This window comes from Streptomyces viridochromogenes (assembly GCF_001270495.1).
GTDB lineage: Bacteria > Actinomycetota > Actinomycetes > Streptomycetales > Streptomycetaceae > Streptomyces > Streptomyces viridochromogenes_A.
In genome coordinates this window covers 1-55,184 of record NZ_LGUR01000218.1, presented here as the reverse complement: position 1 = coordinate 55,184, position 55,184 = coordinate 1, and the positions used below count along the sequence as shown (strand labels likewise).

Sequence of the window (55,184 nt, the reverse complement as noted above, 5' to 3'; positions counted from 1 at the left end):
CACGGCTGCCAGACCATCACCGAGCGCGTGCGCTACTCGGGCTCTCCGCTGCCGTACTCCTTCTCGGAGGCCGATCACCGCAAGAGCATGTGGCTCGTCGACCTGGACGCCGACGGCGCGGTCGCCGCCGAGCGCGTCGACTGCCCGGTGCCGCGTGCGCTGGCCCGGATCCGGGGGAAGCTGGAGGAACTGCTCTCCGATCCCGCGCTCGCGCGGCACGAGGAGGCATGGGTCGAGGCGACGCTCACGGACGCGGTGCGCCCGGCGGACCCGATGGCCCGGCTCGCCGAGCGCTTCCCGCACACGCTGAGCCTCGTGTTCGACCCCGAGCGGGCGCCCGACGACCTCGACGTGTCCTACGCCCAGCGGCTCGCCGGGCGGAGCGACCAGGAGATCGCGGAGGACTTCGTGGCGCATGTGCGCGGGGCCGCGCCCGACGAGCACGAACAGGGCGTGCTGCGGGACGCGTTCGACACGGTGCGGGCCGACGAGGCCGTGCGGGAGGTGGCGCGGTGAGGCTCCATCGCCTCGACGTGACGGCCTTCGGGCCCTTCGGCGGCTCTCAGCGCGTCGACTTCGACGCGCTGTCCACGGCCGGCCTCTTCCTGCTGCACGGCCCCACCGGCGCCGGCAAGACCTCCGTACTGGACGCCGTCTGCTACGCGCTCTACGGCTCCGTGCCGGGCGCCCGCCAGAGCGGCCAGGGCATGACCCTGCGCAGCGACCACGCCGCGGCCGGCACCCGTACGGAGGTCTGCCTCGAACTGACCGTCGCCGGACGCCGGTTGGAGGTCACCCGGCAACCGCCCTGGGAGCGCCCCAAGAAGCGCGGCACCGGCACGACGCTCGACAAGGCGCAGAGCTGGCTGCGCGAGTACGACGGGCAGGCCGGGGCCTGGAAGGACCTCAGCCGCTCGCACCAGGAGATCGGCGAGGAGATCACCCAGCTGCTCGGCATGAGCCGCGAGCAGTTCTGCCAGGTGGTCCTCCTGCCCCAGGGCGACTTCGCCCGCTTCCTGCGCGCCGACGCCGAGGCGCGCGGCAAGCTGCTGGGCCGTCTCTTCGACACCCGCCGTTTCGCCGAGGTCGAGAAGCGCCTCGCCGAGCGCCGACGCGCGGCCGAGGCCCGGGTGCGGGACGGCGACGCCGCGCTGCTCGCCGACGCCCACCGGATGCAGCAGGCGGCGGGCGACGCCATGCGGCTGCCCGACCTCGCACCGGGCGAGCCGGGCCTGGCCGACACCATCCTCGGCGCCGCCGCCGTCGCCCGCAGCATCGCCCGTGAGCAGCTGACCGTCGCCCGCTGCAGCCTCCTCGCCGCCGAATCCGCCCAGGCCGCCGCCGACCGCGCCCTGGGCGACGTACGCGAAGTGGCCCGGTTGCAGCAGCGGTTCGCCGACGCGCGGGAGCGGGCCCGGCTGCTGGAGGAGCGGGCCGAGGGCTTTCGCCAGGCGCAGACCCGGATGGAACGGGCCCGCAAGGCCGAGGCCGTGGCACCCGCACTGGAGCTGCGGGAGGCCACCGAGGCGGAACACCGGCGGGCGGCCACAGCCGAGGCACACGCGCGTGGACTGCTGCCGGACACCTTCGCGGGTGCCGAGGCCGCCGGGCTCGCCGCCGCCGCGCGCCGGGCCGCCGAGGAACTGGGCGGACTGGAGTCCGCCCGCCGCGCCGAGCAGCGGCTGGCCGGCCTCCTCGACGAGCGTGACGAGCTGGACCGTCAGGAACGGGCCGACGAGGGCCTGCTCCAGGACGCCGAGGACTGGCTCGCCGGGTGGGAGGAGAGCCGCGCCCGGCACCAGGCCCGTATCGACGCCGCCCAGGAGGCCGCGACCCGCGCCGAGCAGCTCGCCGTGCAGCGCGAGCCGGCACAGCAGCGGCTGGCCGCCGCGCGGCTGCGCGACCAGCTGGCCGGCGACACGGACACGGCCGCCGAACAGGCCCGCCTCGCACACGAGCAGGTGCTCGCGGCCAAGGCGCACTGGCTCGACGTCAAGGAACAGCGCCTGAACGGCATCGCCGCCGAACTGGCCGCCCAGCTCAGGGACGGCGAACCCTGCGCGGTCTGCGGCGGCACCGAACACCCCGCCCCCGCCCACAAGGACGTCGGGCACGTGGACCGGGAGGCGGAGGAACGCGCGCTGGTCGCCTACCAGCAGGCTGACGAGCGGCACACCGAGAAGGAACGGCACCTGGGGGTCGTACGCGAGGCACTGGCCGCCGCAACCGCCGAGGCCGGAGACTCGCCGACCGATCAACTCGCCGCGCATTGCGACGAGTTGGAGCGACTCTACGCGCAGGCCCGCCGGGACGCGTCCGCCCTGCACCCGGCGCACGAGGAGCTGCGCCGGGCCGAGGCCGAGTACGAGCGGCGGACCGCCGACCGGCAGCAGGCGGCGGTCAGAGTCGCGTCCCGGGTGGGACACCGTGAGCGGCTGGACCGGGAAAGGGCCACTCTGGAGGGGGAGTTGGCCCAGGCGCGCGGCACCGCCGCGAGCGTCGCCGCGCGGGCCGCCCAACTGGCGCGGCAGGCCGAGCTGCTCACCGACGCCGCCGACACCGCGCGCACCGCCGAGGACACCGCCCAGCGACTCAAGGACGCCGACGCCCGCCTGGCCGACGCGGCCTTCCGCGCCGGGTTCGACACCCCCCAGGCCGCGGCCGCCGCGCTGCTCGACGACGCCGGGCACTGCGAGCTCCAGCGACGGCTGGACGCCTGGCAGTCCGAGGAGGCCGCCGTGCGGAGCGTCCTCGCCGAGGCCGACACCGCGGCCGCCGCCCAGCGGGCGCCCGCCGACCCCGGGGCCGCCGAGCGGGCCGCGTCAGCCGCGGCCCAGCGGGCCCGCGACGCCGCCTCCGCGCGCGACGCGGCCGACCGGCGCTGCACCGAACTCGACCGGCTGTCCGCGCGCGCGACCGCCGCCGTACGCCAACTCGCCCCGCTGCGCGAGGAGTACGACCGGGTGGCCCGCCTCGCCGCCCTCGCCGCGGGCACCTCGGCGGACAACGAACGCAAGATGCGCCTGGAGTCGTACGTGCTGGCGGCCCGTCTCGAACAGGTCGCCGCCGCCGCGACGGCACGGCTGCAACGCATGTCGTCCGGCCGCTACACCCTCGTCCATTCCGACGACCGGGCCGGCCGTGGCCGCAGCGGGCTCGGGCTGCATGTCGTCGACGCCTGGACCGGGCGCGAGCGGGACACGGCGACGCTGTCCGGCGGCGAGACGTTCTTCGCCTCGCTCGCCCTCGCCCTCGGCCTCGCGGACGTCGTCACCGACGAGGCCGGCGGGGTCCGCCTCGACACCCTCTTCATCGACGAGGGCTTCGGCAGCCTCGACGACCAGACCCTCGACGAGGTGCTCGACGTCCTCGACTCCCTGCGCGAGCGCGACCGCAGCGTCGGCATCGTCAGCCATGTCGCCGATCTGCGGCGGCGGATCCATGCGCAGCTGGAGGTCGTGAAGGGGAGATCGGGGTCGGTGCTGCGGCAGCGGGGGCACTGACCGAGGGGTGGCGGGTGACTCGGTGACGTCAGTGGCCCAGTGGACGGCGGGGGAGGGGTGACGAGTAGACGACGCTCGTCGTCACCGAGCCCAGCGTGCCGATCTTGCCGGACACCTCCTCCAGATGCCGCATCGAGCGGGCGGCGACCTTGATGACGAAGCAGTCGTCGCCCGTGACGTGATGGGCCTCCAGGATCTCGGGCGTCGCGGCGACCAGGTCGTGGAAGGGCTTGTAGTTGCCGTTCGGGTACCGGAGCCGTACGAAGGCCAGGATCGGCAGCCCCAGCCGATCGGGGTCGACCACGGCGGCGTACCCCTGGATGACGCCCGCGTCCTCCAGGCGGCGCACCCGCTCGGTGACCGCGCTCGCGGACATGGAGACGGCACGGGCCAGCTCGGCGAAACTGGCTCGGCCCTCCCGCTGGAGGACGTCGAGGATGCGCCAGTCGGTGGCGTCCGGGGAATACGCGGTCATGTCCGAGGAATAGCAGGGGAAACCCCGGCGAATCAAGGTCGGCACCGGGGAATGGCCCTTCAGGAAGTGGATCACCGACCGTAGATTTCTGGTCGTCGAGATCCGCCGGGGAGGGAACCAGATCATGACTGCCACTGCCACTGCCGCTACCGCTGTCACCGCCGTGAACCCCGTACTGCGCGTCGCGCCCGCCCAGCCGACCGAGGCCGCCGCCTACTTCCGCGCCAGCCTCGTCTTCCACGCCGACGTGTCCGACGTCGCCGCAGCCCTCGCCGCCGACGGCGACCCCGGCTTCGTCGTCCTGGACTCCCGCTCCACCGAGTCCTGGTCCCAGGGCCACATCCCGGGCGCGATCCACCTCCCCACCGCACTGATCCCCGAGCAGGCCGAGCAGCTCCTCGACCGGTCCGTGCCCGTCGTGACGTACTGCTGGGGTCCCGGCTGCAACGGCGCGACCCGTGCCGCCCTCGCCCTCGCCGAACTCGGCTACCAGGTCAAGGAGATGCTCGGCGGCTTCGAGTACTGGGCGCGCGAGGGCTTCGAGTACGAGACCTGGGAGGGCCGCGAACGGCGGACCGCCGACCCGCTGACGGCGCCGGTGGACGCGGAGAACTGCGGCTGCTGAGGCCGGAATCGGACAGGTGACCGCGTGTGGGCGCTGTGCGTGTAGGTTCTGCTGCCATGGTGCGATACGCGGAACCGGGCGCGGTGGAGTGGGTGGAGTCGGGCGGCGGCCCGCTGATAGCGATACCGGAGACGGTGCTGCCGTTCTGGGCGGGCGCCGACGGTGACGAGACGGCCTCGGACTACGACCGGGCCTGTGAGGTGGACGGGGCCGTCGGACTCCTGCCCGTGGGAGACAGCGCGGCACTGGTGCTGGGTGACGAGCCCGCCTCGACCGCCTACCTGCCCGAGCACGGCGTCTTCGTACGCTGGTGCGCCGCCGACTCCGAGGCGGAACTGCTGTCCCGGGTTCCGGTCGCCCTCGCCACGGCCGTCTGGGAACGCGAGGTCCGCTGGAAGGTGCCGGGCACGGTGGTCCTGTTCGACTCGGCCTGGCCGGGCCGCGAGACGGAACGGACCGAGCATCTGCGGGTGGCTCTGGAGCCGGGTGCGTACGCGGTCCGCGCGGCGCGGGTGCAGCCCGGGCCCGAGACCTGGCTGGGGCTCGTCCAGCTCCAGCGGCTGCCGCACTGAACCTCCGCTGCCCGTAGGGCGTAGCGCCGACTCGGAGGCGTCGGCGCCGACCTGAGGGCTTTCGCGCCGGCACTGGGGCGTGCGTTCACCCATGTCAGTGCGCGTGTGCCGATATCGCGGTGCGCTCGCGCCGATGACCGAGTGCGCTTGCGTCGACTACCAGGTGCCCTGTGCCGATGGCCGGGTGGGCCTGCGTGGACTACCAGGTGCCTTGCGTCGATGGCCGGGTGGGCCTGCGTGGACTACCAGGTGCCTTGCGTCGATGGCCGGGTGGGCCTGCGTGGACAACCAGGTGCCTTGCGCCGATGGCCCGGGTGCGCCTGTGCCGTGCGCGTGCGTCGACAACGTGGTGCCCTGCGTGGATAGCCGGCTGCGTCCGCGTCGACAACCAGGCGCGTCCGCGTCGACAATCAGGCGCGCCTGCGCCGCCAACCAGGCGCGCCCGCGCCGATAACCAGGTGCGCCGGAGTCGGCCGTTCCCCATCATGATCTGTCATGCCCCGACTCCCGCACCCCGCCCCCGAAGACCTGCGCCGCGACCCCCTGCCCCTGCGCGGCCGGACCGCTCTGGTCACCGGAGCCAGCAGACGTGCCGGCATCGGTCATGCGGTGGCCCGACGGCTCGCCGCGTACGGGGCGAGCGTCTATCTGCACCACCATGTGCCGCACGACGCCGCGATGTCCTGGGGGGCCGACCGCCCCGAGGAGGTCGCCGCCTCCGTGCGCGAGGCGCTCGGCGATCCCGATGCCCAGGTTCTCGCGGGCCCTGGAGACCTCTCCGACCCGGCCGCACCGGCCGAGCTGATCGCCACGGCGGCCGCGGCGCTCGGCGGGCGGCTCGACATCCTGATCGCCAACCATGCCGTCAGCGGCTCCGACGGCACCCTCGACGAGATCGACGCCGCGATGCTCGACGCGCACTGGGCGGTCGACACGCGCGCGGTGCTGCTCCTAGTCCAGGCCCATGCCCGGCTGCGGCCGCCCGGTCCCGGCGGGCGCGTCGTGATGATGACCTCCGGCCAGGACATCGCGGGCGGTATGCCCGGCGAGATCGCCTACGCCCTCCAGAAGGGCGCCCTCGCCTCGATCACCCGCTCCCTGGCGACCACGCTCGCCGAGCAGGGGATCACCGTGAACACCGTCAACCCCGGCCCCGTGGACACGGACTACCTGACCGGCGGGGCGTACGAGGCCGTGGCGGCCGCCTTCCCGGCCGGCCGGTGGGGCATGCCCGACGACCCGGCCCGCCTCATCGCCTGGCTGGCCACGGACGAGGCGGGCTGGATCACCGGTGAGGTGATCAACTCCGAGGGCGGCTTCCGGCGTTGATCCGGCGGTATGTCAGAGCTGGGCCAGTTCGTCCACCAGGTCGTCCAGGCCCAGCGACCCCTGGGACAGGGCCGCCATGTGCCACGCCTTGAGGTCGAACGCGTCGCCGTGCCGCTCCCGCGCCTTCTCACGGCCCAGCAGCCACGCCCGTTCACCGAGCTTGTAGCCGATCGCCTGGCCCGGAATCGTCAGATACCGGGTCAGCTCGCTCTCCACGAAGTCCGCCGGACGGCTGCTGTGCGCGCCGAAGAACTCCTGCGCCAGTTCCGGTGTCCACCGCTCGCCCGGGTGGAAGGGCGAGTCGGCCGGGATCCCCAGCTCCAGGTGCATGCCGATGTCGACGATGACGCGGGCCGCCCGCATCATCTGCGCGTCGAGGTAGCCGAGCCGATGCTCCGGGTCCGTGAGGAAGCCGAGTTCGTCCATGAGCCGCTCCGCGTACAGCGCCCAGCCCTCGGCGTTGGCGCTGACCATGCCGATCGTGGCCTGGTAGCGGGAGAGGTTCCCGGCGACGTACGTCCACTGCGCCAGCTGGAGGTGATGGCCCGGCACACCCTCGTGGTACCAGGTCGAGACGAGGTCGTAGACCGGGAAGCGGGTCTGTCCCATCGTCGGCAGCCAGGTGCGGCCCGGCCGCGAGAAGTCCTCCGACGGGGAGGTGTAGTACGGCGCCGCCGCACCGCCGGGCGGGGCGATGCGCGACTCCACCTTCCGTACCGGCTCGGCGAGTTCGAAGTGCGTGCCGTCCAGCTTCTCGATCGCCTCGTCCATCAGGCCCTGGAGCCAGTCGCGGACCTCGTCGACGCCCTCGATGTGCGTGCCGTGCTCGTCGACGTGCGCCAGCGCCACCCACGGCGTCGCGGCGCCCGGAAGGATCTTCTCGGCCTCCTTCTTCATCTCGCCGAGCAGGCGGTGGTACTCGGCCCAGCCGTACGCGTACGCCTCGTCGAGGTCGAGGTCGGTGCCGTTGAAGTAGCGGGCCCAGCGGGCGTAGCGCTCGCGGCCCACCGTGTTCGGCGCACCCTCGATCGCCGGGGCGTACACGTCGCGCATCCAGTCCCGCAGTTCCACCACGGCGGCCGTCGCCCCGCGGGCGGCCTCGTCCAGCTCGGCGCGCAGCGCTTCGGGACCGGCCGACACGAAGGCCTCGAACCAGCCCTGCCCCTCGCCCGTGTCCGACCACTCGGTGAGCTGCTCGACGAAGGTGGCGGTCGGGCGCGGGGCGGCGTACAGCTTGCGCTCCAGGCCCAGCGCGAGGGACTCGCGGTAGCCCGCGTACGCGGCCGGCACCGCGCGCAGCCGCTCGGCGATCGCCGCCCAGTCCTCGTCGGTCTCGTTCGGGGTGACCGTGAAGATCTCGCGGACCGAGTGGGCGGGCGTGGCCATGTTGCCGACCGAGCGCAGGCCCTCGTCGGCCTCGTGCACGGCGAGTTCCGCGGTCAGCCGCTCGCGCAGCAGGCGCCCGCACCGGCGCTCGATGTCACTGTCCGCGCCGGGCGCGCGCTCGGCCTCGTCGAGTCGCGCGAGGGTGGCTCGCTGGAGCTTCGCGAGCGCTTCCTGGCCCGCGGGCGAGAGGTCGGGGAGCTTGCTCGAACTTTCCTTCACACCGAGATACGTACCGGTGACCGGGTCGAGGGCGATGAGCTCGTCGACATACGCGTCGGCGACCTCACGGGGAAGCGGAGTCTTGGTCTCAGACATACGGCCCATCCTCATATGCCGACCGCTGCCGCGTCAGCCCGGATTCCCCCGCGTTCGCCCCGCGTCAGCCGGATTTCGCTGAGGGCGTGTTCTCCGGCCCGTCGGGGGGCAGCAACGGCCCGCAGTCCCACTCCTGGAAGATCAACCGGGTCTCCACCCGAGCCACCTCGCGCCGGGACGTGAACTCGTCGAGCACCAGCCGTTGCAGATCCGCCATGTCCGCGACCGCGACATGCACGAGATAGTCGTCAGGGCCGGTGAGATGGAAGACGGTCAGCGACTCCGGCAGCGCCCGGATCCGCTCCACGAACGGCCCCACCAACTCCCGCCGATGCGGCCTGACCTGCACGGACAGCAGCGCCTGCAGCCCGCGGCCCAGCTTGGCCGGGTCCAGCCTGAGCTGATGGCCGAGGATCACGCCGGAACGGCGCAGCCGCGTCACCCGGTCCAGACAGGTCGACGGTGCGACACCGACCTGCACGGCGAGATCGCGGTAAGTGGTCCGGGCGTCGTTCTGCAGGAGCCGCAGCAGATGCAGATCGACCGGATCCAGTACGACAGATTCGGCCATTGGCCGAACGTAGCACGGGGTTCCACCCGGATGACCCGCCTGTTGTTCAGTCTTTCCGCCCATGGATCCAGCGAGCAGGGAGGCATACGCCGGTATGCATGGGTACGACGACGTACGCACCGCACCTAGAGCACTCGCCACCGAGGCCGTCCACGCCGGCCGCGACGACCTCGCCCGGCAGGGCCTGCACGCCCCGCCGATCGACCTGTCCACCACCTACCCGTCCTACGACAGCCGCGGCGAGGCCGCCCGCATCGACGCCTTCGCCACCACCGGCGCCGAGCCGGACGGCCCGCCCGTCTACGGCCGTCTGGGCAACCCGACCGTCGCCCGCTTCGAGACCGCCCTGGCCCGTCTGGAGGGCACCGAGGCGGCGGTCGCGTTCGCCAGCGGGATGGCGGCACTGACCGCGGTCCTTCTCGTACGGGCCTCGATGGGCCTGCGCCACGTCGTCGCCGTACGCCCGCTGTACGGCTGTAGCGACCATCTGCTCACCGCCGGGCTCCTGGGCACGGAGGTGACCTGGACCGACCCCGCCGGAATCGCGGAGGCGCTGCGTCCGGACACCGGCCTGGTGCTGGTCGAGACCCCGGCGAACCCCACGCTCACCGAGGTGGACCTGCGGGCGGTGGCCCACGCCTGCGGCTCCGTGCCGCTGCTCGTGGACAACACCTTCGCCACGCCCGTGCTCCAGCGCCCCACCGAACACGGTGCGCGGCTGGTGCTGCACAGCGCCACCAAGTACCTCGGCGGGCACGGGGACGTACTGGCGGGCGTGGTGGCCTGCGACGAGGAGTTCGCCGGGCGGCTTCGGCAGATACGGTTCGCCACGGGCGGTGTCCTGCATCCGCTGGCCGGCTATCTGCTGCTGCGCGGCCTGTCGACCCTCCCCGTGCGGGTCCGGGCCGCCTCGGAGACCGCCTCCGAACTCGCCCGCCGCCTCGCCGCCGACCCGCGCGTCGCCCGCGTCCACTATCCGCGCATCGGCGGGGCCATGATCGCCTTCGAGGTGCACGACGATCCGCACGACGTCATCGCCGGCGTCCGCCTGATCACCCCCGCCGTGAGCCTCGGCAGCGTCGACACCCTCATCCAGCACCCGGCGTCGATCAGCCACCGCATCGTCGACGCGGACGACCGCCGGGGCGCCGGGGTGAGCGACCGGTTGCTGCGGATGTCGGTGGGCCTGGAGGACGTGGAGGACCTCTGGGCCGATCTGGACCGGGCGCTGCGGCAGCGCCCCGAAAGGGCCGCGGGGAACCACCGCACACCCGCGGCCGCCGCCAGGCCCTAGCGCGAAACGGCGCTCAGTCCTTCCCCCGCTCGCCCGCACCGGAAAGCCGTTCCGCAACCGGCTTCTCCACCGCCGCATCCAGACGGGCCGTGATGACGAGGGTGCCCTCCTCGACCTGATAGTCGAGGGGGAGCCCCAACCCCCGCATCGCCGCGACCATCCCGGTGTTGGACGACTGCGTCACCGCGTACACACTCTCGCACCCCGCCTCGACCGCCAGCCCCACGAGCCTGCGCAGCAACTCTCCGCCGATGCCACGCCGCTGCCACGCGTCCTCGACGAGCAGCGCGACCTCCGTCTCGTCCCCGTCCCACAGCAGGTGACCGAGCCCGACGATGCGCCCCGACGCGGTCTGTACGGCGATCGTCCGCCCGAACCGGGGACTGAGCAGGTGGCTGAGATAACGGTCGGCGTCACCGACCGGCCCGTGGTATCGCATCCCGAGCGTCCGTGCGGAGCACCGCTCGTGCATCTCCTTCGCGGACCGAAGGTCACCGATGTCCACCCGGCGCACGGTGATGTCGTTGCCCTCGGGCAGCGTCAGCACATCCTGGCTGCGCGGAACGCGCGGGCCGAGCCGGGCGTCCAGCTCCACCAGCGCCCGCGCGCGGGCGAACTCGGTCGGCGTGAACGGCAGATACGGCCGCTCCACGGTGATCACTCCACCTTCGGGCGCCCGCAGCCGCATCACGGTGTCCTCGAGCGCCCCCTCCACCGGCACGGCCGCCGGTCCGCGGCCGCCCCCGGCCGGCACGGCGGGCAGCGACCGGATGGTGCACCGGCCCAGCAACTGCCGCAACGCCAACGGCAGTTCCGCCGCGTCCAGGGCGGTACGGGTGGCCAGGCCCAGCACCCGGGTCGGCGCGTCCACCAGGTCGTGTGCGTCCGCCCGCTCGATCCAGGTGCCGGCGCCGCCGGCCACCGAGACCACCCGGGTGAGCTCGGCCGCCGCGAGCCCGCCGGGCGCCCGGAGCAGGAACTCGTCCACCGTCCCCTCGGCCAGCGGATGCGTCTGGAGGCTCAGGATGTCCACCCGCAGCCCGGCGAGCGCCGTGCACAGCGCCGCCAGCGACCCCGGTTCGTCCTGCACCGTCGTCCGCATCCGCCACAGCGCACTCTCCGTGGACACCGTCGCGGACGGTTCCCGCGACTGCTCCGACGGCCCGGCCTGCGACTCGGAGCGCGGCCGGGCACCGGTATCGCCCGTCGGCGGTGCGTGACCGTGGCGGCGTGCCCACCACGAGTGGAACCCCGCCGCGGCGACCAGCACCGTCGCCGGGACCAGCAGCAGTGCCGGTCCGACGGGCCCGTGCCCGACCAGGTTCGTCACGCCGTCCACCACGGCCGCCGCCGTGAGGAGTGCGGCGAGCTGGACGACGTTCCGCCGCCAGTGGTGTACGGGACGTCCGTTCCTCGCACGCGTCACATCAGACATGTCTCGACTCATGCAGCCACTGTGAAGGAAGGGTGTTGCGTGATCACGAACGCATTGTGACCGGGCGGTAAAGAACACTTATGCCGGTTTTGTGACTTATTCAACTATGGCCTGGGGTGCGAGCCGGGCGAAAACGACCTCCCGGACGGGGAGTTCGGCCGGCCGGAACGACCGTGCCGCGCACCGGGGGATGACACCGGTACGCGGCACGACGTCCAGGCTACGGGAGTTACTGACCGACCCGGCCCGGCTGGAGGACCTGCGTGAACAGTACGGAGCCGTCCGACTCGCGCAGGCGCACCGTCAGCTCGCCGCTGTCGCCGTCGATGTCGACCTCGCCGAAGAACTGGTAGCCACCGGCCGGCGAGACGTTCGCGGTCGTCGGCGCCTTGATGAAGACCCGGTCCGGACCGAAGGTGTTGTCCAGCGTGTTCGCCGGGAACGCGCCCGCGTTGAGCGGGCCGGAGACGAACTCCCAGAACGGCTCGAAGTCGGTGAAGGCCGCCCGTGACGGCTGGTAGTGCTGGGCGGAGGTGTAGTGCACGTCGGCGGTCAGCCACACCGTACCGGTGATGCCGCGGTGCTTGATGAACCGCAGCAGCTCCGCGATCTGCAGCTCCCGCCCCAGCGGCGCCCCCGGGTCGCCCTGTGCGACGGCCTCGACGTTCGGCTTGCCGTCGCCGGTGTCCGGCACCACCAGGCCCAGCGGCATGTCCGAGGCGATCACCTTCCACACCGCCCGGGAACGGGCCAGCTCACGCTTGAGCCACCGCAACTGCTCGGCGCCGAGGATGCCCTGCGCGTCGGTGGCCTGGTCGTCCGTCGAGTTGGCGTTGCGGTAGGTGCGCATGTCCAGCACGAACACGTCCAGCAGCGGACCGTGGTTGACCACCCGGTAGACCCGGCCGTCGGGGCGGCGCAGCGTCGAGATCGGGAAGTACTCGGAGAACGCCTGCCGGGCGCGTGCGGCCAGGACGTCGACGTTCTTCTCCGTGTAGCGGGCGTCGGCGAGGATCTCGCCGGGGTACCAGTTGTTGGTGACCTCGTGGTCGTCCCACTGGATGATCGACGGGACCTGGGCGTTGAACCGCTTGAGGTTGTCGTCGAGCAGGTTGTAGCGGAAGTTGCCGCGGAACTCCGCCAGGGTCTCGGCGACCTTGGACTTCTCCTCGGTGGTGATGTTCCGCCAGGTGCTGCCGTCGGGCAGGGCGACCGAGGCCGAGATCGGTCCGTCGGCGTAGATGTTGTCGCCGCTGCAGAGGAAGAAGTCCGGGTCCAGCGCGGCCATCGCGTTGTAGATCCGGTAGCCGCCGAAGTCCGGGTTGATGCCCCAGCCCTGACCGGCGAGGTCGCCCGACCACACGAACCGCACCCCGTCGCGCCGCCGCGCGGAGGCCGTACGGAAGGTGCCGGTGACCGGCTCGCCGGTGCGGCGCGGGTCGTCCGGGTCGGCGAGCAGCACGCGGTAGTGGATCTGCTCGCCGGACGGCAGGCCGCGCAGCCGGGTGGTGCCGGTGAAGTCCGTGTCCGCGCCCAGCAGCGGGCCGTGCCATCTGCGCGGTGTGCGGAACGACTCGGTCGCGGACGTCTCGACGATCATCCTGGCCGGACGGTCGGACCGCACCCACACCAGCCCCGAGTCGCAGGTCACGTCCCCCGTCTGTACGCCCCATCCCGCCTTGGGGCGCCCCGACAGGGCGAACGCCGGTGCCGCGCCGAGCGCCGTGGGCAGGGTGAGCGCCGCCGAGGCGGCGAGCGAGCCGCGCAGAACGCTGCGGCGGCCCGGGAACGAACGGTGTGACATGGAGGCCTCCAGGGGCGGGATCCGGCCAGTGTGCAGTGCCACAACTACTGGTGCGCCGCAGCGCACACGGAAACCACAAGTGAACAACTGACCGCATCCACAAGGGAACCGGTGTGTCGTACGGGAGTCGTGCTCAGCGTCGACGCGTGGCGGTCGCCTCGGCCATGAGCCGTACACCCGCCCGGATCCGTGTCGGCGGCAGATGCGCGTACCCCAGGACCAGCCGCACACCCGGCTGCCCACCCTGCCCGGCACGCGCGTGTGCGTAGTCCGTCAAGGGGCGCACCGCCACGCCGGCCCCGGCCACGCGCGCGAGGAACCGCTCCTGGGGCCCGTAGCGTTCCGGCAGCGCGGCGATGACGTGCAGACCCGCGGCGATGCCGGTCACCTCGGCGCCCGGAAAGTGCTCCTCCAGGGCGGCGACGAGGGTGTCGCGACGTTCCCGGTACGCGCGCTGGCACCGGCGCAGCTGGCGGTCGTAGTCGCCGCGCTCGACGAACCGGGCGAACAGCGCCTGATCGAGGGTGGGGTGCCCCAGATCCATGGTCCGCTTGCGCTCGACGACGTCCTCGGCCAGTGCCTCCGGTACGAGCAGCCAGCCGAGCCGCAGTCCCGGCGCCAGGGACTTGCTGACCGACCCGGCGTAGGCGACACGCTCAGGGTCGAGGCCCTGGAGTGCGCCCACGGGGGCGCGGTCGTACCGGAAGTCGCCGTCGTAGTCATCCTCCAGGACGAATCCGTCGACGGAGCGCGCCCAGTCGAGCAGCTCGGTGCGGCGGCGGGCCGAGTAGGCGATGCCGGTGGGGAACTGGTGGGCCGGCGTCGTGACCACGGACCGTACCCCCGACTCCCGCAGCGAGCCCATGACGAGCCCCTGATCGTCCAGCGGCAGCGGCACCGTGGTGACGCCCGCGGCGGCGTAGAGGGCGTCGTGCTGCGGGCTTCCGGGGTCCTCCACACCGACTTCGCGCAGCCCGCGCGCGTGCAGCACGAATCCGAGCAGCGTCGTCGCCTGTGCCACTCCGGAGACGACCACGATGCGCTCGGGGTCCGCGACCACGCCCCGGCGGCGTGCGAGCAGTGCGGCGAGCACCGTACGCAGCCGGGGGAGCCCGCGCGGGTCGGGATAGCCGAGCTCGTGGTGCGGCAGCTCGGCCAGCACCCCGCGCTGCGCGGCCGCCCACGCGGCGCGCGGGAACAGCGACATGTCCGGCGTCCCGGGGACGAAGTCGGCCCGGGCCCCGGCGGCACGCGGGGCGAGGTCACGCGCGTGTGGCCGGGCGGCCCGTACGGCACCGCCCACCCAGGTCCCGGCACCCCGGCTGCTGCGCAGATAGCCCTCCGCCGTCAGCTGCTCGTACGCCTCGGTGATCAGCCCTCGGGACACGCCCAGGTCGGCGGCGAGATCCCGGCTCGACGGCAGCCGCGTGTCCGGCGCCAGCCGCCCCGACCGCACCGCCTCCCGCAGCGCCGCCTGCAACGAACGGCCACGCGTGCGTGCGGGCGCCGAAGCGGCCGGCAGCAGCAACTCCCAGGCGCCGGAGGCCACCTGCCGCTCCGGACCGCCGACTGGATTGGTCTCCGATGGCGTCATGAAAGTGGACCTTAATCCGGACCGCGCCGGTTCCTAGCGTCGCACCCATGAACGCCACCACCACGCGCGGAGCCCTTCTCGCCGCGCTCGCCTGCGTCCTCGTCGGAGGATCCTTCACCGCCAACAGCCTCCTCGGCGACTACCCGTACGCCGGCGGCCAGTTCCTCCGCTACGGCCTCGCCTGTCTCCTGCTCGCCCCCCTCGCCGGCCGGGACGCCGCCGCCCGGTTGCGTGCGCTCGCCGCGCGTCAGTGGGCCCGCCTGGCCGTCCTTGCGGCCGTCGGCATGGTCGGCTTCAACCTGGCCGTCATCGCCGCCGAGCGCACCGCCGAACCGGCGGTTCCCGGAGTCTTCGTCGGCTGCGCGCCCGTGGTCGTGGCCGTGGTCGTGCCCCTGCTGGACGGGCGACGACGACCCCAACGGACGGTCCTGTACGGGGCGATGCTCGTCGCGGTCGGTGCGTTCACGGTCCAGGGGTGGGGCCGTACGGACGGCGCCGGCCTGGTGTTCTCCGTGTGCGCGCTGGTCGGCGAGGTCGGCTTCGCGGTCCTTGCGGTGCCCGTGCTGCGTCCCCTGGGCCCGCGGCTGCTGTCCGCCACGGTGTGCGGTATCGCCGCGGTCGAGTCCGCGGTGGCCGGGCTGCTTCTGGACGGCCCCGAATGGCTGCGACGGCCCGACAGCACCGAGACCGCCGCTCTCCTGTGGCAGGCGGTGATCGTCACCGTCGTCGGCTTCGTGTGCTGGTACATCGGCATGCAGCGGATCGGCGCCGAGCGCGCCACGCTCTTCTCCGGCCTCATCCCGGTGGCCGCGGCCTGCACCGCCCCGCTCGTCGGAACCGGCTCCTACGGCACCGTCCAGGCCCTGGGCAGCGCCCTGGTCGGCGCCGGAGTCGCCCTGGGCTCCGGCGCGTTGACGCGAACCCCGCGCGGGCGTACCCCGGGCGTGCCCACGCCACGTGCGCGTATCCGGCGCGACTCAGCGGCTGCCGTCGAGGATGACGCGCGCGACCAGGGCCGGGTCGTCGTTCATGGGGCAGTGACCGCAGCCGGGCAGCCTGACGAGCCGCGCCCGGGGGATGATCTGCTTGGCGCGCACGCCCTGGCGGCGCACGAGCAGCCGGTCCCTGGTGCCCCAGGCCACGGTGACCGGGATCCCGGGAACGTCGTCGGTGAACCGGACGGCACGACCGGCGCCGAGGGTCTGGTCGAAGCCCGTGGCCCCCGCCAGGGCCAGCGTCTCGGCGACCACGGCGTCGGGTGACCGGCGACCCGGGCGGGCGTAGATCGTGCTGGTCAGGACCGTACGGCCGGCCGCCGACCGGGACAGCTGCTCCACCAGCGGAAGCGGCAGCCGCCGCGAGATGTGCCGCATCGCGAGCAGCACACCGAAGGCGTAGCGCCGCTCGGCCTCGGACCAGAACCCGGCCGGGGAGAGGGCGGTGACGGACCGCGCGAGCTTCTCCCGGCCGAGTTCCAACGCGATCAGACCGCCCAGCGAGTTGCCCACCACATGCGGCTGCTCAAGCTCCATGGCCTCGCAGAAGGCACCGAACACGGCCGTCGTCGTGGCCAGGTCGTAGCTGAGGCCGTCAGGCAGCCCCGGGGACGCCCCGAAGCCGGGCAGATCCACGGAGATCACCTCGCGCTCCGCCGCGAGGATGTCCACTACCGGGTCCCAGACCTGCCGGTGGTGACCGATCCCGTGCAGCAGGAGCAACGGTTCGCCGCTCCCCACGCGCGCGTAGTCGACGGTCACGCTCTGCGGACCGTGGGGAGAGGCGACCGGGAAGGAGACGGTGGCGGACATGGGGTGCTCCTCGTCTGGGACACGCTGACGGAGTCCGGCGACACACTGACGGACGGCCGTAGACAGCTTGTCAGCAATTGCTACCGACGGGTAGACCCTGGCGGGCCGGAGATCCACGGGGAGGGGTGACCCGCAACGTGCCCTGTGCGACCCGGCGTTGGACGACACGTGCCCGGGGCGCCGAATTCGCCTGGACACGACCGGACGCGTCGGATGGGATGGAACAGTGACCACCGACACCGAGACCGACGTCTTCGAAGAACACCGGCCCGTCCTCCTGGGAGTCGCCTACCGCATGCTCGGCCGTGTGGCCGACGCGGAGGACGTGGTGCAGGAGGCATGGCTGCGCTGGACCAATGCCGACCGGTCCGAGGTGCGCGAACCGCGCGGCTACCTGGTGCGCATCACCACCCGGCTCGCCATCGACCGGCTGCGCCAGGTCAAGGCGCGGGGCGAGACCTACGTCGGCCCCTGGCTGCCGGAGCCGTACATCACCGACTTCGGGGACGCCGTGCCGGACACCGCCGAGCGGGCCGTACTCGCCGACTCGGTCTCCCTGGCCGTCCTCGTCGTCCTGGAGTCGCTGTCGCCGCTGGAGCGGGCGGTGTTCGTCCTCAGAGAGGCCTTCGGCTACCCGTACGCCGAGATCGCCGCCATGCTCGACCGTGGGGAGGCGGCGGTACGCCAGCTCGCCGGGCGGGCCCGCAAGCACGTCGACGAGCGGCGGCCGCGGTACGAGGTCGACCCCGTCCAGCGGCGCGATCTCACCGAACGGTTCCTGGCCGCGGCGGCAGGGGGCGACCTGGAGGGGCTCATGTCCCTGCTGGCCCCGGACGTCCGCCTCGTCGGCGACAGCGGCGGCAAGGCCAAGGCGCCGGTCCGGGTCCTGGAGACCGCCGACAAGGTGGGCCGCTTCCTCGTCGGCGTCGCACCGAAGGGCGCCGCCGACATGTCCTTCCGCTTCCTGGAGGTCAACGGTGGCCCCGCGGTGCTGGTGTGCTCCGGAGACAAGCCCGACAGCGTCTTGCAGCTGGACGTCGTGGACGGCTGGATCCAGGCGGTCTACATCATTCGCAACCCTGACAAACTGACCTCTCTGGCCACCGCGTAGGCTCCGCCGCCGCGTCGCGGACGCGGCGGCCCGAGTCCGTCCCGTGAACGTTCCCGGCGATTGGTATTGACCAAGGGTGAGGGCCGCCCTATGGTCGCTGACAAGTGCAACAACCTTTAATAAACAAGGGCGCTAAAACGCCGCTGGGCCACGGCGATTGCGGAGGACAGGGTGGGGACCACGCAGCTGGAATCGGTGCCGGAACCGAAGTACTGGCACCTGAGGACCGTGCTCAGTGAGGCACTGGACTCCGAATTCACCGTGGGCGAGATTCTGCCCAACGAACGCGACCTGGCCGCCCGCTTCGGCGTCGCCAGGGCCACGCTCCGCCAAGCCCTGGAGCAGCTCGAACTGGAGGGCAGGCTGCAGCGCCGCCGCGGTGTCGGTACGACCGTCGCCCCGCCGCGCGTGGGCGTCTCCGTCGGCAGCGAGCAGCACGCCTGGCCGGGAGCGGCCGACGACGTCTGGCAGCCCACGGACTGCACGCCCGCGGTGCCGCCCGCGTCCGTCGCCGACGCCCTGGACAGCGGCCGGGACGAGTCCGTGCACATCGTGCGCCGTTCCCGTGTGACACACGGCCAGCCCGTCGCCGCCGAACTGCTCTACATCCCGGAGTCGTCGGTGCCCGACCTCTCCGCCATCGACACCCCGTCCGGAGCGGCACGCGCGCGTGCCGTGCTGCGCGAGCTTCAGCGTCTGGAGCTGGAGGGCCAGGAGAGCGCCGTCGAGCTGGGCTCGGCCCGCGCGGACGACGCCAAGGAGCTGGACCGCCTCCCCGGGGCACCCGTCCTCGTGGTGACCACCCGCTACCTCGCCGAGGGCCGCACCGCAGCCCTCTCCGTCGCCACGTACCGCGCGGACACCTGCCGGCTGACCTTCGGTGACTCCGGCCGCGTGGAGATCCACCAGGACCCGGAACGCCAGGCGTCCTGACCGCCGTAACCGCACCTGCCTCGCGCCCCGGAGTCACTCCGGGGCGCGTCGCGTTTCACCGGCACGAAAGGCGTGGCACGAAAGGCGTGGCACGGACCGCCCGGCACGGACCGCGTGGCGTCGGCCGCAGATCGGCGGCCGCCCGACGGCCGCCGCGGTGACCGTCAGCGCCGCCCCGTCACCGTCCCCTCGACCGCGAAGAGCTGCTCCTCCACATGGTCGAGAGCGAGCCGCAGCGCGCCCGTCGCCACGGCCGCCTCGCCGAGGAGGGACAGGGCGACCTTCGGCGGACGCAGACAGTAGCGGGCCAGTTCGCGCCGCAGCGGCTCCAGTACGCCGTCCAGGCCGGCGGCCCAGCCGCCGACGACGACCAGCTCGGGGTCGAGGGCGAGGACCAGCGCGGCCACGTCGTGGACGAGGCGCTGGATGAAGCGGTCGACGGCCGCGAGGGCCTGCTGGTCGCCCTTGCGGGCCTGGGCGAAGACCTCGGCGACCGCGTGCTCGTCGAGAGGGCGCAGCGGCTGGTCCGTAGTGGACAGCAGGGTCTCGGGCGTCGCCTCGCGGCCCAGCAGGTGCAGCGCGCCGATCTCGCCGGCCGCGCCGCCGAACCCCCGGTGCAACTGCCCGCCGATCAGCGAACCGGCGCCCGGACTCAGCCCGGCCAGCACGAACACGACGTCGTCGGACTCGGTGGCGGAACCCTTCCAGTGCTCGGCGACGGCCGCCGCGTTGGCGTCGTTCTCCACCAGGACCGGGCACTTGAAGGACCGGCTCAGCCGCTCGCCCAGCCGTAGCCCCGTCCACTCGGGCAGCGCGGCGCCCAGCCGCACGGTCCCGTCCGCCTCGACGATCCCCGGCGTCGCGACACCGACGGCCCGCAGCGAGCCGCGTGCCACACCGGCCCGGCGCAGCAGTTCGGCGACCGCCGTACGCACCCGCTCCAGCCGCTCGTCCGCCGGAGCCGTCTCGTCGACCTCCTTGTCGATGGCGCCGAGCACCCGGCCGTCCAGGTCGGCGAGGAGCGCCGCGACCCGGTGCGCGCCGATGTCCACGCCCAGCAGATGGCCCGCCTCGGCTCGGAACCGGAATCGCCGCGCGGGTCGGCCCTGGCGCCGGACGACACTCTCGTCGGCCGCCTTCTCGACGACGTACCCCGCCTCGATGAGCCCTTCGACGACGCCCTCGACGGTCGGCCGGGACAGTCCGGTGACCCGGGTGATCTCCGTGAGTGTGGCGGCGTCCGTGGCACGCAGCGCGTGCAGCACCACCGCGGAGTTGATCCTTCGCAGCAGCGAGGGATCCCCGCCGGTCAGCTGCCCCAACGTCCGTCCTCCCAGCTCGTGCGCATGTTGGGCGGATGGTACTCGTCGTGGCGGACCCGGGCGAGGGGTGGGGACCCGGCGACCTACCGGCCGGTCGGGCCGGCCTCGCCCCCGGCAGCCGTCATCCCGGCGCCACGAACCCCGACTCGTACGCCGTGATCACCGCCTGAGTGCGGTCCCGCGCCCCCAGCTTCGCCAGGACGGCACTCACATGGGACTTCACCGTCTCCGTCCCGACCACCAGCCGGGCGGCGATCTCCGCGTTCGACAGGCCGCGCGCCATCAGCCGCAGCACCTCGGCCTCCCGGTCGGTCAGCCGGGCCCGCTCCAGTACCGCGCGCGCCGCCCGGTTCCCGCCGTCGTCGCCGTACTGCGCGGCGAGCTGCCGCACCGACGCGGGGAACAGCAGCGACTCGCCCTCAGCGACGAGCCGGACGGCGTGCACGATCTCCGCAGGCCGGGCCCGCTTCAGCAGGAACCCGTCGGCACCGGCCCGGAGCGCCTCGTACACGTACTCATCGTTCTCGAAGGTCGTGACGACGAGGATCTTCGGCGGCGCGTCGACCGTTCGCAGCACCGCGCGCGTGGCCTCGATTCCGTCGAGCAGCGGCATCCGCACGTCCATGGCGACCACGTCGGGCCGCAGCTGACGCACCAGCGGAATCACCGCCGCCCCGTCGGCGGCCTCCCCGACCACCTCGATGTCGGGCTGCGCCTCCAACACGGCCCGCAGACCGGCGCGTACGAGGGGTTCGTCGTCGACGAGGAGAACGGTGACCGGCATCCCGTCAGCCTAGATCAACTCAACGGCAGCTCAACATGTACCTGCCAGTCGCCTTCGGCGGGACCGGTCCGCGCGTGTCCGCCCAGCAGGGCCGCGCGCTCGCGGATGCCGCGCAGGCCGCTGCCTCTGCCGGGCCCGGGTATGCCGTCGGTCAGCGGATTGCGGATCTCCAGGGTGAGGGTGCCGTCCGCGACGGCGACGCGGACGCGGGCCGGGACGGAGCCCGCGTGCCGCAGCACATTGGTCAGCGACTCCTGGAGGATGCGATAGCCCTCCCGGGAGACCGGCCCGGGCACGGTGTCCAACGGCCCGGTCATTTCGACGTCGACCTTCGTGCCGGAGGCCCGCGCGGACTCCAGCAGGCGGCCGGCGTCCGTGAGCGTCGGTCGGCTGCTGACCGGCCGCTCGGACTCGCGCAGGACACCCAGGACGCGCTCCAGGTCCTCCAGGGCGGCCCGCCCGGTCTCCTCGATGGCACTCAGGGCGCGGTCGGTGAAGGCGGGATCACCGGCCGCGCGGGCGGCGCCCGCCTGGATGACGGCCACGGTCAGGGCGTGGCCGATGGAGTCATGGAGCTCGCGGGCGATACGGGTGCGCTCCAGGAGCTGCTCGGTGCGCTCCTCCAGGGCGGCGAGGCGCTCGGCCGGGGAGGGGCCCAGGAGGCGGAGGGCGAGTGCGGTGACGAGATGGCCCGCGGCGAGGACGCTCACCCCCAGAGCGGCCAGCGGCAACGGCACGAGCAGGACGTGCCACCAGTGGTGCCCGTCGAGGAGGAGCGGCCCGCCCTCCTCGAAGTCACGGCCGAACGGGGCCGCCACCAGGTCCACCGTGGCGAAGATCAGTTGGGCGCTGCACGTCATGGTCGCGTAGCCCAGCAGCAGCCGCGCCTCCAGCCATACGACGAGCCGTCCACGGTCGCCCCAGGAGGCGGACGGCGCGACGACGACGCCGGTGCTCCCGCTGTCGTGCCGGTGACCCGTCAGCAGCAGCCTGGCCTGCAACCCCTCCACGGTGCGCATCGCCGGGACCAGCCCGGCCGGGGCGAGGACCGCGGCCGCGATCAACCAGATCCACCACTCTTCCCGCACGAACAGCAGCAGGCTCGGCGCCACGATGGCGATGAACAGATGCAGCCACCGTGTGTACGTCACCGCCCGGCCGAACGGGCGCAGCAAGCGGACCATTTCGCCATCGTGCCAGCCGCCACTGACAACGAGCCTCCCCCGCACGGGGGAGACGATCTCCACCGGCGGGGGACGGCCCGACCCACTTCTGACGGCCAGGCTGAATGCCATGACCAGCATCGAAGTCCAAGCCCTCACCAAGGAGTACGGCACCCGGCGAGCCGTGGACGACCTCACCTTCACCGTCCTCCCCGGCCGCGTCACCGGCTTCCTCGGGCCCAACGGCGCCGGGAAGTCCACCACCATGCGGCTCGTGCTCGGCCTCGACCGGCCGACGTCCGGAACGGCGACCATCGGCGGTCGCGCGTACGCCACCCTCCGCGAACCCCTGCGTCACGTGGGCGCGTTGCTCGACGCCCAGGCCGCGCACGGCTCCCGCACCGCCCGCGACCACCTGCGCGTCCTCGCCGTCAGCAACCGCATCGCCGTCCGCCGGGTCGACGAGGTGCTGGAGGAGACCGGGCTCGCGTCGGTCGCCCGCCGCAGGGTGAAGACGTACTCCCTGGGGATGCGCCAGCGGCTCGGCATCGCTGCGGCCCTCCTCGGCGACCCCGAGGTCGTCCTGCTCGACGAGCCGTCCAACGGCCTCGACCCCGAGGGCATCATCTGGATCCGTGAGTTGCTGCGCCGCCTCGCGGGAGAGGGGCGCGCGGTCCTGGTCTCCAGCCACCTCATGAACGAGACGGCGTCCTTCGCCGACCACCTGGTGGTCCTCGGCCGGGGCCGCCTGCTGGCCGACACCCCGATGCGCGACTTCATCCACGCACGCGTGGAGCCCCGCGTCCGCGTCCGCACCACGGACGCCACCGCGTTCGGGGCCGCCCTCGCCCGCCATGGTCACGACGCCGTCGAGCACGAGGACGGGCACTGGACCGTGCGCCACGCACGCGTGGACGACATCGGCCGCCTCGCCTCGCAGGCAGGCGTTCCCATCCTCGAACTCACCGCGGAGGAAGCCACGTTGGAGCAGGCATACCTCGACCTGACCGCGACCGAGGCCGAGTTCACCGCACAGCCCCAGGAGGCCTGAACCATGGCATTCGCACCCGTGCTCCACGCGGAGTGGCTCAAGATCCGTACGCTCCGCTCGCTGCCGGGAGCGCTGCTCGCGCTGTTCGCCGTGACCACCGCGTTCTCCGCGCTGGCGGGCACCGACGGCAGCTCCGACCCCGAGTTCGACCCGCTCTTCACCGCGCTGTCCGGCGTTCTGCCCGGCCAGATCGCGGCCATCTCGTTCGGCGCGACGGCCGTGTCGTCGGAGTACCACGGGGGTGCGCTCCGGCTGACGTTCGCCGCGGTGCCGCGGCGCGGACGGTGGTTCGCCGCGAAGATGACGGCCATCGCCGTACCGGCGCTGCTCGTCGGCCTCGTCACCGCCTGCACGGCCAACCTCGTGGCACGCGCGGGACTCGGCTCGGCGGCCGGCGAGGTCACGACGGGCGAGCAGGTGCGCGGGGTCCTGGGCTGCGGGATCTACCTCATGCTCATGGCCCTGTTCGCGGCGGGACTCACCGCGGTGCTCCGCAGCGGAGTGGCCACGCTGTCCCTCCTGATCCCGTTCATCCTCGTGGTGTCCTTCGTCATCGGCGACGCCGCGGGCACCGTGGCCGACTTCCTGCCCGACAAGGCCGGTCAGATCGCGCTGCACCAGACGTACGACGGCACCCTCGGACCCTGGTCCGGCCTGGCCGTCACCGCGCTCTGGACGGCGGCTGCGCTGCTGGGCGGGGCGTGGAGCGTGCGGCGGCGGGATGCCTGACGGCACGCCAATTGTCAGTGGGGCCGGGTTTACTGGAACGCATGAACATCGCACGGCACATCGCTCTCCTCGACGAGTTGTGCTTCCGCCCGTTCGCGGCGGAATACACCTCGTCGGACGGAGAGATGAGCGGCCCCGGCTACCACATCGTGGTGTTAGAGAGCAGCCACGGCGACTGTGGGACGCGTGCGGCGACGGTGGAGCAGTACGAGAAGTACCGCGACGCCCTGGACGAGCAGTTCGCGTTCCGCTGGAGGGAGACGGGTCCCTACAACCTCCAGACAGTATCGCTGCGCACCGCACAGGAGGAGATACCCGAGCCCTGGGCCTCGCTCAGCGCCCGCGCCCGCGTGGCCTGCGTCTGGGAAGCGGAAGGGACGGGCCGGTGGGTCGCGGTCGTTGTCGCCGACCGCGACGAGGCCGACGACGTGAAGCTGCTCGGTGTCGTCACGGAGATCGACCCGCCGTGACCCGTCAGGCCTCGGCCGCCGTCCGCAACCGCCCGAACTCCTCCGCCATCGTCGCCGCCGTCCAATGCGCGTTGAGCCCGCTCGGATTCGGCAACACCCACACGCGCGTGTCCCCGATCGTCCGCTCCTGCGGCCCCACCCGGGCCTTGCGGTCGTCGAACGCCGCCCGATAGGCGGTGACCCCGACGACGGCCAGCCAACGCGGCCGCAGCCGGGCCACCTTCGTCGTCAGCAGCCGCCCGCCCTCGCGGTACTCCTCGGCACTCAGCTCGTCGGCACGTGCGGTCGCCCGCGCCACGACGTTCGTGATGCCCAGGCCGTACGACAGCAACTCGTCCTGCTCCGAAGGCTCCAAGAGCCTCGGGGTGAAGCCGGACAGGTGCAGGACCGGCCAGAAGCGGTTGCCGGGGCGGGCGAAGTGATGGCCGGTCGCGGCCGTCATCAGACCGGGATTGATGCCGCAGAACAGCACATGGAGACCGTCCGCGACGACGTCCGGCACCAGACGGTCGCGGGCGGCCTCCAACTGCTCGGCGGTGAAGCGCGCCATGCCGTGCGGCGCGCTAGAGGATGGCCCCCGGCGTGTAACCGGCGGCCTCCGGGCGCTGCTTCACGATCTCCTCGACCCGGCCCACGACGACGCCGACCTGGTCGGCCGCGGCGCCCGTGAAGGACAGCTTGTCGGCCATCAGAGCATCCAGCTGGGCCCGGTCGAGCGGGATGCGCCCGTCGGCGGCCAGCTTGTCGAGCAGCTCGTTGCGCTCGGCGCCCTGCTCGCGCATCGCCAGCGCGGAGGCGACGGCGTTCTCCTTGATCGCTTCGTGCGCGACCTCACGGCCCACGCCCGCGCGCACCGCGCCCATCAGCACCTTGGTGGTGGCGAGGAAGGGGAGGTAGCGGTCCAGCTCACGCGCCACGACCGCCGGGAACGCGCCGAACTCGTCCAGCACCGTCAGGAACGTCTCCAGCAGGCCGTCCAGCGCGAAGAACGCGTCCGGCAGCGCGACCCGGCGCACCACCGAGCAGGACACGTCGCCCTCGTTCCACTGGTCGCCCGCCAGCTCGCCGGTCATCGAGGCGTAGCCCCGCAGGATGACCATCAGGCCGTTGACGCGCTCGCAGGAGCGGGTGTTCATCTTGTGCGGCATCGCGGAGGAGCCGACCTGGCCCGGCTTGAACCCCTCGGTCACCAGCTCGTGCCCGGCCATCAGCCGGATCGTCTTGGCCAGCGAGGACGGCGCGGCGGCCAGCTGCACCAGCGCGGTGACGACCTCGTAGTCCAGCGAGCGCGGGTAGACCTGGCCGACCGAGGTGAACGCCTGCGAGAAGCCGAGGTGCCCGGCGATCCGGTCCTCCAGGTCCGCCAGCTTCGACGCGTCCCCGCCGAGCAGGTCGAGCATGTCCTGTGCCGTGCCGACCGGGCCCTTGATGCCGCGCAGCGGGTAGCGGCCCAGCAGCTCCTCGACCCGGCCGTAGGCGACGAGCAGTTCGTCGGCGCCGGTCGCGAAACGCTTGCCCAGGGTCGTGGCCTGCGCGGCGACGTTGTGGGAGCGGCCGGCCATGACCAGCTCGCCGTACTCGCCGGCCAGCTTGCCCAGACGGGCCAGCACGGCCACCGTACGGTCGCGGATCAGCTCCAGCGAGAGCCGGATCTGGAGCTGCTCGACGTTCTCCGTGAGGTCGCGGGAGGTCATGCCCTTGTGCACGTGCTCGTGCCCGGCGAGGTCGTTGAACTCCTCGATCCGCGCCTTCACATCGTGCCGCGTGACCTTCTCGCGCTCCGCGATGGAGGCCAGGTCGACGGTGTCCAGGACGCGCTCGTAGTCGGCGAGCGCCTCCTCCGGCACCTCGATGCCGAGGTCCTTCTGGGCCCGCAGCACGGCGAGCCAGAGCTGCCGCTCCAACTTCACCTTCTGCTCGGGGGACCAGAGCGTGGCGAGCTCGGTGGAGGCGTAGCGTCCGGCGAGGACGTTCGGGATGCGGGGCTTGGCGGGCGCAGAAGTCACGTGTATGGAGTTTACCCGGCGTCCAGCCGGCCCCCGGTCGCCCATGCGGTCCGGAGCAGCCCAGGTCAGGGGGCGCTCAGGATCGGCTTCTCGTCAGGATTCGGGCCCGTGACGCCGGTGTCGGCGGGCGATCGGGTGAATTCCCCGGCCGTCGACGCGTCCTGGCTTCCTCCGACCTCCATATTTCGTTCATAGTCTGGACGTCGTGGCGAGTGTGAACGTGAGGCATCACGGCTCCTGCGACGACCTCGCGAATCCTGGCAATCGGCACGATCGAGTCAATGACCGACGCCGGTTTCCCCATTCCGCCCGAGAGAAAGACAACGAGAATGCGACAAGCCCTGACCAGGGGATTGATCGTGGCCGCCGCCACGACAAGCGCCCTTTCTCTGTACGGCACGTGTGCGACCGCGGCCCCGCATATGCAGGGGACCGTGGTGAACTCCGCCGCTGCCCTGCCGGGCCGTACGGATCCATGGGGCTCGGACGGGCTGGACGAGCTGGATGAGAAGCTCCAGAAGATGCACGACAACTTCGGCGAGATGCAGAACAGATTCGACAAGTTGAACGACAAGTTCAGCGGGTGGAATGTGTCGGAGCCCGATTCTGGAAACAGCACCTCTGGATGGGGCGACACCGGCTACGGCTCTGAGAAGCCGAGCGGCTATGGCTATGGCACCGAGCAGCCGAAGGACGACGGCTACGGTTCCGAGAAGCCGAAGGATCAGGGCTACGGCCACGAGAAGTCGAATGACCATGGCTACGGTCAGGAAAAGCCGAAGGATCACGGCTACGGCTATGGCGACGAGAAGCCGAAGGACCATGGCTACGGCTACGGCGAGGAAAAGCCGAAGGACCATGGCTACGGCTACGGTGACGAGAAGCCGAAGGATCACGGCTACGGCTACGGCGAGGAAAAGCCGAAGGACCACGGCTACGGCTACGGCGACGACAAGCCGAGCTACGGCTACGGCGAGGAGCCGGACGGCTATGGGTACGGGTACGGCGAGGAGGAGCACGAACCCTCATCTCCGCCCAGCAAGCCCGAGCCCACGCCCCCTCCGTCCAAGACGCCGCCGGCGAAGCCGGAGCACCCCCACATGCCCGAGACCGGCACTGAGAGCGTCATCGGAGGCATCGCCGCCAGTGGGGCGCTGCTGATCGCCGGAACCGTCATGTACCGGCGCAGCCGGGCCGCGTCCCGTCGGTGAACGCACAGGGTGCCGGGCCACGGTCCGGCACCCTGCTGTCTCCGCCCTCGCCGTGGGTCTAGGCCCCCGGCCCCTCGTACGGAAGCAGCTCCGGCCGCTTCGCCGGTAGCCCGTCGCCGGACGACCGGCCCGTCAGCCGCCGCCCGATCCACGGCAGCAGGTACTGCCGGGCGAACCGGGCGTCCGCGACCCGCCGTGCGGCCCACCCCGGCGGCAGGGTGGCCGGCATCGGGGTGCGCCACTCGGTGTCCTCGGGGTCGTAGCCGAGCGTCTGCCACACCGCCTCCGCGACCCGGCGATGACCCTCGGCCGTCAGGTGCAGCCGGTCCACGTCCCACAGGCGGGGGTCGCTGAGCGACGGCGCGCCGTAAAGGTCGACGACGATCGCGCCGTGTCGAGCGGCCAGCTCCTCGACGCAGACGAACAACTCCTCCATGCGGGGCCGGAAGCGCTCCAGGACCGGCCCCTGCCGTCCCGGGCTGCGCATCAGCACCAGCTGCCGGCACGCCGGGGCGAGCTTTTCCACGGCCTCCTCAAGGAGTCCGCGCACCCGCCCCATGTCGCACTTGGGCCGCAGGGTGTCGTTGAGCCCGCCGACCAGCGTGATCACATCGGCGCCCATGGCTGCCGCCACGTCGACCTGCTCGTCGACGATCTGCCTGATCAGCTTCCCGCGCACCGCGAGGTTGGCGTACCGGAAGCCGGGAGCGTGGGCGGCCATCCGCCCGGCGAGGAGGTCGGCCCAGCCCCGGTAGGAACCGTCCGGGAGCAGGTCCGACATGCCCTCGGTGAAGGAGTCGCCGACCGCGACCAGGCTGCTGTATGTGGGGTTCGTCTGCATGGCGACAGAAATGGTAGCCCGAGCACCATACCCATCGGTCGGTCGCCCCGGTCGCCCCGGTCGCCATCGGGATCCGGCTGCCGGGCCGGGCCTCCGGCTGCCCCGCCGTCAGGCCCGCTGTCCGAACAGCTCCCGCAGCACGTCCTCCATTGTCACCAGCCCCGCCAGTCGCCCGTCGCCGCCCAGTACGGCCGCCAGGTGCGTGCGGCTGCCACGCATGGCCGTGAGGACGTCGTCCAGCGGCGTGCTCTCCCGGACGCTTGCGATGGGCCGCATGTCGCGCACCTCGAACGGCACGTCCCGCGGGGAGGCGTCCAGGGCGTCCTTCACATGCAGGTAGCCGACGATGCGGCGGCCCGAGTCGACGACCGGGAAGCGGGAGAAGCCCGACTCGGCCGACAGGCCCTCCAGCTCCTCCGGCGTGACGCCCACGCGCGCGTAGACGACGCGTTCCAGCGGGAGCACCACGTCACGGACGGGCCGGCGGCCCAGTTCCAGGGCGTCGTGCAGCCGCTCCCGCGCGCGTTCGTCGATGAGGCCGGCCTCGCCGGAGTCACGCACGAGGCGTGCCAGCTCGGCGTCCGAGAAGGTCGCCGTGACCTCGTCCTTGGTCTCGACGCGCAGCAGCTTCAGCAGCGCGTTGGCGAAGGCGTTGATCGTGAAGATCACCGGCCGTAGCGCCCGGGACAGCGTGACCAGCGGCGGACCGAGCATCAGGGCGCTGCGCACCGGCTCGGCCAGCGCGATGTTCTTCGGCACCATCTCGCCGAGCAGCATGTGCAGATAGGTGGCCAGCGTCAGCGCGATCACGAAGGAGACCACGTGTCCGGCGCTCTCCGGCACGCCCACCGCGTGGAACACCGGCTCCAGCAGATGCTCGATGGCGGGTTCCGCGACCACGCCGAGCACCAGCGTGCACAGCGTGATGCCGAGCTGCGCGGCCGCCATCAGCGCGGACACGTGCTGGAGACCCCACAGCACGCTCTTGGCGCGCCGGTCGCCCTGGTCGGCGTACGGCTCGATCTGCGAGCGCCGTACGGAGATCAGCGCGAACTCGGCGCCGACGAAGAAGGCGTTGACGACCAGCGTCAGGAAGCCGATGAACAGCTGTACGGCGGTCATCGCCCGGTCTCCTTCTCGTTCTTCTCGTTCTTGTCGTGCTTCTCGGTCTCCGTCGCGTCGTCGAGTGGCGCGTGCAGCAGGACCCGGGCGGCCCTGCGGCCCGTGGCGTCCACCACGTCGAGCCGCCAGCCGGCGACCTCGACGCGGTCACCGACGGCGGGGATACGGCCGAGCTCCGCCGCGACGAGACCGGCCAGGGTCTCGTAGGGCCCCTCGGGTGCCCGCAGATCCACGCGCGCGAGCTGGTCCACGCGCGCGGAGCCGTCGGCCGAGTACAGCGTCCGGCCCTCGTCGTCACTGCCCGCCTGGGCGAGGTCGGGCGTCTCGTGCGGGTCGTGCTCGTCCCGTACCTCGCCGACGACCTCCTCGACGATGTCCTCCAGCGTCGCCACCCCGGCCGTGCCGCCGTACTCGTCGATGATCACGGCCATGGTGCGCTTGCCGGAGAGCCGGTCGAGGAGCCGGTCGACGGTGAGCGTCTCGGGGACGAGGAGCGGCTCGCGCATCAGTTCGGCGACCGAGACGCGGGGCCGGAGGCCGGCGGGCACCGCCAGGATGTCCTTGATGTGCGCGGTGCCCACGACCGAGTCGAGGCTCCCGCGGTAGACGGGGAACCGGGACAGCCCGGTCGCCCGGGTCGCGTTCGCCACGTCCTCGCAGGTCGCCTGGGCCTCCAGGGCGATGACCTGGACCCGCGGGGTCATGACGTTCTCCGCGGTCAGATCGGCCAGGTTCAGGGTCCGTACGAAGAGCTCGGCGGTGTCCGCCTCCAGGGCGCCCTCCCGGGCGGAGTGCCGGGCGAGGGCGGCCAGCTCCTGGGGGCCGCGCGCGGCGGCCAGCTCCTCGGTGGGTTCCACCCCGAAGCGGCGCACGACGCGGTTCGCCGTGTTGTTGAGGTGGGTGATGAAGGGGCGGAAGACCGCGCTGAACCAGCGCTGCGCGTTCCCGACCGTCTTCGCCACGGCCAGGGGTGAGGAGATCGCCCAGTTCTTGGGCACCAGCTCGCCGACGACCATCAGGACGATGGTCGACAGGGCCGTACCGATCACGAGCGCGATCGAACCGGACGCCGAGCTGGAGATGCCGAGCGACTCCAGCGGGCCGGCGATCATCTTGGCGATCGACGGCTCGGCGAGCATGCCGACGACCAGGTTGGTGACGGTGATGCCGAGCTGCGCGCCGGAGAGCTGGAACGTCAGATTCCGTACGGCCTTCAGGGCGCCCGAGGCGCCCCGCTCACCGCGCTCGACGGCCCGCTCCAGCTCGCTGCGCTCGACCGTGGTCAGTGAGAACTCGGCCGCGACGAAGGCACCGCAGGCGAGCGAGAGCAGGATCGCCACCAGCAGGAGGATCACTTCGGTCATCGGGTCACCTCCGTCCCATCGTCGGACAGGGTGGGGTGGATCGCGCGATGTCGGGTACTGGGAGGCTCGCCCATGGGCGGACGCTCACACCTTTCAGGGGAGGACCGAAGTGGTCCACCAATAGTAAAGGGTGGGCAAAGGACCTCGTCCCGACGATCGGGGTCGGTCGTCCCGACGTTGTAGCCGGTCGTCCCGACGGTCGGGCCCGGCTCAGTCGGTCAGGTGCTTCACCCACCGCCGCCACTGTTCCTCGGGCGTGTACCCGGCCGCACGCCAGGCATGGTGCGCGGTCTCGTTGCGCTGGAGCACCATCGCGTCACCGCGGCGCCCGCCGAGCCGTACGAACCTCTCCTCCGCGGCGGTCAGCAGCGCCGAGCCGATGCCCCGGCGGCGGTGCTCCGGATGCACCGCCAGCCGGTACAGATGGCAGCGCCAGCCGTCGAAGCCCGCGATCACCGTGCCGACCAGTTCGCCGCCCAGCTCCGCCAGGATCAGCGCCTCGGGATCGCGGGCGACCAGCCGCTCCACGCCGTCCCGGTCGTCGCTGATGCTCGTGCCCTCGGCGGCCGTCTTCCAGAAGGCCAGCACGGTGTCGAGGTCGGCGGCCGTCGCGGCCCGTATCCGCGGATCAGTCATGCCGCGATCCCATCACGGGCGAGCGAACGGGACGCGGCATTCCAGTATCCGGACGGCTACTCGCCGCGCAGCCGCGCCATCACCGGGGCGAACGCCTCCATGTACGGCTCCAGGACGGTCAGATACGAGAAGCCGTACCGCTCGCGCAGCGCCAGCACTTGGGCGGTGATGTCCTCCCGGGGGCCGATCAGGCTGATGGGCAGCTCCAGGATCTGGTCCACGGTGAGCTGCGGAAGGTGTTCCAGGAAGGGCTGGACGGCGGCCTCGCGATCGTCGGTCTCGATCACCATCTGGAGGAGCAGGTTCAATTCCGCCTGCTCCTTGCGGCCCTCCGCCAGTCCCACGTATCTGGCGACACGTTCGTCGAGTTCCTCGGCGGTGAGCGGCTCCAGTTGTCCCGTCCTGCTCCCAGGAGTCGAGCGCGCGCCCGTGAAGGCCGCGATGTCGGCATGCTCGGCGGTCAGGCGCAGCATCCGGTCGCCGTTTCCACCGATGAGCAGCGGCACACGCGGTTTCTGCACCGGCTGCGGCTGGTGTTCCTCGAAGGCGAGCAGCCGCTCCAACTCGTCTACCGTGCGCCGCAGATGATCCACGCGCTCACCCGGTGATCCCCACGGCAGCCCCGCCGTGTCGTGCTCGGCCTTCACATAGCCGGTGCCGAGGCCGAGTTCGAGCCGTCCGCCCGTGAGGGCGTCGGTGGTCGCGACCTCGCGGGCGAGCAACGCCGGGTTCCAGAAGCCCGCGTTGAGTACGAAGGTGCCCAGCCGCGGCCGCTCCGTCGCCTCGGCCGCCGCGACGAGGGCCGGGAACGGCGCGGGCATGCCCAGATGGTCGGGGACCAGGATCACGTCGTAGCCGAGTTCCTCGGCCCGGCGGCACTTGGCCCGCCACTCGTCGGCCGGGGCGGAGGTCATCAGGTTGACGCCGAAACGGAACGGACGCGGGCTCTGCGCTTGCGACACGAACTCTCCTCATCTGCAAGGGACTTGAGCACTTGCCGCGATTCCATCACTTTCCTCACTCGTGCGCGATGGCCGCCAGCACATTCATGCGCGAGGCACGCAGCGCGGGCAGCAGCGCCGCCACCACGCCCACCACCGCCGAGCCGATCACCACCGCCACGATGGTGCCCCAGGGGATCGCGAGCGCCGTCATGCCCTGCAACGCCAGCACCTGCTGGGTGCACACGCCCCACACCAGCCCCAGCGCGAGCCCCAGGACCGCGCCGAACACGGCGATCACCACCGACTCCAGCCGGATCATCCGGCGCAGCTGCCGCCGGGCGAGCCCGATGGCCCGCAGCAGCCCGATCTCCCGGGTGCGCTCGACGACCGACAGGGCGAGGGTGTTCACCACACCGAGCACCGCGATGATGATCGCGAGGCCGAGCAGGGCGTACACGAGGTAGAGCAGCACGGCGATCTGGTTGTGCACCAGCTCCTTGTAGTCGGCGATGTCCCGGACCTGCACCTGGGGATACGGGTCGAGCGTCTTCTCCAGACCGGCCCGCAAGGCGTCGGCGCTGGTGCCGGAGGCGGCGTTGACGTACACGGCCGCGTCCTGCCCGCCCGGCGCGTACTTCTCCAGCGTGCCGAGCCCGAAGTAGATCCCGCCCTGGCTGCCGAACCCGTCGGCGGACTCCTGGTCGGTGAGGGCGCCCACCGTCAGCTCGGCCCGCCGGTCGCCCTGGAACTCGACGGGGACGGTGCTGCCGAGGCGTACGCCGTGGTCCTCGGCGAAGTCCTTGTCCATGGCGAGGCGCCCGTCCGCGAGCGCCTCGCCGGAGTCGCCCTGCGCGTATGTGATGTTGGCGACCTCGTCGAGCTCGGGTTCATAGGCCGCGGCGGTTGTCTTCACGCGGTCGCCGTCCGGGAGGCGCACCGCGATCGTCGTGAACTGCGAGCGTACGACCAGCCCCACGCCCTCGGTGTCGCGGATCCGGTCGGTGATCTCCCGCGGGAAGGGCACGAAGTTGCCGTTCTGTACGACGAAGTCGGCGCCCAACGTCTTGTCGATCTGTTGGTCGAACGACTTGGTCATCGAGGCGCTGGCCACCGACATCCCGCCGACCAGCGCGAGCCCCACCATCAGGGCGGCGGCCGTGGCCCCGGTCCGGCGCGGATTGCGCAGGGCGTTGCGCTGGCTCATCCGGCCGACCGAGCCGAACAGCGCGGGGAAGGCCCCGCCGAGGACCCGGATCACGGGCCGTACGAGCAGCGGTCCCGCGATCACGGTCGCGACGAGGGTCAGGATGACGCCGAGGCCCAGCAGGGACGCCGCCGTGGACGTCTTCGACGACACGGCACAGCCCACGAGCGCCGCCGCACCGGCCGCCCCGACCACGGAGCCGACGACCGCGCGCAGCCGCAGCGGCCGTCCGATGTCGGCGATCTCGGCGTCCGACAGGGCCGCCATCGGCGAGACCCCCGCCGCACGCCGGGCCGGGAGGTACGCCGCGACGAAGGTGACGCCGAGGCCGACGACGTACGCGGTCACCGGCGTCCCCCAGCCGATGACCATCTCGGTCGCCCTGATGTTCATGCCCATCAGACCCATCAGCTCGATGAGCCCGACGGCCAGCCCGATGCCGGCCGCGAGTCCCAGCGTCGAGCCGACCAGGCCGAGCAGCAGCGCCTCGGTGAGGACCGAGCGCCGCACCTGGCGCCGGTCGGCGCCGAGCGCCCGCAACAGGCCCAGTTCGCGGGTGCGCTGGGCGATCAGCATCGAGAAGGTGTTGACGATCAGGAAGACGCCGACGAGTACGGCGATCCCGGCGAAGCCGAGCATCACGTATTTGATGATGTCGAGGAACCCGCCCAGTTGCTCGACGTCCGACTCGGCCTGCTCGTCGGCGGTGCGCAGCTCGTAGGGGTCGTTGGGGGTGACGGTGTCAGGGTCCGGGTCGGCGCCGAGGGCGTCGGCCACGCGCCGCTTGAGTTCCGCGTCGCTGACGCCGTCGGCCGCGTCGAGCGAGACGGAGGTGGCCGCCTTCGGGTCGCCCAGCAGCTTCGTCCGCGCCGCCTCGGTGTCGAAGAAGACCAGCGCGGCACCGGGGTTGGTGGTCGTGAAGGTGACGATGCCGACGACCTCGACCGGGAAGGACCCTTCCTGCCCGATGACCGTGAGCCGGTCGCCGATCCGTACGTCCTTGCTGTCGGCGGTGTCCGCGTCGATCAGCACCTGCGCGTCGCCCTCGGGGGCGTGACCGGAGGTGAGCTCCACGGGGCTGCGCTCGGTCGGGTTCCAGGCGGTGCCGATCGTCGGGGCGCCCGTGGTCGGGCCCACCGACTCGCGGTCCTCGTCGGCGACGGTGAGGCCCTCGACGTCCACTTCCGCGCGTGCCGCGGCGACCCCGTCGACCTGGGCAAGACGGTCGGCGAGCGAGGCCGGCAAGGTCAGGGTCTGGCCCGAGGGGATCGTCTCGTCGAGGGTCTCCTTCGGGGTGACGGTGACGTCGGCGGCGGTGGAGGCGAAGAGCCGGTCGAAGGTACGGCTGACGGTGTCCGAGAAGATCAGGCTGCCCGCGACGAACGCCACGGAGAGGATCACCGCCAGGGCGGACAGCAGCAGCCGCCCCTTGTGCGCGAGGAAGCTCCTGAGCGTCGCCTTGAGCACCGGTCAGCCCTTCTCGGGCGGCTGTGGGGGAGCGGCCTGGTCGCTGCCGACGGGGTTCCCGCCGGCGAACAGGCGCATTCGTTCCAGTACGGCCTCCGCCGTCGGGCGCTCCATCTCGTCCACGATCCGTCCGTCGCCCAGGAACAGCACCAGGTCGGAGTGGGCGGCGGCGCCCGGGTCGTGGGTGACCATCACGACGGTCTGCCCCAGTTGGTCGACAGCGTCGCGCAGGAAGCCGAGGACCTCCAGACCGGCCCGTGAGTCGAGGTTGCCGGTCGGCTCGTCCGCGAAGATCAGCTCGGGCCGGGAGGCCAGCGCGCGGGCGCAGGCGACGCGCTGCTGCTGGCCACCGGAGAGCTGGGAGGGCCGGTGCCGCAGCCGGTCGCGCAGCCCCAGCGTGTCGATGACCTGGTCCAGCCACTTCTCGTCGGGCTTCTTGCCCGCGATGTCCATGGGCAGGGTGATGTTCTCGGCGGCGTTCAGGGTGGGAATGAGGTTGAACGACTGGAACATGAAGCCGATCCGGTCCCGCCGCAACCGGGTCAGCTCGCGGTCCTTCAGCCCGGTGATCTCGCTGTCACCCAGCCACACCTGTCCCGCCGAGACGTTGTCGAGGCCCGCCAGGCAGTGCATCAGCGTGGACTTCCCCGAACCCGACGGCCCCATGACCGCCGTGAAGCGGCCGCGCGCGATGTCCACGTCCACCGAGTCGAGGGCGAGCACCGTCGTCTCGCCCGAGCCGTACGCCTTGGTCAGACCGCGGGCGCGGGCCGCGATCCCGTCGGCCGACGCGGGGCCCGGGGCGTACTGGGCAGCTGCTGTGGACAAGACCGCCTCCTCATGGACGGGGACGGAACGACCCGCCGTCACGGCCGAGCGTAATGTGATCCACCACACACCTGAAATCCCCCCAAGGTCCCGGTCGGTCTCCGCCCCAGGTCGGGTCCCTGATGTCGATGTAAGGGGCACGTTTCCCCTCCGGGTGGCCGGGGTGACCTCTTGCCGGTGCTAGCGTCCGAGCGCTAGCTTGGGAGTATGGCGAAGACCCAGCTGAACGTGAGAGTGGACGAGGGCACCGCCCGCGCGGCACGCGAACGTGCCCTGGCCCGTGGCATGAGCGTCAACCGCTACATCGAAGAGCTGGTCAGAAAGGACACCGGGGAGGTCGGGCACACGTTCGTGGACGCCGCCGCCGACTTCATGAAGCAGTACGAGTCCGTCTTCGCCGAGGAGTTCGGCGCGGAGCACGAAGGTCGTCGCTGATCCGTTGAGCAATCTGAACATCGACCTCGCCTGGCTGCTGATGCTCGCCGAGAAGAGGACACCGGGGGACCCCCAGGTCACCGACTGGGGCGCTCTCGTCGCCGCCGTCGCCCGCCATCAGGCGGAGATATTCGACATCCCCGTCTACGACAGTCCGCAGGCCCGCGCCGCGGCGCTGCTCCAACTGCTCATCCACGTCCCGGCCCTGGAGCGCTCCAACGCGCTGTTCGCCTCCGCGGTGGCCTACGCCTATCTGGTCGCCAGCGGCCTCAAGGTCGTCACCTCACCCGAGCAGGTGCGCGATCTGGCGCGCCTGGTCAAGAGCGGTGAGGCCTCGGTCGAGGACATCGCGCGCGAACTGCGCCAGTGGAGTCTGTGAAGCGGAGTCCGTGAAGCCGCGTCCGTGCGGCGGAGTACGTGATCAGACGGGCCGCTCCTCCGTCGGCCGCCACGCCGTGCCCAGCACGCAGTACGACGAGGGGAGCACCGGCCCGTTCTCCGGCATCATCACCCGTCGGCACGGGCCGAGTTCGAACCCTGCCTCGCGCAGCGCCGCGACCGGGTCACGGGAGACATGGCAGCCGCCGCTCACCAGCGGCCACACCGTCCGGTCCAGCGCACGCTGGGTGAGGAGCATCGCGCGCCCGCCGCCCCGGCCGTGCTCGAAGAACCGCACCGCACCACCCGGTCGCAGCACGCGCCGTACCTCGCCGAGCGCCCGCGGCACGTCCCGCACGCTGCACAGCACCAGCGAGAGCACCACCGCGTCGAAGGCCTCGCTCTTGACCGGCAGCGCCTCCGCCGTGCCCGGTACGACGTCCACCGGAACCTCGGCGCGCAGCGCGGACTCCACCGCCAACCGCCGTAGCAGGCGCTCCGGTTCGATGGCGACGACCTCCGAGACCGCGCTCGGGTAGTGGGTGAAGTTCAGACCGTTGCCGGCGCCGATCTCGATCACCCGGCCCGACAGCCCGGACAGCAGCCGGTCGCGGATGCCGCCCATGCCCATCCGGGTCTCGGCGTTGACGCTCATCCGGGCGTAGAAACGGGCGAACAGCGGGTGGTGCACGGGACCCCGTGACACCTTGCCGGAGCCGGCGGACCGTAGGGCCATGGGGACCTCCCGGGTGGGACGGGACTCACCCTGATTGTCCCCCGTACGGGGCCGACGCACCCCCCGCCGCCGCGGTGGCCGTCGTTCCTGGTCGTTCCGTGTCCTTCCTGCTGCTTCCCGGCCAGGTCAGCCGATGAAGTCCCGGACCTGCTCGTACACGCCGTGGTCGTTGTTCATGTCGGTGTGCGAGACGCAGCCGACCTCGACATTGGTGGCGCCGCTCAGGATCGCGGTGGTGTCGGGCGTGAGCGCGTCGTCGCAGTTCGACCAGTAGCTGGCGTACGACACACCGCCCGGGGTCTCGTCGCCGGAGTTCAGGGAGCTGAGGAACGAGCTGCCGGTGTTCATCTCCGCGCAGGAGGTGTACAGCCACGCACACCACGAGGCGGTGGAGGTGCCGTGGTTCACGCCGGCCGTGGAGACGAAGTCGTCGACATACGACGTCCCGCCGAGGTTCTTGAGGTAGTAGCGGGAGCTGAGCGCGCCCATGGAGTGGACGACCAGGTCGACCTTCGAGGCGCCCGTCCGGGCGAGCACGTTTCTGATCTCGGTCGCGAGCTGCCGGGCGGTGGTGGCGTTCGACTGGCCCCAGTCGTAGGACCAGGCGTCCAGCTCGGCGGCGGTGTAGCCGTCGGCCTCGAAGTAGCCGGCCCAGTCGTCCCAGCTGCTCGCCGAGCTGCTCAGGCCGTGGACGAAGACGACGGGGTTGTGGGTCGCGGCATGCGCGGGGGTGGGGGAGAGGGACAGTGACAGAAGGAGCGATGCGGCCAGGGCCGAGACGGCCGTGGCGATGCGACGCTTGGGGCGCTGCATGATGCCTCCTGAAACGTGTGGGGTTGTCAGGAGTGTCGAGCCGGGTCTACGCGCGCCGCATCGGCGAAATCGCCGGTCTTTACGGTTCAATTAACTCGCCAGTAACGTCATGTGTGTGGTGACTCCGGTGAACCCCCCGCCTCTGGACGGCACTTCGCCACCGCGGCCGCTCACGGACGCGTGGCGACAACTGGCCGCCACGCTTCCCGAAGGCGTCCGCGTCCGGGTGCTGCGTGCCGTATACGGCGATCCCCGCGCCGCCGTGGAACTGGTGCCGCGCCTGACCGACCGCCAGGCGACGGGCGCCGACCCGCTCCCGACCGAACCCGCCGAACTGGCCCCGTCACTGCTGCGCGAACGCCGGGCGGAGATCAGGGCGTTGCCGGACGACACGCGCCTGTTGCTGGTGCTCGCCGCGGCCGACCAGTACCCGGTCCCCACGGACGCCTTCCTGCGCGCCGTCATGGCCGCCCGCCTCGACACACGGTCACTGGACGCCGCCGAGGCGGCCGGGATCGCACACGCGGGAGCGGGCGGGGTCGTGTTCCGCGACGCGTGGACGCGGATCGCGGCCTACGAGACCGGCTCCCCGAACGACCGTCGCGACGTCCACCGCCTGCTGGCCCGCGTGCTGGGCGGTGAGGGCGAGACGCCGTGGCGTTCCTGGCACCGGGGTGCGGGAGCGCTGGGCCCGAGCGGGCGCCTGGCGGCCGAACTCGGCGTCGCCGCGCACAGGGCGGGCGCCGCGGGGCGGCTCTCTCTGGCGAGGGCCCTGGCGGAGCGCGCCGCCACACTCTGCCCCGACCCGTGCGAGCAGACCCGCCTGACGGCCCGCGCTGCCGCGTACGCCTGGCAGTCCGGTGACGGGGACCGAGCGCGCAGGCTGGCCGCCGCCGGGTCCGACGACGCGCTGAACGGGGTGCTCGCCCTCCGGGCGGGGAACGCGGCAGAGGCGTTCGACGCGTTGCTGACCGGAGTGGTGCGGGCGGGGGCGGAGGCCGTGCGGCCGGACGGCGGAGCGGTGCCCACCGCGTCGACGGACGCGGACACCGGTACCCCAGGTGCCGGAGACCCCGCGACCGCCGCCAAGGAAGCGGGTTCCCGGGCGGCTGAAGCCGTGGACGAGGCATCCCGGCCCCTGGCCCACGCCCCTTCCGGACCCGCAGCAGTCCGTGCAGTCCCCGCCGCCCCCGCCGTCCCATCGGGCCCAGTTCCCGTAGTACCGGCCACGCCCGCGGACCCAACGCCCGTTGAGCCGGCCGCGGTTGCCATCTCAGGGTCTGCCTCCGCCCGCGCCGAGCACCTCCTGGCCCGCGCCACCGAAGCCGCCGTCTACACCGGAGACCTGCGCCGCCTGCGCGAGGCCGTCCGCATCGCCGATCGGCTCGGGGTCGTGCCACCGGGCACGCTCGGCGGGCTCGTGGCCGCGTTCGACGGGCGGTACGAGGACGCGCGTGACCTGCTGAGGGCCGCGGCCGGGCGGTGCGGGCCGGGCGGCGAACCGACCGTCCTGATCCACGCCGGGATCGCCGCCCTGCTCCTCGGCGACCACACCCGCGCGGCCACCGCGACCCTGCGTGCGGCCGCCTCCGCCCGGGCGCGGGGGACCCCGGTGACCGTGGCACAGGCGATGGAGTTCCGTGCGTACGCCGACTTCTGGACCGGACGCCCGCGCGCCGGTGAGGCCGCCGCGGCGGACGGGCTGTGGCAGGCCCACGCCATCGGTCAGGACAACGGCGCCTGTCATCTCCAGGCGGCCCTGGCCATGTTCGCGGCGCTCACCGGAGACGCGGACCTCTGCCGCGAACGTGCCGCGACCGCACGGTCGTACGCCCTCGCCCGTGGCCTGGGTCTGCCCGCCGCCCTCGCCCAGTGGGCGCTCGCCTTCCTCGACCTGAGCAGTGGCCGCTTCGCGGCCGCGGCCGCCCGACTGCGTGCCCTGGCCGGATTCGGCCCCGGCCACGGCCACCGGGCCATCCGCCATCTGGCGATCCCGCACTACGTCGAGGCCGCGGTCCGTACCGGTGACACCCGCGTCGCCCGCGTCGCCCACGCCGACTACCACCGCTGGGCGAGCACCGTGCGCAGCCCCGACGACCTGGCCCTCAGCGCCCGCTGCCGAGCCCTGCTCGCCCCCGGGGAGGAAGCCGTGGAGCACTACCGCACGGCACTCGACCTGCACTCCCACGGCACCCGCGACTTCGAACGCGCCCGCACGGAGCTGCTGTTCGGCAGCGCCCTGCGTCGACTGCGCCACCGTACGGAGGCACGCGACCGCCTGCACAGCGCCCTGGAGGCGTTCGACTCCTTCGGCGCCCCGCACTGCGCGACCCAGGCCCGCACCGAACTGCGCGCCCTCGGCGCACCCGCCGCACCGACGCCCGATACGCCGGAACACCCCTCGACCCGCCTTACGGCCCAGCAGCTCCTGGTCGCCCGGATGGCGGCCGAGGGCGCCACCAACCGCGAGATCGCCGCCCGCCTCGCCCTCAGCCCACGCACGATCGACCACCACCTGCGGGGCGTCTTCACCCGGCTCGGGATCCGCTCGCGCATCGAACTGGTGCGGATCGTCGCCGAGGGCGACGAGAACGAGGCCGTCTAGACGTCGGAGAAGGCGCGGGCGAGCCCGGCGAGATTGCGCGGGCAGGCCCAGATCTCCGCCTCGGGGGCGCCATCACCCTCGGGCTCGGCCCGCATCTCCAGGACACACCGGAAGTCGTCCAGGTCGACATCGAGCGGCATGTCGTCACAGGGATGCTCCTCATGGGGACAGGGCGTCCGCCCCAGAGCACGTTCGACCGCGCTCATGGCCTCCCGCACGAGGGCCTCGGCCGCCGCGTCGGGGCGGGCGTGGATGACGTAGGGGCCTGTCAGCACCAGCCCGAAGGTCCACAGCGCGGTGTCCGGGCCGCCGGCCGTCACGCTCGCCTGGAGATGCCTCGCGCAATCCAGCACCGCACGCCGCGCGTCGCCCAGGTAGTAGCCCTGCCGGATCTCGTCCCAGCCGTCGATCAGCTCGTCCCACTCGGCCGGTGTGGTGGGTGCCGGAGTCAGCGGCAACTCGTCGCCGTGCCGGTCTTCGGCGGCTTCGGCGTTGGTCATGATCAGAGAATGGCATGCCTGCCTGTCACGCCCGTCTCACGGCGCCGCCCGCCCGCGGAACCCCTCCGCGTCCCACGTCCCGAACAGCCGTGGCGCCAGCCAACCCGGCGCCGCGGCACGGAAGTCGGCGGGTGCCAGCGCCCCCGCACCCGCCGGCACCGCGCCCAGCAGCGGCGCCGCCGCCACGTCCGGCAGGTCCGCGACATTGCAACGCGACGCCAGATCCGGTGCCTCGGGCCAGCTGCCGATCACCACGCCGAGCAGGTCCAGCCGTCGACCGCGCAGTTCACGCGCCGTCAGCTCCGTCGTGTTCAGCGTGCCAAGTCCCGCCGACGCCACCACCAGGACCGGCGCGGCCAGCAGTTCGGCCGCGTCCGCCAGGGTGCCGCCCGCCTCGTCGAAGCGGACGAGCAGCCCGCCCGCCCCTTCCACCAGTACCAGGTCGTGCTCGGCGGCCAGCTTGGCGGCGGCGTCGGCGATCTCGTGCGGACGGACCGGCGCCCTTCCCGCGCGCCGCGCGGCCGTCGCCGGGGCCAACGGCTCGGGATACCGGGCGACTTCCACGGCCGTCACCGTACCCGCGAGCCGCGCGACCTCTGCCGCGTCACCACGCTCGTCCGGCGTCACGCCCGTCTGCGCGGCCTTCAGCACCGCCACCGACCGGCCCGCGGCCACCGCGGCCGCGGCGACCGCGGCCGTCGTGACCGTCTTGCCGACCTCCGTGCCCGTGCCCGTGATCACCAGTACCGGCATGTCAGCCCTCCCGCGCGGCCGCGCACACCGCGCGGGCGATCCGTGCCACGTCCACGTCACCCGTGACGTACGGCGGCATCGTGTAGACGAGGTCGCGGAACGGCCGCAGCCACACGCCCTCCCGTACGGCGGCGGCGGTCGCCGCCCGCATGTCCACCTCGTGGTCCAGCTGGACGACTCCGATGGCACCGAGGACCCGTACGTCCCGCACGCCGGGAAGGTCGGCCGCCGGGGCCAGCCCGTCCCGCAGCCCCGCCTCGATCCGCTTGACCTCGGCCGACCAGTCCTGGCCGAGCAGCAACTCGATCGAGGCGCAGGCGACCGCGGCCGCCAGCGGATTGCCCATGAAGGTCGGGCCGTGCGCCAGCACCGGAACCTCGCCCCGCGAGATCCCGTCGGCCACCCGCGAGGTGCACAAGGTGGCGGCCATCGTCATGTATCCGCCGGTCAGCGCCTTGCCCACGCACATCACATCCGGCGTCACCGCCGCGTGGTCCGCCGCGAACAGCGCGCCCGTGCGCCCGAACCCGGTCGCGATCTCGTCGAACACCAGCAGCACGTCGTGCGCGTCGCACGCCTCCCGCAGCACCCGCAGATACGCGGGGGAGTGGAACCGCATCCCGCCCGCACCCTGCGCCACCGGCTCGACGATCACCGCCGCCAGTTCGTGCGCGTGCCGCTCGATCAGCGCCCGCAGACGGTCGGCGTACGACTCCTCGTACTCCACCGGCGGCGGGTCCGCGAACACCTGGCGCTGGAGCACACCGGTCCACAGCTCGTGCATCCCGCCCTCGGGGTCGCACACCGACATCGGCTGCCAGGTGTCGCCGTGGTAGCCGCCGCGCCAGGTCAGCAGCCGCTGCTTGCCGGGGCGGCCCAGCGAACGCCAGTACTGCAGGCACATCTTGACCGCGACCTCGACCGACACCGACCCGGAGTCCGCGAGGAAGACATGCTCCAGACCGTCGGGCGACATGTCGACAAGGAGCTTCGCCAGGCGTACGGCGGGCTCGTGCGTGAGCCCGCCGAACATCACATGGCTCATGCGCGAGAGCTGCTCGCGGGCGGCCTCGTTGAGCACCGGGTGGTTGTAGCCGTGGATCGCCGACCACCAGGACGACATGCCGTCGACCAGCTCACCCGAGCCGTCCGCCAGGGTCAGCCGCACTCCGCTCGCCGACTCGACGACGAGTGGTTCGCTGCGGCCGGGCATGGGGCCGTACGGATGCCAGACGTGCCGCCGGTCGAGTTCCAGCAGTTCGGGCACGGACAGGTCGGGCATGGGGTGCGGCTCAGGCATTGGGCGCGAGGTCCGTCCCGGCACCCCGGCGGCGTACGGCGACCAGGTCGGTGCGCGGTTCGGTGACGACCGGCGCGGCGGCGGCCGTACCGCACACACCGCCGCCCTCGTGCGACCCGCACCCGGCGCCGTCGTGCTGCCCGCCGCACCCGGCACTCTCCTGGGACCCGCAGCCCGCGCTCTCGTGCGAGCCGCACCCGCCCCCGGCCGTCGCCCGGTGCTCCGGCAGCGTCACCTGGTCGGCGCCCTCCACCTCGAACCCGGCGTCCGCGATCATCTCCAGGTCGGCCTTGCCGGCCTGGCCCTCGGTGGTCAGGTAGTCGCCGAGGAAGATCGAGTTGGCCAGGTGCAGGGCGAGGGGCTGCATCGTACGGAGGTGGACTTCACGGCCGCCCGCGATGCGGACCTCGACGTCGGGGCAGACGAAGCGGACCATCGCCAGGATCCGCAGACAGCGCTGCGGGGTGAGGTTCCACTCCTTGGCCAGCGGGGTGCCCTCGACCGGGATCAGGAAGTTGACCGGTACCGAGTCCGGGTCCAGGTCGCGCAGCGAGTAGACGACGTCGACCAGGTCCTCGTCGGTCTCGCCCATGCCCGCGATCAGGCCGGAGCAGGCGGACAGACCGGCCGCGTGCGCCTTGTTCACGGTGTCGACGCGGTCGGCGTAGGTGTGCGTGCTCGTGATCTCGCCGTAGGTGGCCTCGGAGGTGTTGAGGTTGTGGTTGTACGCGTCGGCGCCGGCCTCGCGCAGCCGCTCCGCCTGGCCGTCGGAGAGCAGGCCGAGACAGGCGCACACCTCGACGCCCTCGTTCTGGTCCTTGATCGCCTTGATGGTCTTCGAGACGCGGTCCACGTCACGGTCGGTCGGGCCGCGCCCGGACGCCACCAGACAGACCCGCTTGGCACCTCCCGCCAAACCGGCGGCCGCGGCCTGGGATGCCTCGTCGGGCTTGAGCCAGGTGTATTTCAGGATGCCGGTGGTGGAGCCGAGGCGCTGGGAGCAGTAGGAGCAGTCCTCGGGGCACAGCCCGGACTTGAGGTTGACGAGATAATTGAGTTTCACCCGTCGGCCGAACCAGTGCCGGCGCACCTTGCCGGCCGCGGCCACCACATCGAGCAGGTCGTCGTCGGAAGTGGCGAGGACGGCCAAGGCTTCCTCGCGGGTCGGCAGCTCGCGCCGAAGCCCCTTGTCCACCAGCGTGTTCAGCAGGTCCATGGGAGCTGATCCTGACGTACGGAGGGGCTCCGAGCCAAGGAGACTTCGGACAACCCTGTCACTTCGATGTGTGGGTATTGCCACACCGTGCGCCGTCGGTCGTGCGACTAGTGTCTGTGCACTGCCTACAAAAGCCCGGAGGAGTCATGGCGTTCGGCTGGATCGACGAGCAGGCGGAGCTGCGCCGCCGCGCCGGACTCGTACGGACCCTGCGCCCGCGCCCCGCCGACTCGCCGCTCCTCGATCTCGCGAGCAACGACTACCTGGGTCTGGCCCGCCATTCCGAGGTGACCGAGGGCGCGGCGCGGGCGGCGCGGACGTGGGGCGGCGGCGCCACCGGTTCCCGGCTCGTCACGGGCACCACGGAGCTGCACACCGAGCTGGAGCGCGAGCTGGCCGACTTCTGCGGCTTCGAGGCGGCCCTGGTCTTCTCGTCCGGCTACGCGGCCAACCTCGCCGCGGTCACCGCGCTGGCGCCGCACGGCTCGCTGATCGTCTCGGACGCGGGCAACCACGCCTCGCTGATCGACGGCTGCCGGCTGGCCCGGGGCGCGACGCAGGTCGTGGCGCACTCCGACCCGGACGCGGTGCGCAAGGCGCTCCAGACGCACGACGGGCCGGCCGTCGTGGTCTCCGACACCGTCTTCTCGGTCGACGGCGACGCCGCCCCGCTGGCCCGGTTCGCCGAGGCATGCCGGGAACACGGTGCCGGGCTGGTCGTCGACGACGCCCATGGCCTCGGCGTGCTGGGCGACGGCGGCCGCGGAGCCCCGCACGCCGCGGGACTCGCGGGCGCCGACGACGTCGTCGTCACGGTCACGCTGTCCAAGTCGTTCGGTAGCCAGGGCGGCGCCGTGCTGGGCCCCGCCCGGGTGATCGACCACCTGGTCAACGCGGCCCGGACGTTCATCTTCGACACGGGCCTCGCCCCCGCCGCGGCGGGAGCTGCCCTGGCGGCACTGAGGTTGCTGCGCCGCGAGCCGGAGCGCGCGGCGCGGGCCCGCACGGTGGCGAGCGAACTGCACACCCGCCTGACGGCCGCGGGCCTGGAAGCCGTACGTCCGGACGCCGCGGTCGTCTCCGTACGCGCGCCGTCCCCGGAGGAGGCCGTGCTCTGGGCGGCCGAGTGCCGTTCGGCCGGCCTCGCCGTGGGCTGCTTCCGTCCTCCCTCCGTTCCCGACGGCATCTCACGGCTGAGGCTGACCGCCCGCGCGGACCTCTCCGAGGGGCAGATCGAACGCGCTGTACGGGTGATCGGCGAGACACGACCATGAGTCGGCGTGACACGGCCCTGCCGTCGCATCAGGCGGACCTGATCAGAGTGGGAACGGGCAGTGTGGAAACGGACAGAGTGGAATCGCGCAGAGTGGAACCGATCGGAATCGGTCAGGGATGATCGGAATGGTCAGGACTGGAACGCGGTCGTGAAGCCCGTCCAGCTCTCGGGGGAGAAGAGCAGCGCGGGTCCGGCCGGGTCCTTGGAGTCGCGCACGGCGAGCAGTCCGGCCAAGGGGCCGGAGTGCGGACGTGCCGTCTCGACGCAGTTGTTCGCTCCGGTGCTGTAGCTGCTGCGCAGCCATCGCGCACCGCGCAGATCGGTAGTCGACGTCATGTTCCGAGGCATTGCGGTCATGGTGCCTCCTTACGCACCGCCGGCCAACGCGGCGATGTAATCCATCGATTCCTCGGGCGAAAGGGCGTGGATCCGAAGGGCGTTGAAGGCCTCCGTGTAGGCCTGGAGGTCTTCTTTCCGTTCGAGGTAGAGGCTACTCGTCAAGTGGTCGAGAACAACCACATCCAGATCAGAAGTGCGCGAAAATGAGAAAATAACGAAAGGCCCGGTGATGCCGACATGCTCGCCGGCCGCGAACGGCAGGACCTGCAACCGGACTTGGGGCAGTTGCGCCGCCTCCACCAGCCGCCTCAACTGCCGCGCCATCACCTCCGGCCCGCCGATCTCCCGGCGCAGCACCGCCTCGTCGAGCACCGCGCTCAGCACCAGCGGCGGATCGGCGTGCAGCACGTCCTGCCTGGCCAGACGGACCGCGACCAGCGCCTCCAGGCGTTCGTCGGCGTCGTCGTCGAGCCCGCCCACCGCGGCCCGCGTCACCGCCCGCGCGTACTCGGGCGTCTGCAACAGACCGGGCACCACGGAGGTCTCCAAGGTGCGCATCGCGCTCGCCTGGGACTCCAGGCTGATGAAGTCGCGGTACGTCGGCGGCAGCACTCCGCGGTACGCGTGCCACCAGTGATGCCGCCCGCCACCCTCGTCGGAGCCCGCCAACACCAGCAGCAACTCCCGTAGCCGGGCGTCCTGTACGCCGTACGCGTCGAGCAGTAACCGCACATCGGCCGGTTTCACTCTGCTGGCGCCGGTCTCGATCCGGCTCACCTTGGACTGGTGCCAGCCCACCAGCCGGGCCGCCTCACCACTGGTGAGTCCCGCTCCGGTGCGCAACGCGCGCAGTTCCGCGCCCAGTTTTCTGCGGCGCACCGCGGGACCGTGCTGCATGGGCAACTCCTTACTCCAACCGGGCCGCCCAAATACGGTCTGCCGTCGCAGAGTTCACCGCTTCGAGCGACAGATATATGCATATCTTGGTGGATCGGCACCCTGGCGGCCCTGGTAATGGCAGTCTGGCGACGAAGCACCAGTCCGGGACCGTACTCGAACCCTCCGCTCCGTGTCGGACTGCGGTCCCGTTGGGAAAGGGACGACGTCGCCATGGCAGATCATCTGGAAGCATCCGTCACTCTGCCGAGCGATCCCGCCTCGGTCTCCGCGGCCCGGGCCTACGTGGTCACCACTCTCGCCGAGTGGGGACTGCCACCGGACACGGAGGTGGCCGACACCATCCGTCTGATCGTCTCCGAACTCACCACCAACGCCGTACAGCACACCCTCGGGCAGTCACCCACCTTCACGGTGGACCTCGCCCTCGACCGTGACGAACACCTGCGCATCGGTGTCACCGACAGCCACCCCCGCTTCCCCAAACGGCTGCCGGCCGCCGTCCAGCAGGACAACGGCCGCGGCATGGTCATCATCCGCTGGCTGACCGCGGAGTGCGGCGGCAAGCTGAGAGTGCGACCGACCCGGGAGGGCGGCAAGACCATCTCCATCGAACTGCCCTGGACCGTACCCGCGGCACCGGTCCCGGCGGCCGGACCGCAGGACTCGTAGCCCCCCACACCCGCGGCCGTCATGCTTGCCGCTGCCTGGTGCCCCCTGACGGCCCACTGATGCCCCCGGCGGCGGTGACGGCGTGTCAGGTCGCCGCCACCGCCCCCGGGAAGGTCACTTGACCCGGCCGTACCAGACGCTCCTGGTCCAGATCTTCTGCAGCTTCACGACGTCCCCGCTCTTCGGGGAGTGCCAGATCCTTCCCTTCCCGGCGTAGATGCCGACGTGGTAGACGTTCGAGCCCGAGTGGAAGAACACCAGGTCTCCGGCCTTGCGGTTCGCGGCGGAGATGTGGCGGGTCTTGTTGTACTGCTGGGCCGCCGTACGGGGCAGCTTCTTGCCCGCCTTCTTGAACGAGTACAGCGTGAGCCCGGAGCAGTCGAACCGGTGCGGGCCCGTGGCGCCCCACTTGTACGGGGAACCCTTCTTGGAAGCCGCGACCTGAAGCGCCTTCGTCGCCGGTGTGGCTGCCTCCGCCTCGGAGGCGAAGCCGGGCGCCACTATCGAGCCGCCCACTGCGGCGATGGTGAGAGCCGAGGCCGTACCGGCCCGGGCCATGAGCGACGGGACACGATTGAGCGCAGTCATGCGCAACCCTTCGTCAGCCGCCTGTGAAGGATGACCTGTCGGATTCGGGCTGGCGAAGTTGCCCGGCCGCGTTGCCGCGGCTTCACCCCAAGGGCTGCTCGGATCGAACGAACGTCCGCTCCGGCGACCCGTCTTGCTTGGGTCCTCCACTCCTGCCGATCCACTCCTGTCGACCGGTCATCCGGGCGGCGGCAGGACTCGGCGTCCGCCCGGACCGCCCCGCCGCTGTGGCGGGGGCTTGTCGTCAGTCAGGGATCTTGACGCACGATTGAACGAAAATCCCAACGGAACCGGGGATTTGTGGGGTTACTCACCACTCACCCGTTCGGGTGGACACCCCCTTGTTCGAGGAGGTGTCCAGGTGCCCGACGAGCCCCGGACCAGGGACGGAACGCCTAATTCCGTGTCGCCGCCACGCCCGTTGCGCAACTTTGACGGGTGCTCAAAAGGACAGGCGGCTACGCCGAAAGGGGGTACGTCGTTTGGTGCGTTTCAGCCGCGTTCCGGACGCCTCGGGAGTGGGTCGAGACGTCCGGAACCGGTCTGTACGGGGCGTCAACTGTCGGAGCGCGGCGGCACCGTGACGCGAGCCGTGCGGCGTTCCCCGTCGAGCACGCGCAGCGCACGCGCCAGCGTGGGAGCGTGCAGCTCGGTCTCGCCCCGCTGGTGCATCAGCGCCAGCGCGTCCCGGAGCTCGGCCGCCTTGCCGACCAGCGCCTGGGCGGCGCGCAGTCCGCGGTAGGTGTCGCCGTGCTGGGCCGGGTTGATCCGGCCCAGCAGGTCCACCGCGTCGAGGTAACGGTCGATCAACTCGCCCTCCGCGCGGGTCAGCGCGGGCAGGGGCGGCAGCTCGGGTGGCAGCACCGGCCGGTCACCGCCCCGTGGGCGGCGCGAGGGTGGCCTTGCGGCTGGGGATGATCGCGTCCACCAGTCCGTACTCCAGTGCCTCTTGGGCGTTCAGGATCTTGTCCCGCTCGATGTCCTCGCTCACCTGCTCGCGGCTGCGTCCGGTGTGCCGGGCGAGCAGCTCCTCCAGGCGGACCCGAACACGCGTCAGTTCGTCGGCCTGGATGGCCAGATCGCTGGCCTGGCCCTGGACCGGCTCGGGCATCCCCGGCTGATGGATCACCACCCGGGCTCCCGGCAGGGCGAACCGCTTGCCCGGTGTGCCCGCGGCCAGCAGCACCGCGCCGGACGCGCCGGCCTGGCCCAGGCAGATCGTCTCCACGTCGCAGGTGACGTACTGCATGGTGTCGTAGATCGCCGACATGGCGCTGAACGAGCCGCCCGGCGAATTGATGTACAGCGAGATGCCCCGGTCGGGGTCCTTGTGCTCCAGGTACATGAACTGGGCCATCACGTCGTTCGCCGAGATGTCGTCGATCTGTGTGCCGAGAAAGACGATCCGCTCCTCGAGCAGTTTCGAGTACGGGTCCTGCGTCCTGGTGCCGCTGCTCGTGCGCTCGGTGAACTCGGGCAGCACATGGCGGGCGGTCGGTCGGGTCATGGCTCACGCTCCCTTGGCGGGGTGCCTGTAAAAAATGTACAGGACGTACATGACGTAATGTAGGGAGCATGGCCTACGAGATTCCGGTGACGCAAGCCAGGGCTGAGCTCGCCGAACTGATTAATCGCGTGGTGTACGGCGGTGAGCGCGTCGTCGTGACGCGCCACGGAAAGCCCCTCGTCGCCCTTGTCTCCGCCTCTGACCTGGAGCGACTGGAGAAGCTCGGGGAGCCGGTGGAACTCGCCGAGGAGCAGGTGATCAGCGCGGTCTCCAGCGTCCGCGAGGTCGCGTCCGCTCCCCGCGAACGGCAGCGCTTCGGTATCGCCGCCGAGCACCGGGGGTCGAGCCCCGCGTAGAGCCCGGCCGTCGGGTTTCCGGAAAACACAGGACCGTGCACCCCCGTCCGCTACAGCGGGGGTGCACGGTCGGTTCGGTGTGCCCGGACGGCCGGTCAGCCGACGGGGGCCGGTTCCCTCTCGGGGGCCGGCTCGGCGCTCGGCGTACGGGACTTCAGGGCGCTCCCGAGCAGGACGGCGCCCAGGCCCAGCGCGGCCCACCAGGTCAGTGTCAGGGCGGGGCCGGCCGCTGCGGCTCCGTCGAAGTACGACACCGAGCGCAGCAGGCTCGCGCCCGCGCCCGGCGGCAGCCACTGGCCCATCGTGCCGACCGGCTCGGGCAGCATCTGCGGCGCCGAGGAGGCCCCGGAGAACGGGTTGCCGAGGAACATCACCACGAACGACACGAGGCCGATGCCCGCCGGGCCGACCAGCGCGGCGAGTCCCGCGACGGCCGCGCTCACGGCCAGGGTCGTCAGCGCGAACACCCCGGCCTCCGCCCACCAGTCGCCGGTGAGGATCCCCAGCCAGCTGTGCGCGAGCGCCGCCGCGACCACGCCGATCAGGACGGCGGCGCCGGCCAGGGCGACCACGGCGCGGATGCCGCGCAACCGGAGCAGGGTCACCGCCGCCCCCGCCGCCATGCCGGCCAGGGCGAGCGGCAGGACGCTCGCGCCCAGGGCCGCGCCGCGCGGGTCGTTCTGCGGGGCGGGTACGACGTCGACGGTCCTGACCCGGGTGCCCTCGGCGGCGGCCTGCTGGGTCACCGCCTGCTGGAGGAGCTGGGCGACGGCCGGGCTCGCGGCCGACGCGGTCAGCAGTTCGGGGCCCTGAGGGGTGACGACGACCGCGCCGTATACGGTCCGGTCCTCGACCGCCTCCCGGGCGGCCGCCTCGTCGGCGTAGCGGTGGATCTCGAACGCGCCCTTGTGCCGGTCGAGCTGCCGTTCCACCTGGGCCGTGGCGGACGCCGGCCCGGCGACGCCGAGCGGCAGGTCGCGCGGGGCGGTGCGGGCGGCCGGCCAGGCGAAGGCCCACAGGGCGAGCGCCGCCAGGGCGGGAACGAGGAGAACGACCGCGATCAGGTGCCGGCGTGCGGTGGACCTGGACGGTGTGGCGGACGCGGTGGGCATGGCGCCTCCTGGAGCGAGCGGTAAAAAGAAGGATCGTTCGTTTTACTTGTTCCATCACCGTGCTGCGGATGCCGTTCCTTGTCAAGAAGGAATGTTCGTTTTACTTTGTGGCCATGGCTCGCGTATCCCAGGAACACCTCGACGCCCGCCGCCGGCAGATCCTCGACGGCGCCGCGATCTGCTTCGCCCGCAACGGCTTCCACGCCACGTCCATGCAGGACGTGCTGAAGGAGGTCGACCTCTCGGCGGGGGCGGTGTACCGCTACTTCAGCGGCAAGGAGGCGCTGATCGGCGCGATCGTCGGCGAGGTGCTCGGCTCGGTGCGCGCGGCCTTCGAGGAGGCGGCGCGGCAGAGCCCGCCCCCGCCGCCGGACGAGCTCGTCGCCTCGGTCCTCGGCATGACACTCGCCGCCCGCGAGTCCCTGTTCGTCGACGGCCGGCCCGCGTTTCCGCGGCTCGTCATCCAGGTGTGGACGGAGACACTGCGCAACGAGGAGCTGGCGGCCGTCCTGCGGGAGGGGTACGGCTCGGTGCGCGCGGCCTGGGGGACCATCGTCGAGGGCTACCAGGAGGCCGGGATGATGCGGGCGGACGTGACGCCGGACCATGTGGCCCGCACGATGATCGCCGCCGTGCTGGGTTTCATCGCCCAGCAGTCCCTCTTCGGGCCCGCCCCCGTCGAGGTCCTCCGGGACGGTCTGCGGGCGCTGACCAGCATGCGGGACGACAAGGCCGCAACCGATGGATCACAGCTCGGTTAACTTGCTTGAAATGCGGTCCAACTAGCCTGCCCATCCACGCCACCAGGCAGTTTGCCCCGTGGCTGCGGCAACCGGGCCCCGCACGGTCCGGAGCGAGGACTGTGAGGTGGGACGTGCAACTGACCCCGCACGAGCAAGAGAGGCTGCTCATCCACGTGGCGGCCGACGTGGCCGAGAAGCGCCGCGCCCGTGGGCTGAAGCTGAACCATCCCGAGGCGGTCGCCCTCATCACGTCGCACATCCTCGAGGGCGCACGGGACGGCCGTACCGTCGCCGAGCTCATGTCCTCCGGACGCAAGCTGCTCACCAGGGACGACGTCATGGAGGGCATCCCCGAGATGATCCACGACGTCCAGGTCGAGGCGACCTTCCCGGACGGCACCAAGCTCGTCACAGTCCACGACCCGATCGTCTGAAGGGGGCTTCGATGATTCCCGGAGAGATCCTCTTCGCCGACGGCCCGATCGCCTACAACGAGGGCCGTGACGTCACCCGGCTGACCGTCCTCAACGCAGCCGACCGGCCCGTCCAGGTCGGCTCCCACTACCACTTCGCCGAGGCCAACCCCGGCCTGGACTTCGACCGCGCCGCGGCCCGCGGCAAGCGGCTCAACGTCGCCGCCGGCACCGCCGTGCGCTTCGAGCCCGGGATCCCCGTCGACGTCGAACTCGTCCCGCTCACCGGCGCCCGTGTGGTGCCCGGACTGCGCGGGGAGACCGGAGGTGCCCTCGATGCCTGAGATCTCCCGCGCCGCGTACGCCGACCTGTTCGGGCCGACGACCGGTGACCGAATCCGGCTCGCCGACACCGATCTGCTGGTCGAGATCGAGGAGGACCGTTCCGGCGGCCCCGGGCTCGCCGGTGACGAGGCCGTGTTCGGTGGCGGCAAGGTCATCCGGGAGTCCATGGGGCAGTCCCGCGCCACGCGCGTGGAGGGCACCCCGGACACGGTGATCACCGGCGTCGTGATCATCGACCACTGGGGCATCGTCAAGGCCGACGTCGGTATCCGCGACGGCCGGATCACCGGCATCGGCAAGGCGGGCAACCCCGACACCATGGACGGGGTGCACCCGGACCTCGTCATCGGCGCCGAGACCGAGATCATCGCCGGCAACGGGCGGATCCTCACGGCCGGTGCCGTGGACGCGCACGTCCACTTCATCTGCCCGCAGATCGCCGACGAGGCGCTGTCCTCCGGCGTCACCACACTCGTCGGTGGCGGCACCGGACCGGCCGAGGGCTCCAAGGCGACCACCGTCACGCCCGGCCCGTGGCACCTGGCCCGGATGCTGGAGGCGATGGAGCAGTACCCGCTCAACATCGGCTTCCTCGGCAAGGGCAACACCGTCTCCCACGAGGCGATGCTGTCGCAGATCCGAGGGGGCGCGCTGGGGTTGAAGCTGCACGAGGACTGGGGCTCGACGCCCGCGGTCATCGACGCTTCGCTGACCGTCGCCGACCAGACCGGCATCCAGGTCGCGATCCACACGGACACGCTCAACGAGGCGGGCTTCGTCGGCGACACGCTGGCGGCCATCGCCGGCCGCGGCATCCACGCGTACCACACCGAGGGTGCGGGCGGCGGACACGCGCCGGACATCATGACCGTCGTCTCCGAGTCGCACGTGCTCCCCAGCTCGACGAACCCGACGCGGCCGTTCACCGTCAACACCGCCGAGGAACACCTCGACATGCTGATGGTGTGCCACCACCTCAACGCGGCGGTGCCCGAGGACCTCGCTTTCGCCGAGTCGCGGATCCGGCCGTCGACGATCGGCGCGGAGGACGTCCTGCACGACCTGGGCGCGATCTCGATCATCTCGTCGGACGCGCAGGCCATGGGCCGGGTGGGCGAGGTCGTCATGCGGACCTGGCAGACGGCCCATGTGATGAAGCGGCGGCGGGGTGCGCTGCCCGGGGACGGGCGGGCGGACAACCTGCGGGTGCGGCGGTACGTCGCCAAGTACACGATCAACCCCGCGCTCGCGCAGGGCCTCGGCCGCGAGATCGGCTCCGTGGAGACCGGCAAGCTCGCCGACCTGGTGCTGTGGGAGCCGGCGTTCTTCGGCGTCAAGCCCCACCTCGTCATCAAGGGCGGGCAGATCGCGTACGCGCAGATGGGCGACGCGAACGCCTCGATCCCGACGCCGCAGCCGATCCTGCCCAGGCCGATGTACGGGGCGATCGGGCGGGCGCCCGCCGCCAACTCGTTCAACTTCGTGGCGCCGCTCGCCATCGAGGACGGGCTTCCGGAGCGGCTCCAGCTCGGGAAGCGGTTCGTGGCCATCGAGTCGACGCGTGGGGTCACCAAGGCCGACATGCGGCAGAACGACGCGCGGCCCGAGGTGCGGGTCGACCCCGACAGCTTCGCCGTGCACATCGACGGGGAGCTGGTGGAGGCCGTCCCGGCCGCCGAACTGCCCATGGCCCAGCGGTACTTCCTGTTCTGAGGGTGGTCGAGATGACTCCGATGGCTGGGTTCTGATGTCACGGGCAGCACTGCTGGTCCTTGCCGACGGCCGCTTTCCCGCCGGAGGGCACGCGCACTCCGGCGGGGCGGAGGCGGCCGTCAAGGCGGGGCGGATCACCGGGGCCGCGAGCCTGGAGGACTTCTGCCGGGGGCGGCTGCACACGACGGGGCTGGTCGCGGCCTCGCTCGCCGCGGCGGCCGCGCTCGGGGTCGACGCGGTGGCCCTGGACGCGGCGGCCGACGCCCGTACGCCGTCGCCCGCGCTGCGGCTGGCCGCGCGGAAGCTGGGGCGGCAGCTGATGCGGGCCGCTCGGGCGACGTGGCCGTCCGGTGAGCTGGACGACCTGGCCCGGCGGTTTCCCAAAGGAGCCCATCAGCCGGTCGTGCTGGGGGTCTCCGCCCGGGCGGCGGGGCTGGGGGTCGTCGAGGCGGCCTACTGCGCGGCATACGAGAGTGTGAGTGGGCCGGCCAGTGCGACGGTGCGGTTGCTGAGTCTTGACCCCTTCGACGCCACGGCGGTGCTGGCTCGGTTGGCGCCGGCCGTGGACCTCGTGGTGGACCGGGCGGTGG

54 protein-coding genes, 1 pseudogene and 1 riboswitch (1 of these 56 running past the window's edge) are annotated in these 55,184 nt (G+C 72.0%); of the genes and pseudogenes, 24 read left to right on the top strand and 31 right to left on the bottom strand.

All coding sequences use genetic code 11. The features are described 5' to 3' along the window. On the top strand, positions 1-516 hold the 3' end of the coding sequence (locus tag ADK36_RS29675) for an exonuclease SbcCD subunit D (RefSeq protein WP_053199646.1). Its footprint begins 648 nt before the window's first position; only the last 516 of its 1,164 coding nucleotides appear in the window; the start codon falls outside the window, past its left edge; it ends in the stop codon at positions 514-516. Beyond that, positions 513-3,503 (top strand): AAA family ATPase, encoded by a 2,991-nt coding sequence (locus tag ADK36_RS29670; RefSeq protein ID WP_053199643.1) that lies wholly within the window; start codon positions 513-515, stop codon positions 3,501-3,503. The genes ADK36_RS29675 and ADK36_RS29670 overlap by 4 nt, the downstream gene beginning before the upstream one ends. A gap of 28 nt (positions 3,504-3,531) precedes the next feature. Here ADK36_RS29670 and ADK36_RS29665 read toward each other — a convergent pair whose 3' ends face one another. Then, positions 3,532-3,978 (bottom strand): Lrp/AsnC family transcriptional regulator, encoded by a 447-nt coding sequence (locus ADK36_RS29665; RefSeq protein WP_053199641.1) that lies wholly within the window; start codon positions 3,976-3,978, stop codon positions 3,532-3,534. Positions 3,979-4,102: 124 nt separating this feature from the next. Here ADK36_RS29665 and ADK36_RS29660 point away from each other — a divergent pair, with 124 nt between their 5' ends. From ADK36_RS29660 to ADK36_RS29650, 3 genes are all read left to right on the top strand, one after another. Then, positions 4,103-4,603, top strand: coding sequence for a rhodanese-like domain-containing protein (locus tag ADK36_RS29660; RefSeq protein ID WP_053199638.1), 501 nt, complete (start codon positions 4,103-4,105; stop codon positions 4,601-4,603). Positions 4,604-4,659: 56 nt separating this feature from the next. Beyond that, positions 4,660-5,175, top strand: coding sequence for an immunity 21 family protein (locus ADK36_RS29655; protein WP_053199636.1), 516 nt, complete (start codon positions 4,660-4,662; stop codon positions 5,173-5,175). Between the two features lie 495 nt (positions 5,176-5,670). Further along, entirely contained in the window at positions 5,671-6,504 is an 834-nt protein-coding gene (locus ADK36_RS29650) for an SDR family oxidoreductase (RefSeq protein ID WP_053199632.1), read from the top strand. 12 nt (positions 6,505-6,516) lie between these two features. Here ADK36_RS29650 and ADK36_RS29645 read toward each other — a convergent pair whose 3' ends face one another. Both ADK36_RS29645 and ADK36_RS29640 read right to left on the bottom strand, forming a co-directional pair. Then, positions 6,517-8,205, bottom strand: coding sequence for a DUF885 domain-containing protein (locus ADK36_RS29645; protein WP_048584996.1), 1,689 nt, complete (start codon positions 8,203-8,205; stop codon positions 6,517-6,519). Positions 8,206-8,269: 64 nt separating this feature from the next. Next, the gene (locus ADK36_RS29640; protein WP_048584995.1) at positions 8,270-8,776 is read right to left on the bottom strand and encodes an Lrp/AsnC family transcriptional regulator; all 507 of its coding nucleotides are present in this window, start codon (positions 8,774-8,776) and stop codon (positions 8,270-8,272) included. Positions 8,777-8,870: 94 nt separating this feature from the next. On the opposite strand from ADK36_RS29640, the gene ADK36_RS29635 reads away from it, so the two are divergent. After that, positions 8,871-10,070, top strand: coding sequence for a trans-sulfuration enzyme family protein (locus ADK36_RS29635; protein ID WP_053199630.1), 1,200 nt, complete (start codon positions 8,871-8,873; stop codon positions 10,068-10,070). 13 nt (positions 10,071-10,083) lie between these two features. Here ADK36_RS29635 and ADK36_RS29630 read toward each other — a convergent pair whose 3' ends face one another. From ADK36_RS29630 to ADK36_RS29620, 3 genes are all read right to left on the bottom strand, one after another. Continuing rightward, positions 10,084-11,505: a GNAT family N-acetyltransferase gene (locus tag ADK36_RS29630; RefSeq protein ID WP_048584993.1), complete on the bottom strand. Its 1,422-nt coding sequence runs from the start codon at positions 11,503-11,505 to the stop codon at positions 10,084-10,086. 229 nt (positions 11,506-11,734) lie between these two features. Beyond that, complete coding sequence (locus ADK36_RS29625; protein ID WP_048584992.1) at positions 11,735-13,309, bottom strand: alkaline phosphatase D family protein; 1,575 nt, start codon at positions 13,307-13,309, stop codon at positions 11,735-11,737. A gap of 133 nt (positions 13,310-13,442) precedes the next feature. Then, complete coding sequence (locus tag ADK36_RS29620) at positions 13,443-14,903, bottom strand: PLP-dependent aminotransferase family protein (protein ID WP_053199628.1); 1,461 nt, start codon at positions 14,901-14,903, stop codon at positions 13,443-13,445. A gap of 47 nt (positions 14,904-14,950) precedes the next feature. On the opposite strand from ADK36_RS29620, the pseudogene ADK36_RS29615 reads away from it, so the two are divergent. Continuing rightward, positions 14,951-15,742 (top strand): annotated as a pseudogene (locus ADK36_RS29615) (EamA family transporter); the annotation flags it as partial. A gap of 138 nt (positions 15,743-15,880) precedes the next feature. Here the strand turns inward: ADK36_RS29615 and ADK36_RS46890 are convergent. Next, positions 15,881-16,711 carry an alpha/beta fold hydrolase gene (locus ADK36_RS46890; protein ID WP_078942745.1) on the bottom strand — a complete coding sequence of 277 codons (831 nt, stop codon included), beginning with the start codon at positions 16,709-16,711 and terminating at the stop codon, positions 15,881-15,883. 226 nt (positions 16,712-16,937) lie between these two features. Between ADK36_RS46890 and ADK36_RS29610 the strand changes: the two genes are divergently transcribed. After that, on the top strand, positions 16,938-17,822 hold the full coding sequence (locus tag ADK36_RS29610) for an RNA polymerase sigma-70 factor (RefSeq protein ID WP_048584989.1): 885 nt from the start codon (positions 16,938-16,940) through the stop codon (positions 17,820-17,822). Positions 17,823-17,993: 171 nt separating this feature from the next. After that, positions 17,994-18,755 (top strand): GntR family transcriptional regulator, encoded by a 762-nt coding sequence (locus ADK36_RS29605; protein WP_048584988.1) that lies wholly within the window; start codon positions 17,994-17,996, stop codon positions 18,753-18,755. A gap of 164 nt (positions 18,756-18,919) precedes the next feature. On the opposite strand, the gene ADK36_RS29600 is transcribed toward ADK36_RS29605, so the two are convergent. The 3 genes from ADK36_RS29600 to ADK36_RS29590 all read right to left on the bottom strand — a co-directional run bounded on the left by ADK36_RS29600 (position 18,920) and on the right by ADK36_RS29590 (position 22,045). Then, positions 18,920-20,077, bottom strand: a complete 1,158-nt coding sequence (locus ADK36_RS29600; RefSeq protein ID WP_053199625.1) for an ROK family protein — start codon at positions 20,075-20,077, stop codon at positions 18,920-18,922. Positions 20,078-20,198: 121 nt separating this feature from the next. Beyond that, complete coding sequence (locus tag ADK36_RS29595; RefSeq protein ID WP_048584986.1) at positions 20,199-20,861, bottom strand: response regulator transcription factor; 663 nt, start codon at positions 20,859-20,861, stop codon at positions 20,199-20,201. 14 nt (positions 20,862-20,875) lie between these two features. Beyond that, a complete protein-coding gene (locus ADK36_RS29590; RefSeq protein WP_053199623.1) occupies positions 20,876-22,045 on the bottom strand; it encodes a sensor histidine kinase in 1,170 nt (389 codons plus the stop codon). A gap of 109 nt (positions 22,046-22,154) precedes the next feature. Between ADK36_RS29590 and ADK36_RS29585 the strand changes: the two genes are divergently transcribed. From ADK36_RS29585 to ADK36_RS29575, 3 genes are read left to right on the top strand one after another with little or no spacing between them, the layout of a single operon-like run. Next, complete coding sequence (locus tag ADK36_RS29585; RefSeq protein ID WP_048584984.1) at positions 22,155-23,075, top strand: ABC transporter ATP-binding protein; 921 nt, start codon at positions 22,155-22,157, stop codon at positions 23,073-23,075. 3 nt (positions 23,076-23,078) lie between these two features. Beyond that, positions 23,079-23,804: an ABC transporter permease gene (locus ADK36_RS29580; protein WP_048584983.1), complete on the top strand. Its 726-nt coding sequence runs from the start codon at positions 23,079-23,081 to the stop codon at positions 23,802-23,804. A gap of 41 nt (positions 23,805-23,845) precedes the next feature. Further along, the gene (locus tag ADK36_RS29575) at positions 23,846-24,274 is read left to right on the top strand and encodes a hypothetical protein (protein ID WP_053199620.1); all 429 of its coding nucleotides are present in this window, start codon (positions 23,846-23,848) and stop codon (positions 24,272-24,274) included. Positions 24,275-24,278: 4 nt separating this feature from the next. Here ADK36_RS29575 and mug read toward each other — a convergent pair whose 3' ends face one another. Both mug and purB read right to left on the bottom strand, forming a co-directional pair. After that, positions 24,279-24,824 carry a G/U mismatch-specific DNA glycosylase gene (gene mug, locus ADK36_RS29570; RefSeq protein WP_048584981.1) on the bottom strand — a complete coding sequence of 182 codons (546 nt, stop codon included), beginning with the start codon at positions 24,822-24,824 and terminating at the stop codon, positions 24,279-24,281. 13 nt (positions 24,825-24,837) lie between these two features. Continuing rightward, positions 24,838-26,280 carry an adenylosuccinate lyase gene (purB, locus tag ADK36_RS29565; protein ID WP_048584980.1) on the bottom strand — a complete coding sequence of 481 codons (1,443 nt, stop codon included), beginning with the start codon at positions 26,278-26,280 and terminating at the stop codon, positions 24,838-24,840. Positions 26,281-26,561: 281 nt separating this feature from the next. Between purB and ADK36_RS51155 the strand changes: the two genes are divergently transcribed. Then, the gene (locus tag ADK36_RS51155; RefSeq protein WP_159391215.1) at positions 26,562-27,491 is read left to right on the top strand and encodes a hypothetical protein; all 930 of its coding nucleotides are present in this window, start codon (positions 26,562-26,564) and stop codon (positions 27,489-27,491) included. Between the two features lie 58 nt (positions 27,492-27,549). On the opposite strand, the gene ADK36_RS29555 is transcribed toward ADK36_RS51155, so the two are convergent. From ADK36_RS29555 to ADK36_RS29525, 7 genes are all read right to left on the bottom strand, one after another. Continuing rightward, positions 27,550-28,332: an SGNH/GDSL hydrolase family protein gene (locus ADK36_RS29555; protein WP_053199617.1), complete on the bottom strand. Its 783-nt coding sequence runs from the start codon at positions 28,330-28,332 to the stop codon at positions 27,550-27,552. Positions 28,333-28,440: 108 nt separating this feature from the next. Further along, on the bottom strand, positions 28,441-29,454 hold the full coding sequence (locus ADK36_RS29550) for a hemolysin family protein (protein ID WP_048584977.1): 1,014 nt from the start codon (positions 29,452-29,454) through the stop codon (positions 28,441-28,443). Then, positions 29,451-30,818, bottom strand: coding sequence for a hemolysin family protein (locus ADK36_RS29545; protein ID WP_048584976.1), 1,368 nt, complete (start codon positions 30,816-30,818; stop codon positions 29,451-29,453). Before ADK36_RS29545 ends, ADK36_RS29550 begins: the two co-directional genes overlap by 4 nt. Before the next feature lie 210 nt (positions 30,819-31,028). Then, positions 31,029-31,454 (bottom strand): GNAT family N-acetyltransferase, encoded by a 426-nt coding sequence (locus tag ADK36_RS29540; RefSeq protein ID WP_048584975.1) that lies wholly within the window; start codon positions 31,452-31,454, stop codon positions 31,029-31,031. Positions 31,455-31,510: 56 nt separating this feature from the next. Beyond that, complete coding sequence (locus tag ADK36_RS29535) at positions 31,511-32,416, bottom strand: LLM class F420-dependent oxidoreductase (RefSeq protein WP_078916543.1); 906 nt, start codon at positions 32,414-32,416, stop codon at positions 31,511-31,513. A 55-nt stretch (positions 32,417-32,471) separates the two neighbouring features. Continuing rightward, complete coding sequence (locus ADK36_RS29530) at positions 32,472-35,069, bottom strand: ABC transporter permease (RefSeq protein ID WP_053199615.1); 2,598 nt, start codon at positions 35,067-35,069, stop codon at positions 32,472-32,474. Between the two features lie 3 nt (positions 35,070-35,072). Continuing rightward, positions 35,073-35,897 carry an ABC transporter ATP-binding protein gene (locus ADK36_RS29525; RefSeq protein ID WP_048584973.1) on the bottom strand — a complete coding sequence of 275 codons (825 nt, stop codon included), beginning with the start codon at positions 35,895-35,897 and terminating at the stop codon, positions 35,073-35,075. Between the two features lie 207 nt (positions 35,898-36,104). Here ADK36_RS29525 and ADK36_RS29520 point away from each other — a divergent pair, with 207 nt between their 5' ends. Together ADK36_RS29520 and ADK36_RS29515 are read left to right on the top strand one after the other, a co-directional pair. After that, positions 36,105-36,332 carry a hypothetical protein gene (locus tag ADK36_RS29520; protein ID WP_030053911.1) on the top strand — a complete coding sequence of 76 codons (228 nt, stop codon included), beginning with the start codon at positions 36,105-36,107 and terminating at the stop codon, positions 36,330-36,332. Positions 36,333-36,336: 4 nt separating this feature from the next. Further along, complete coding sequence (locus ADK36_RS29515; RefSeq protein WP_030053912.1) at positions 36,337-36,711, top strand: hypothetical protein; 375 nt, start codon at positions 36,337-36,339, stop codon at positions 36,709-36,711. 42 nt (positions 36,712-36,753) lie between these two features. On the opposite strand, the gene ADK36_RS29510 is transcribed toward ADK36_RS29515, so the two are convergent. Both ADK36_RS29510 and ADK36_RS29505 read right to left on the bottom strand, forming a co-directional pair. Next, positions 36,754-37,446 (bottom strand): class I SAM-dependent methyltransferase, encoded by a 693-nt coding sequence (locus tag ADK36_RS29510; RefSeq protein WP_048584972.1) that lies wholly within the window; start codon positions 37,444-37,446, stop codon positions 36,754-36,756. Between the two features lie 126 nt (positions 37,447-37,572). Then, positions 37,573-38,259, bottom strand: a complete 687-nt coding sequence (locus ADK36_RS29505; protein WP_048584971.1) for an esterase/lipase family protein — start codon at positions 38,257-38,259, stop codon at positions 37,573-37,575. A 109-nt stretch (positions 38,260-38,368) separates the two neighbouring features. On the opposite strand from ADK36_RS29505, the gene ADK36_RS29500 reads away from it, so the two are divergent. Then, a complete protein-coding gene (locus tag ADK36_RS29500; RefSeq protein ID WP_234329923.1) occupies positions 38,369-40,864 on the top strand; it encodes a helix-turn-helix transcriptional regulator in 2,496 nt (831 codons plus the stop codon). Here the strand turns inward: ADK36_RS29500 and ADK36_RS29495 are convergent. Genes ADK36_RS29495 through bioB form a run of 4 tightly spaced genes read right to left on the bottom strand, consistent with a single transcriptional unit; the run spans position 40,861 to position 44,633 of the window. Beyond that, positions 40,861-41,364, bottom strand: a complete 504-nt coding sequence (locus tag ADK36_RS29495; protein WP_078916542.1) for a hypothetical protein — start codon at positions 41,362-41,364, stop codon at positions 40,861-40,863. The genes ADK36_RS29500 and ADK36_RS29495 overlap by 4 nt on opposite strands. Before the next feature lie 36 nt (positions 41,365-41,400). Further along, on the bottom strand, positions 41,401-42,117 hold the full coding sequence (gene bioD, locus ADK36_RS29490; protein ID WP_053199613.1) for a dethiobiotin synthase: 717 nt from the start codon (positions 42,115-42,117) through the stop codon (positions 41,401-41,403). A gap of 1 nt (position 42,118) precedes the next feature. After that, on the bottom strand, positions 42,119-43,399 hold the full coding sequence (locus ADK36_RS29485) for an adenosylmethionine--8-amino-7-oxononanoate transaminase (protein WP_048584969.1): 1,281 nt from the start codon (positions 43,397-43,399) through the stop codon (positions 42,119-42,121). A gap of 10 nt (positions 43,400-43,409) precedes the next feature. Then, a complete protein-coding gene (gene bioB / locus ADK36_RS29480) occupies positions 43,410-44,633 on the bottom strand; it encodes a biotin synthase BioB (RefSeq protein WP_048584968.1) in 1,224 nt (407 codons plus the stop codon). A gap of 146 nt (positions 44,634-44,779) precedes the next feature. On the opposite strand from bioB, the gene ADK36_RS29475 reads away from it, so the two are divergent. Beyond that, positions 44,780-45,907 carry an 8-amino-7-oxononanoate synthase gene (locus ADK36_RS29475; protein WP_053199611.1) on the top strand — a complete coding sequence of 376 codons (1,128 nt, stop codon included), beginning with the start codon at positions 44,780-44,782 and terminating at the stop codon, positions 45,905-45,907. A gap of 131 nt (positions 45,908-46,038) precedes the next feature. On the opposite strand, the gene ADK36_RS29470 is transcribed toward ADK36_RS29475, so the two are convergent. After that, positions 46,039-46,266: a DUF397 domain-containing protein gene (locus ADK36_RS29470; protein ID WP_048584966.1), complete on the bottom strand. Its 228-nt coding sequence runs from the start codon at positions 46,264-46,266 to the stop codon at positions 46,039-46,041. Between the two features lie 9 nt (positions 46,267-46,275). Next, positions 46,276-47,145: a helix-turn-helix domain-containing protein gene (locus ADK36_RS29465; protein WP_048584965.1), complete on the bottom strand. Its 870-nt coding sequence runs from the start codon at positions 47,143-47,145 to the stop codon at positions 46,276-46,278. 213 nt (positions 47,146-47,358) lie between these two features. Here ADK36_RS29465 and ADK36_RS29460 point away from each other — a divergent pair, with 213 nt between their 5' ends. Further along, positions 47,359-47,817 (top strand): ATP-binding protein, encoded by a 459-nt coding sequence (locus tag ADK36_RS29460; RefSeq protein ID WP_048584964.1) that lies wholly within the window; start codon positions 47,359-47,361, stop codon positions 47,815-47,817. Between the two features lie 114 nt (positions 47,818-47,931). Here the strand turns inward: ADK36_RS29460 and ADK36_RS29455 are convergent, their stop codons facing one another. From ADK36_RS29455 to ADK36_RS29445, 3 genes are all read right to left on the bottom strand, one after another. After that, entirely contained in the window at positions 47,932-48,405 is a 474-nt protein-coding gene (locus tag ADK36_RS29455; protein ID WP_048584963.1) for a C40 family peptidase, read from the bottom strand. Between the two features lie 3 nt (positions 48,406-48,408). Then, positions 48,409-48,603, bottom strand: a riboswitch (cyclic di-AMP (ydaO/yuaA leader). Positions 48,604-48,960: 357 nt separating this feature from the next. Then, positions 48,961-49,269, bottom strand: a complete 309-nt coding sequence (locus tag ADK36_RS29450) for a hypothetical protein (protein WP_048584962.1) — start codon at positions 49,267-49,269, stop codon at positions 48,961-48,963. Positions 49,270-49,276: 7 nt separating this feature from the next. After that, positions 49,277-49,912 carry an ATP-dependent Clp protease proteolytic subunit gene (locus tag ADK36_RS29445; protein WP_053199609.1) on the bottom strand — a complete coding sequence of 212 codons (636 nt, stop codon included), beginning with the start codon at positions 49,910-49,912 and terminating at the stop codon, positions 49,277-49,279. A gap of 68 nt (positions 49,913-49,980) precedes the next feature. Between ADK36_RS29445 and ADK36_RS29440 the strand changes: the two genes are divergently transcribed. Further along, on the top strand, positions 49,981-50,268 hold the full coding sequence (locus ADK36_RS29440; protein WP_048584960.1) for a type II toxin-antitoxin system Phd/YefM family antitoxin: 288 nt from the start codon (positions 49,981-49,983) through the stop codon (positions 50,266-50,268). Between the two features lie 95 nt (positions 50,269-50,363). Here ADK36_RS29440 and ADK36_RS29435 read toward each other — a convergent pair whose 3' ends face one another. Next, complete coding sequence (locus tag ADK36_RS29435; RefSeq protein WP_048584959.1) at positions 50,364-51,380, bottom strand: ABC transporter permease; 1,017 nt, start codon at positions 51,378-51,380, stop codon at positions 50,364-50,366. A 113-nt stretch (positions 51,381-51,493) separates the two neighbouring features. Here ADK36_RS29435 and ADK36_RS29430 point away from each other — a divergent pair, with 113 nt between their 5' ends. The 5 genes from ADK36_RS29430 to ADK36_RS29410 form a co-directional block, all read left to right on the top strand. Beyond that, positions 51,494-52,141 (top strand): TetR/AcrR family transcriptional regulator, encoded by a 648-nt coding sequence (locus ADK36_RS29430; protein ID WP_048584958.1) that lies wholly within the window; start codon positions 51,494-51,496, stop codon positions 52,139-52,141. 113 nt (positions 52,142-52,254) lie between these two features. Beyond that, complete coding sequence (locus ADK36_RS29425; RefSeq protein ID WP_010988499.1) at positions 52,255-52,557, top strand: urease subunit gamma; 303 nt, start codon at positions 52,255-52,257, stop codon at positions 52,555-52,557. Between the two features lie 11 nt (positions 52,558-52,568). Continuing rightward, entirely contained in the window at positions 52,569-52,880 is a 312-nt protein-coding gene (locus tag ADK36_RS29420; RefSeq protein ID WP_048584957.1) for an urease subunit beta, read from the top strand. Then, on the top strand, positions 52,873-54,594 hold the full coding sequence (locus tag ADK36_RS29415) for an urease subunit alpha (RefSeq protein ID WP_048584956.1): 1,722 nt from the start codon (positions 52,873-52,875) through the stop codon (positions 54,592-54,594). Before ADK36_RS29420 ends, ADK36_RS29415 begins: the two co-directional genes overlap by 8 nt. A gap of 34 nt (positions 54,595-54,628) precedes the next feature. Beyond that, positions 54,629-55,184, top strand: a 556-nt coding sequence (locus ADK36_RS29410; RefSeq protein ID WP_053199606.1) for an urease accessory protein UreF, incomplete at its 3' end; no start/stop codon positions are given.

Excerpts from the sequence above, each read along its gene's own strand:
- ADK36_RS29595 (WP_048584986.1), bottom strand. The coding sequence starts at position 20,861 with ATGCCGGTCACCGTTCTCCTCGTCGACGACGAACCCCTCGTACGCGCC.
- ADK36_RS29550 (WP_048584977.1), bottom strand. The coding sequence starts at position 29,454 with ATGACCGCCGTACAGCTGTTCATCGGCTTCCTGACGCTGGTCGTCAAC.
- bioB (WP_048584968.1), bottom strand. The coding sequence starts at position 44,633 with ATGGACCTGCTGAACACGCTGGTGGACAAGGGGCTTCGGCGCGAGCTG.
- ADK36_RS29460 (WP_048584964.1), top strand. The coding sequence starts at position 47,359 with ATGGCAGATCATCTGGAAGCATCCGTCACTCTGCCGAGCGATCCCGCC.
- ADK36_RS29585 (WP_048584984.1), top strand. The coding sequence starts at position 22,155 with ATGACCAGCATCGAAGTCCAAGCCCTCACCAAGGAGTACGGCACCCGG.
- ADK36_RS29635 (WP_053199630.1), top strand. The coding sequence starts at position 8,871 with ATGCATGGGTACGACGACGTACGCACCGCACCTAGAGCACTCGCCACC.
- ADK36_RS29420 (WP_048584957.1), top strand. The coding sequence starts at position 52,569 with ATGATTCCCGGAGAGATCCTCTTCGCCGACGGCCCGATCGCCTACAAC.
- ADK36_RS29435 (WP_048584959.1), bottom strand. The coding sequence starts at position 51,380 with ATGCCCACCGCGTCCGCCACACCGTCCAGGTCCACCGCACGCCGGCAC.
- ADK36_RS29660 (WP_053199638.1), top strand. The coding sequence starts at position 4,103 with ATGACTGCCACTGCCACTGCCGCTACCGCTGTCACCGCCGTGAACCCC.
- mug (WP_048584981.1), bottom strand. The coding sequence starts at position 24,824 with ATGGCGCGCTTCACCGCCGAGCAGTTGGAGGCCGCCCGCGACCGTCTG.
- ADK36_RS29580 (WP_048584983.1), top strand. The coding sequence starts at position 23,079 with ATGGCATTCGCACCCGTGCTCCACGCGGAGTGGCTCAAGATCCGTACG.
- ADK36_RS51155 (WP_159391215.1), top strand. The coding sequence starts at position 26,562 with ATGACCGACGCCGGTTTCCCCATTCCGCCCGAGAGAAAGACAACGAGA.
- ADK36_RS29540 (WP_048584975.1), bottom strand. The coding sequence starts at position 31,454 with ATGACTGATCCGCGGATACGGGCCGCGACGGCCGCCGACCTCGACACC.
- ADK36_RS29510 (WP_048584972.1), bottom strand. The coding sequence starts at position 37,446 with ATGGCCCTACGGTCCGCCGGCTCCGGCAAGGTGTCACGGGGTCCCGTG.
- ADK36_RS29445 (WP_053199609.1), bottom strand. The coding sequence starts at position 49,912 with ATGACCCGACCGACCGCCCGCCATGTGCTGCCCGAGTTCACCGAGCGC.
- ADK36_RS29650 (WP_053199632.1), top strand. The coding sequence starts at position 5,671 with ATGCCCCGACTCCCGCACCCCGCCCCCGAAGACCTGCGCCGCGACCCC.
- ADK36_RS29625 (WP_048584992.1), bottom strand. The coding sequence starts at position 13,309 with ATGTCACACCGTTCGTTCCCGGGCCGCCGCAGCGTTCTGCGCGGCTCG.
- ADK36_RS29575 (WP_053199620.1), top strand. The coding sequence starts at position 23,846 with ATGAACATCGCACGGCACATCGCTCTCCTCGACGAGTTGTGCTTCCGC.
- ADK36_RS29555 (WP_053199617.1), bottom strand. The coding sequence starts at position 28,332 with ATGCAGACGAACCCCACATACAGCAGCCTGGTCGCGGTCGGCGACTCC.
- ADK36_RS29665 (WP_053199641.1), bottom strand. The coding sequence starts at position 3,978 with ATGACCGCGTATTCCCCGGACGCCACCGACTGGCGCATCCTCGACGTC.
- ADK36_RS29655 (WP_053199636.1), top strand. The coding sequence starts at position 4,660 with ATGGTGCGATACGCGGAACCGGGCGCGGTGGAGTGGGTGGAGTCGGGC.
- ADK36_RS29505 (WP_048584971.1), bottom strand. The coding sequence starts at position 38,259 with ATGCAGCGCCCCAAGCGTCGCATCGCCACGGCCGTCTCGGCCCTGGCC.
- ADK36_RS29430 (WP_048584958.1), top strand. The coding sequence starts at position 51,494 with ATGGCTCGCGTATCCCAGGAACACCTCGACGCCCGCCGCCGGCAGATC.
- ADK36_RS29545 (WP_048584976.1), bottom strand. The coding sequence starts at position 30,818 with ATGACCGAAGTGATCCTCCTGCTGGTGGCGATCCTGCTCTCGCTCGCC.
- ADK36_RS29415 (WP_048584956.1), top strand. The coding sequence starts at position 52,873 with ATGCCTGAGATCTCCCGCGCCGCGTACGCCGACCTGTTCGGGCCGACG.
- ADK36_RS29470 (WP_048584966.1), bottom strand. The coding sequence starts at position 46,266 with ATGACCGCAATGCCTCGGAACATGACGTCGACTACCGATCTGCGCGGT.
- ADK36_RS29485 (WP_048584969.1), bottom strand. The coding sequence starts at position 43,399 with ATGCCCGACCTGTCCGTGCCCGAACTGCTGGAACTCGACCGGCGGCAC.
- ADK36_RS29440 (WP_048584960.1), top strand. The coding sequence starts at position 49,981 with ATGGCCTACGAGATTCCGGTGACGCAAGCCAGGGCTGAGCTCGCCGAA.
- ADK36_RS29630 (WP_048584993.1), bottom strand. The coding sequence starts at position 11,505 with ATGTCTGATGTGACGCGTGCGAGGAACGGACGTCCCGTACACCACTGG.
- ADK36_RS29465 (WP_048584965.1), bottom strand. The coding sequence starts at position 47,145 with ATGCAGCACGGTCCCGCGGTGCGCCGCAGAAAACTGGGCGCGGAACTG.
- ADK36_RS29500 (WP_234329923.1), top strand. The coding sequence starts at position 38,369 with ATGTGTGTGGTGACTCCGGTGAACCCCCCGCCTCTGGACGGCACTTCG.
- ADK36_RS29475 (WP_053199611.1), top strand. The coding sequence starts at position 44,780 with ATGGCGTTCGGCTGGATCGACGAGCAGGCGGAGCTGCGCCGCCGCGCC.
- ADK36_RS29620 (WP_053199628.1), bottom strand. The coding sequence starts at position 14,903 with ATGACGCCATCGGAGACCAATCCAGTCGGCGGTCCGGAGCGGCAGGTG.
- ADK36_RS46890 (WP_078942745.1), bottom strand. The coding sequence starts at position 16,711 with ATGTCCGCCACCGTCTCCTTCCCGGTCGCCTCTCCCCACGGTCCGCAG.
- ADK36_RS29640 (WP_048584995.1), bottom strand. The coding sequence starts at position 8,776 with ATGGCCGAATCTGTCGTACTGGATCCGGTCGATCTGCATCTGCTGCGG.
- ADK36_RS29645 (WP_048584996.1), bottom strand. The coding sequence starts at position 8,205 with ATGTCTGAGACCAAGACTCCGCTTCCCCGTGAGGTCGCCGACGCGTAT.
- ADK36_RS29495 (WP_078916542.1), bottom strand. The coding sequence starts at position 41,364 with ATGACCAACGCCGAAGCCGCCGAAGACCGGCACGGCGACGAGTTGCCG.
- ADK36_RS29520 (WP_030053911.1), top strand. The coding sequence starts at position 36,105 with ATGGCGAAGACCCAGCTGAACGTGAGAGTGGACGAGGGCACCGCCCGC.
- bioD (WP_053199613.1), bottom strand. The coding sequence starts at position 42,117 with ATGCCGGTACTGGTGATCACGGGCACGGGCACGGAGGTCGGCAAGACG.
- ADK36_RS29455 (WP_048584963.1), bottom strand. The coding sequence starts at position 48,405 with ATGACTGCGCTCAATCGTGTCCCGTCGCTCATGGCCCGGGCCGGTACG.
- ADK36_RS29590 (WP_053199623.1), bottom strand. The coding sequence starts at position 22,045 with ATGGTCCGCTTGCTGCGCCCGTTCGGCCGGGCGGTGACGTACACACGG.